We start from the raw sequence: 56,431 nt of genomic DNA, 5'->3' as shown, positions 1-56,431 counted from the left end.
GCTTGCACGAAGGCGCTGGCGGCCAGGATCGGGTCGTCGCCGAGCTGCGGCATCGCGGCATGCGCGCCAAGACCCTCGAAGGTCAGCTCGAAATTATCGACGGCCGCCATTTGCGGCCCGACGCGGGCGGCGATCGTCCCCAGCCTGATGCCCGGCCAGTTGTGGACCGCATAGACCGCTTCGACCCGAAAGCGCTTGAACAGGCCGTCCTCGATCATGCGCATGCTGCCGCCCTCGTTTTCCTCGGCCGGCTGGAAGATGAAAGTGACGGCGCCGTCGAAGGCGCGCGATTGACTGAGCAGTTTGGCGGCGCCGAGCAGCATGGCGGTGTGGCCGTCATGGCCACAGGCGTGCATCACGCCCTCTCTCCTCGAAGCATAGGGCAAGCCGGTTTTCTCCAGCACCGGAAGCGCGTCGAGCTCGGCGCGAAGGCCGATGGCGCGTGCGCCGCCACCGCTGCGCAGGACACCGACGACGCCGGTGCCGCCGATCCCCTCATGCACCTCGTCGACGCCGAAAGAGCGCAGTTTCTCTGCAACGAAACGGGCCGTTTCGTATTCATTGAATGCGAGCTCCGGATTGGCATGGAGATGGTGCCGCCAGCCTATAACCTCTGGTGTCAGCGCAGCGACGGGGTCATTATGCAACATGATGCCTCCTTTCCGCCGACAAAAAGCGGCTTGGTTTGCCAGCCATAGAAGGCCCGGCGAGAGGCGTCTTGAACCGGATTGACCATGGCAAGGACAAACGAAGCGGCAGAGACCGGGAAATACTGGCGCCATCCGTGTTTTCCCGACCTGGGCCTGCTCGAGGCGCGCTTCACCCGGCACCGCTACGACCTGCACACGCACCCGACCTATGTGATCGCCCTGATCACCTCTGGCTGCGAGCGCATTCGCATCGGCCGCAAAAGCGTTCTCGCTCCGGCAGGCACCATTGCCGTCGTCAATCCCGAGGAGTGGCATGACGGCGAACGCGGGGCGGATGAAGGCTGGGCCTACCGGACGTTTTATCCTTCGGTGCCGCTGATGAGCGCGCTTGCCCGCGAACTCGGCCGCGACGGCGCTCCGGTGTTTTCGCGCGCGACGATCGAAGACAGCAGTCTCGCCGCAGCATTGACGGCAGCGCACCAGGACTCGACATCCCCGGACACGATAACGGCCGAGACATCCCTGCTCGTGGCGCTGCGACGGCTGATCGTTCGCCATGGCGATTCGAGCGGACAGGCCGAAGAGATCGAAAGCTCCGGATCACAGCGAAGATTTTCGATCTACCGCGATCTTGTCGAAAGCGAGCTTGGCTCACGGCTCGATCTCAAGCGGCTTGCCGGCGCGGCTGGCGTGACCCGGTTCCAGGTCATCCGCGACTTCAACAAGGCAATTGGCCTGACGCCGGCGGCCTATATCCGCGACCGGCGATTGCGCCGGGCGAGCACGCTGATCGAACAGGGATTTGGCCTTGCCGACGCCGCCATCGCGGCCGGTTTCGCCGACCAGAGCCATCTGTCCCGTACATTCCGGGCCATGCATGGCATGACGCCAGGCATGTTCAGAAAAGCGGGATAAACGCTGCTGGACAGGACAAGCTTGCGCGCCAATGCCCGCTGCGCAATGCTGGCGCAGCTCGGGGGGAATCATGCGAAAAATCTTGGTATCGACGCTGCTCGCTGCTGCACTGTTTGCAAACAACGCTCAGGCGCTCGATGCCAGCGGCACGCCGGTTGTCGTGACCCCGCTTGCCTCTCGCACCGAGACCGCGTCCGGCCAGCCGATCACGCTGCCGCAGAAGAACGTCCAGGTCCTGGTCTCGGCCTATCAGATCGCGCCGGGCGCGACCTTGCCGGTCCACAAGCATCCGTTTCCGCGCTATGCCTATGTCGAGGCCGGCACGCTTCAGGTCACCAATGTCGAGACCGGCAAGAGCAACACCTATCAAACAGGTGATTTCATCATCGAGATGATCGGGCAATGGCATCAGGCGACCAATGTCGGCGCCGACCCGGTCAAGCTGCTGGTCATCGACCAGGTCGAAGAAGGCACCAAGAACACGGTGTTGCGCCAGTAGCTGCCAGGTCTGAGAACGGCGTCCGGGGCGGATCCAGCACAGCGCGTAACAGACGTCAGAACGCGAACCCCTCCGGCAAATTGTGATTCCAATAGCCTTCCTCGACAAGTTCACTTATGCGCCAGCCCTCGGACGTGCGTACGACGCGGTCTCGATACCAAAGCCCCTGGAAGAAGACCTGCCTTTTGCCTTCGCCGAGGTCTACCACCATCGGGCATGAACAATGCACGCGCGCGCTGGCCTCGTCCCCTCGGAGATCCAGAAGGATTGTCGAAATGGCGTGCTGCGAGATCAATATCTTGGAAAGGGCGCCTTTCATGTAAGCAACATGCTCATCCACACCGCTCCTGATTCCACCTGTTACAGTGTCGTCAAGCAAGGCATCGGGTGTGAATATTTTGCGATAGGCTTCCCAGTCGCGATCGTCCACCGCATAGCAATAGCGAACAAGCAGCTGTTCGATCTCAAGCCTATCGGAAACCTCCTGCAATGAAAGGGTCATGTCCTGTCTCCGCGGTTGGCGGCACTAATGCCGCATGCGCCAAGCCTGCCCCGACATTTCGATCAATATTCACGTTGCCGATGCTCCGAGCAACCTCGCCGCGCGACTGGGCATGCGCAAACCCGAACACTCATTTGGCCTCCGCCTTTACCCGGCCGGCAGCGGCGGCCAGCACGGCGCGATCCCCCTCTTCGTACAAGCGGCGGATGGAGATTGCCTTGACGCGCCAACCTTCCGGCGTCCGCACCAGCCGGTGGAGGTAGCTGCCACCGACCGTCCAGAACCGCCCGCCGATCCAGTGGGTTGCGCGGACATGGCTGCGTGCGACCGCGTCATTGCCCGCGCCCTCGACGGTGATGTTGGTGATGAGGTGCTGGGTGGCGTCGAAGCCCGGCAGCAGCCCTTGCCACTGCGCGATCAACGCGTCGCGGCCGCTAGTCGTGACCTTGCCGCCGAAGAGGCTGGTGTAGTCGGTCGTGACACGGGCTGCGAGATAGGATCTGACCCGGTTCCATTCACGCAGATCGGCATAGAGGCCGATCCCGGCAATCGCCTCGGCGATTGCGATCCTGTCTTTGACCGTCAGCGCATCTCCCGGAGCGCTCGAGGCGGGCGCCGAGACGGCGGAAATCATCGCAGCGGAAACCGCCGAGGCCAGGACATGCCGGCGCGTGACGAGGCTCATTGTCCCGCCTCCCCCGCACTGCCCAGCGTCGCGCGGAAGTGCGCGGCGACGGCATCGCTTGCGGCCTCCACCGGCGCGGCACGATCGTAGAAATCGAATTGGGTGACGTTGTCGAGCCACAGCTCCCGCCTGGAACTGTTCAGCCGCGTGTAGAATTTGTGCGCCCCCTTCGGAATGGCAGCCGCCTCGCTGTGCACCATCAAAAAAGGCTGGCGCAGGCGCGGAGCAGCCTGGATGGCGTCGAACGTCAGCCAGCCGCGCCAGAACGCCGGATCGGCCTCGTTGCGCCAGGCCGGGATCATGCCGCGATCGGGTTCGGTGTAGTAAGGCACCTTGAACATGATCGCGCGCTCGTCGGTCAGGCTCGCGGCCGGAAGGAATGCCTGTCTGCCGGTGCGGCGATATTCCGCCTCTGCCGCATCGCTCGTGGCTTCAAGCCTGGCGACGCCATGCCTGCCGCCATAGGCCTGCTCGACCACTTCGGCATCCTGTAACCAGGGCGCAACGAGGGCGACCGATTTGATCGCCGCGTTTTCGGCGGCGGCGGTGACCATATAGCCGGAGCTGGCGCAAATGCCGAGCCCGCCGATGCGGTCCTGATCGGCTTCGGGCCGGCTCGAGAGATAGGCGACCGCCGCTTCGATGTCGGCGATCTTGGCCCTAGGATCCTCGTACTGGCGGCGTAGGCCGCCGCTTTCGCCCCAACCGCGAAAATCGAAGGTCAAGGCGACGAAGCCACGATCGGCCATCTCGCGGGCGTAGCGGGCCGGCATCTGTTCCTTCACCGTCATCCAGGCGCCGGTCACGACCAGCGCCGGCCGAGGTTTTGCCGCGTCCATATCCTCCGGCAGATAGAGCTCGCCGACAAGCTGCTCACCATGCGAGGAGAATGTGACGTGCTCGACGCGCGGTGCGGCGACGGCATTGGTGACGGCAAGCGCGGCGGTGGTTGCTACGGCAAGTGTCAGGGTTTTAAACATCGCAAGTCTCCTTTGGCTTGGAGTGAGAAGCGCTGCGCGTTGCGAGAAAGACCGCCGTCTCAGCGCTCGCCAGCCAGTCGGCCGGGCAGCGGCTTCAGCGGGTAATGCGCCCAGTAGAAAGCGTCCGACTGGTACATGTCGGTCAAAAAATTCTGTGCCTCGGCGATCTTGCCGTCCTTGATGCGGAACATCAGCGCGTAGAACTGGTCGATCTCGGGACCTGAGCCGACATTCGACCAGCCGCGATGGACGTCGACAACGAGGTCGCCTTGCGCCTGGAAGAAGATCGGCTCGGCCTTGAACTTGCCATCGGCCAGGCCGCGGAAGAAGGCGACCACCTCGTCCGGCCCGCGCTTGTCGCCGGCGAGCGGATGATGGCCGGGAATGCGCCACACGATATCAGGCGCGAGGAAGGGCCGCACGGCCTCGGGATTACCGGTCGCGTAAGCTGCGTAATAGCCTTTGATGAGCTGGATATTGCGGTCTTCCAGTGGCCCGCTGTGCGCCGGGGCGGCAGACACCGCCAGAAGAGTGCCGGCGGCGAGTAAAGCAAGCCTGGTCATCGGTCCTGTCTCCTTGCCTGTTCGAGCCGTTCCCAACACCGAGGCCCGTTCGTCAGACCCAACATGACGCCTTTCGTTCGCCGGAAAAACCGGTAGAATTCGATAGGGCTATTTGGAAAATCCTTACAATGCGCCTCGACCAGTTCAGCGGCATCGTCGCCTTCATCAAAGTCGCCGAGGCCAAAAGCTTCACCCGCGCCGCCGCCGAGCTCGGCGTCGCTCCGGCCTCGTTAAGCGAGGCGATCAAGGGGCTCGAGGAGCGCCTGGGGGTGCGGCTGCTCAACCGGACGACCCGCAGCGTTGGCTTGACCGAAGCTGGCGCTGAATACCTCGACCACGTGCGCCCGGCAGCCGAAGATATCTGGGCGGCTGGCGCGGCACTGCGCGAAGCTCGCGACCGTCCCGCCGGCACGCTGCGCCTCAGCCTGCCGTGGATCGCCGCGCCGCTGCTGATAGAGCCACTGATGCGGCCGTTCATGGATGCTTATCCCGAAGTGCGGCTTAGTCTAATTTTCGACGACAGCTTCGTCGACATCGCCGCCGAGGGCTTCGATGCCGGCCTGCGCATCGGCGAGCTTCTCGAGAAAGACATGATCGGCGCGCGTCTGGGCGGGCCACTGCAGATGGTCGTGGTGGGCAGCCCCGATTATCTGGCGCGCAAAGGCACACCGAAGCGGCCGGCCGACCTCGCCGCCCATCGCTGCATCGCATTCGCCCTCACCCGCACGCGCGCGATTTCGCCCTGGGAGTTCACCGTGGATGGACGCGAAGTCGCATTCACGCCGGACGCATGTCTGGTCGTGAACACACTTCCGCTGTGCATTACCGCCGCCGCGCAAGGGCTGGGCCTCGCCTTCGCGGTCGAGGGCCTCGCCGCGCCGCTTCTCGCCTCAGGCGCGCTGGTCAAGGTGCTGGAGCCTTTCTGTCCCGCTTACGAGCCGCTCCACCTCTATTATCCGAGCCGCCGCCTCGTACCGCCGAAGCTGCGGGCCTTCATCGACTTCGTCCGCGCGAACGCTCACGAGTTGCGGATCTGACGTGCCGTTGCGAAAAGCGAGCCCCGTTCAGCCCCAGGCGCCGACAATCTGCCTGGTGGTTGCGTTGAGCCGGTTGAATGCGTTGATCAGGGCAATCTGGACGACCAGGGCGGCAAGCGCATTTTCGTCATAGTGCCGGGCGGCCTCGTCCCAGACTGCATCCGGCACCGGATCCGGCCGATCGGCCAACCGGGTTGCCGCCTCGGTCAGTGCCAGCGCGGCGCGTTCGGCGTCGGTGAAGTAGGGTGTCTCCCGCCATGCGGACACGGCAAAGATGCGCTCGTCCTTTTCGCCGGCCTTCTTCAATTCGCGCGCATGCATATCGACGCAGAGGCTGCATCCGTTGATCTGGCTGACGCGTAAATGGACGAGCTTGCGCGTCACATAGGACAGGTCGGCCGTCTCCGTCGACTTGTCCAGCGCGAGCAGTGCCTGCAAGGCGCCGGGAATGAGCATCACCGGGTTTTTCAACCGTGCTTGCATGGTGGTCTCCTTAGGCGTGTTTCTGCCGGCCGCACATTTAGCTTTCGGTCGGCTGTGCTGTTAATCAATCAATAACTCGCTGGCTATGAATCGACATATAGCTGAACGGTTATGGATGTGTCAAGCGGCAAAATTGGAGCACCGCCGGCCGCCCTGTCGCGTGTTGAGCCAACAGTTCCGGCTTTCATCGCACCATGCCCGATGCTACCGCTGGGCAGCTGAAATCATCGACGGATCGCCTATGATCGAGACCGAACGCCCTCGCCTGCCGCTGATCGAGATCTGCGTCGAAGGCATAGACGGCCTGCTGGCCGCGCAAGCCGCCGGCGCCGACCGTGTCGAGCTCTGTGCCAGCCTGATCGAGGGCGGCATCACACCGAGCTTCGGCACGGTGCGCACGGCGCTCGAGCTGGCGACGATCCCCTTCCACGTCATCGTGCGGCCGCGCGGCGGCGATTTTCTCTATGGCGAAGCCGAATATCGTTCGATGCTCGCCGATGTCGGCGCGCTTGCCGAGCTCGGCGTCGCCGGTGTCGTCGTCGGTTGCCTCACTGCCGACGGCACCATCGACGAACAGCGCATGAGCGAATTGGTTAAGGCGGCGGGAAGCTTGAACGTCACCTGCCACCGCGCTTTCGACATGACCCGCGATCCGACAGAGGCGCTGGAAGCGCTGATCCGCTGCAAGGTCGGCCGCGTGCTGACCAGCGGCCAGCGCGACACGGCGCTCGAGGGCGCTGACCTGCTCGCCGATCTTGTCAGGCAGGCCGGCGACCGCATCATCATCCTCGGCTGCGGCGGGCTTGATCCCGAGAACATCGGCAAGGTGCGGAGGAAAACCGGGTTGAGCGAAATGCACTTCGCCGCGCTCAAGGACGTGCAGAGTGCCATGCGTTACCGCAACCCGAAAGTCGGCATGGGCGGCACCGACCTCGACCGCGAATACCGCAACACCGTGACCGACGAGGCGCTGGTGGCGGCGACCATCGCAGCCGCCCGGCTGTGATCCTGGAAGATCGAACAACATGATCGAAGTGCGTTTGCCGATCGAACGGGTTTCGCCGCGTGATGAGTCCGCAATCCTCGCGCTCAACAACGAGCATGCCGCCGAATTGTCGTGGCTCGAACCCGAGCGCCTGTCCTTCCTGCTCGCCGAAGCGTTTTACACGCGCCGCATCGGTACGCTCGAAGCCTTCATCATGACCTTCGACCAGGACGCCAGCTACGACAGCCCGAACTTCCTGTGGTTTCGCCAGCGTTACCCGCGGTTCGTCTATGTCGATCGCGTCGTGGTCGCCGCCGCAGCGCGCGGGCGCGGCCATGCCCGCCGGCTGTACGAGGATCTGTTCGAGCAGGCGTCACGCGCGGGCCAGGCGATCGTCACCTGCGAAGTCAATGCCGAGCCACCCAATCCGGCTTCGGACGCCTTCCATGCCGCACTCGGCTTTGCGGAAGTGGGCGACGCGGTAATCCACGGCGGCAGGAAAGTCGTGCGGTATTATGCAAGACGGATCGCCGGCTGAACGGCGGGCGCCGTTCGCCCTACCAATTGCGGTTCAGCCAGGAGCGGGCCGGCTTTTCGATGATGTAGTAGCTGCACAGCGCGCAAGCGAACGCCGCCGTAAGCATCAACCACGGCGAACTGCCTTTTATGTCGACGAATTGATAAAAGGGCTGCTGCCAAAGATAGAGCGAATACGACCACAGCCCCAGCATCGTCATCGGCAGGGACGATAGAAACCCGGTCAGATACCGGCTGCCGAAGTCGAGCGAATTGACGGCGAGTGCCAGCAGCGGCACCGCGACCAGATAATGGATCGGGGTTGGCACGGCAGCCATGAAAAGGAGCACAGCCAGTACTGAGGCCGCCAGGGCGACATGTGGCCCCTTGAACAGCGCCGGCAGCCTGTCGTCGGCCTTGAGCAGGCATATCACCGCCGACAGCAGGATCGAGGCGATGTGCACGTCGGTGCGCCAATAGGTGCCCTCGTAGCCTATTGCGAGCACCCAGTAGGAGATGGCGCCGTTTGCCATGGCCAGCACCGACAATGCACCGAGCAACGTGATGACCCGGGACCGCCCCGAGACGACGACGCTGATCAGCGCCAGGATGATATAGGCGTGCTCTTCGACGCAGAGCGACCAGATATGGTCGAGCGCGCCGGCGCGGGTGACGAGAATTCCGGCATAGTTGTAGGTGAACGTCAGCGCCGTCAGCGCCGCCTTCCACTTGAAGGCGATGAATGTGCCGGACAGGGCAACCATCGCGGCGACGACAAAAATCAGCAGTGCCGGGTAGATGCGGGAGAACCGGCGCTTGAAGAATTTCTTCAGCGGATAGTATTCGACAAACAGGATCTCGGCCATCAGCCGGCCGCTGAGCACGAAGAAGAATTCGACGCCCAGGACGCCGAGATTGATGCCGGGAACGGGGAAGAAATGGCCGATCAGCACCAGCGCGATCGACAGGCCGCGCCAGCCGTCGAGATAGGCAAGCCTGGTTCTTGCCGAGCTATCGGCGACAGGCCTGGACACGACAAGACGCGTCGCGGAGATGTCCGTCATGCCGGTCCCTTCATTGAACCTGCGAAAGGTGGGCTGGAGGCCGCATTCCTCCAGCTATATTGCAGCGCACCAGAGCTTTGTGCAAGTGCGAGATAACGACACGCCCGAAGTACGGGGGCGGACCGAAAGGGGCTGTCACGTCCGTTCCCCGAAACCAACGGTCGACAGTCTCAGGCGTTGGCGGCAGGCGCTGCGCGCCATGGCCAGCCTAACGGCAAATGGTACATCTCCATCTTGGCCGGCAGAGCAAAATGTACCGGTGATTTCCGCGGCACCGTGCGGCAGGCCTGCTCTTCCGCCATCCAATGCCTTGCCCGTTTGCCCAAATCGGCCGAATGTGCCGGGGACAGATCCACTGAACAGAGATAGTGCATGACCGGCCTCGTCCTTCCCCTGCCCGCGACCCCGTCGGTGGCCGTGGCCGGCTCGCCGGAGCGTTTTGCCGTGCGCCGGATCTTCTGCGTCGGCCGCAACTACGCCGCTCATGCCCGCGAGCTCGGCAATGACGAGCGCGACCCGCCCTTCTTCTTCACCAAGCCAGGCGACGCAGTGGTCGATGCGGCGGTCGGTTCGGGCACGATTATCCCCTACCCGCCGCTGACCCAAAACCTGCATCACGAAATCGAGCTGGTCGTCGCGATCGGCGGAGCCGGCTTCCGCATCCGGCGCGAGCGCGCGCTGGACCATGTCTGGGGCTACGGCGTCGGCGTCGACCTGACTCGCCGCGACCTTCAGGACGAGGCAAAAAAGGCGGCAAGGCCGTGGGACTGGTCGAAAGCCTTCGACCGTTCAGCGCCCTGCGGCCCGCTGGTTCCGGCGCAAAAATCCGGTCATCCCGACAAGGGCCGCATCTGGCTCGCGGTCGACGGCGAGATCAGGCAGGACGGCGACCTCGCCGAACTGATCTGGCCGGTTCCCGACATCGTCTCGATTTGCAGCGAGGCGCTAGAGCTTAAGCCCGGCGACCTGATCTTCACCGGAACACCGGCTGGCGTCGGCGCCGTCGGGCCGGGCGAAAAGATCACCGGTGGCGTCGACGGCATCGGCGAAATCGAACTGACCATCGGCCAACCGATCCGATGAGCGACATCGTCCTCCATAACTACTACCGCTCCTCGACCTCTTACCGGGTGCGGATCGCGCTGGAGATGAAGGGCCTGTCCTACGACTACGTGCCGCATCATTTGCGCCACGGCGAGCATCTCGAACCCGCCTACCTCGCGGTCAATCCGCAAGGGCTGGTGCCGGCACTGGTCCTAGACGACGGCAGGCTACTGACGCAATCGCTGGCGATCATCGAATATCTCGACGAGACCACGCCTGAGCCACCGCTGCTGCCCACGGATGCGCCTGGCCGCGCCCGCGTCAGGATGCTGGCGCAGATGATCGCCTGCGACATCCATCCGGTGAACAATCTGCGCGTGCTGACCTCGCTGCGCACACTGTTCGGCGCCGGCGACCAGGATGTCGTCAACTGGTTCCGGCACTGGGTCAACGAAGGCTTCCAGCCGCTTGAAAAGATTCTGGCTTCCTCGCCCGAGACCAAGACATTCTGCCATGGCGACACGCCGGGGCTGGCCGACATCTGCCTGGTCGCACAGGTCACCAGCAATGCCCGCTTCGGCGTCGACATGACGCCCTACCCGACGATCTCGCGCATCAATGCCGCCTGCACGGCGCTGCCGGCGTTCCAGAAGGCCGCGCCTGAGAACCAGATCGATGCCGAATAGACCGCAAATCGCAGAAGTCATGAGGAACAGCCGATGAAAGCCGTCGTCTTCGAAAAATTCGGCGAGGCGCCGACGATCCAGACCGTGCCGGATCCGACGCCGGCGCCGGAAGGCGTCGTCATCAAGGTTGAGGCCACCGGCCTCTGCCGCAGCGACTGGCATGGCTGGATGGGGCACGACGACGGTATCCGCCTGCCGCATGTGCCTGGCCACGAGCTTGCCGGCGTCGTGGCCGCGGTGGGCAACCAGGTGACCCGCTGGAAGGGCGGCGAGCGCGTCACTGTGCCGTTTGCCGTCGGCTGCGGCCGCTGCTTCGAATGCACGTCGGGCAACCACCAGGTCTGCGAACATCAGTTCCAGCCCGGCTTCAGCGCCTGGGGTTCGTTCGCCGAATATGTCGCCATCGACCATGCCGACACCAATCTCGTACGCTTGCCCGACGAGATGGAATTCGCCACCGCCGCTAGCCTCGGCTGCCGCTTCGTCACCTCGTTCCGCGCCATCGTCGATCAGGGCCGGGTGACGCCCGGCGAATGGGTTGCCGTGCATGGCTGCGGCGGCGTCGGCCTGTCGGCGATCATGATCGCCAGCGCCATGGGCGCCAATGTCGTCGCCATCGACCTCACGGACGAGAAGCTGGACTTTGCCAAAAAGATCGGCGCGGTGGCGACGATCAACGCGGCAAAGACGCCGAACGTGGTCAAGGCGGTCAAGCAGATCACCAATGGCGGCGCGCATATGTCGATGGACGCGCTCGGCCACCCCACAACCTCTTTCAACTCGATCGCGAACCTGCGCCGTCGCGGCCGCCACGTGCAGGTCGGCCTGATGCTCGGCGACCATGCCAGGCCGCAGATACCGATGGACAAGGTGATCGCATTCGAGCTCGAAATCCGCGGCAGCCACGGCATGCAGGCGTTTCGCTACCAGGCGATGATGGAGATGATCCGTACCGGCAAGCTGAAACCCGAACTGCTGGTCGGCAAGAAGATCAGCCTCGAAGAGGCGCCGGCCGCATTGATGGCGATGGGCGGCTTCGAAGGCATAGGCATCGGCGTGGTGACCAGATTCTAGATCACGCCCTGAGCCTGGATCAGCGAAACGACGCGCAGACCTCCCGCACGCAGGCTCGCAGCCAGCGTTGTGCTGGATCGGCATCGAGTCGCGGATGCCACAGCATCGAAATGGTGACCTCCTCGATATCGACCGGCAACGGGAAGCTGTACATGCCCGTGCGCGCGCCCAGCGTGTGCCGTTCGGGGACGCTGGCGATCAGATCGGAGGCGCGCGCCATGGCGAGCGTGGCCGAGAAGCTGGAAACCATGCACACGATCGTCCGCTGGAGACCGAGCAGTTTCAAGGCCTCGTCGATCGGGCCCTTTTCGCGGCCACGCCGCGAAACGCTGATGTGGCGGCCGGCCGCATAGCGTTCCGGCGTCATTGGGCCCTCGCCCAGGCTGTGACCCGTTCGCACCGCACCGATGAAGCGGTCGCGAAACAGCGCCTGAATGCGCATTTCAGGGTTCGTTTCACTGGCAACCCCGATTTCGAGGTCAACCGCCGCGCCACGCAACGACATGTCGTTCTTGTCGGATTTCGGCGCAAAACGCAGCCGCACGCCAGGCGCATCCGCTTCGACACGGGTCAGAAGACGCGGTGCGAACTCCTCGACGAAACTTTCGTTGGCGCGCAGCGTGAAGACCTTGTCGAGAGCAGAGAGGTCGAGGAGCTTGGCCGGGCGCAGCAGCGCTTCCGCATCCTGAACGACGCGGCCTACCTGTTGCTGCAACTCGAGCGCGCGCGGCGTCGCAACCAGGCCACGGCCGGCCCGGACCAACAATGGGTCGCCTGTCGCCTGGCGCAACCGCGCCAACGTCCGGCTCATCGCCGAGGGACTGAGGCGCAGCCGCCCGGCCGCGCGCGCCACACTGCCCTCGGTCAGCAGCACATCGAGGGCGACAAGCAGATTGAGATCTGGCGACGACATCGACGGACCGTAGCACAGCTCGGCCGCGATGTGGCGTTTCATGCACGAATAAGATGCAAATACTGCGCCTTCCGCCACATCAGGCGAGGGAATAGCGTCCGACAGCTCCGATTGGGGGCTGCCGGCAAAGGAGTTCACCTTGGCATTGACCGCTGAAAAGACCTGGGACGAAGTTGCCCCGGTGAGCGGCGCACGCTCGACCCGATGGGCATTGGCAAGCCTGTCGCTTTCAACGCTGCTGTCGTCGCTCGCCACCAGCATCGCCAGCGTCGGGCTGCCATCGCTGATGCAGGCGTTCGACGCATCGTTCCAGCTCGTGCAATGGGTCGTCCTGGCCTATCTGCTCGCCATCACCACCTTGATCGTCAGCGTCGGGCGGCTCGCCGACATATTCGGCCGCCGACCGCTATTGCTCGGCGGCATTGCCCTGTTCACCTTCGCATCGGTGCTTTGCGGGCTCGCGCCGACGCTCTGGCTGCTGATCGCCGCACGGGCGGCACAGGGGCTCGGCGCGGCCGTCATGATGGCTCTGACGCTGGCCTTTGTTGCCGACGCGGTTCCCCGGGATAAAACCGGCAGCGCCATGGGCCTGCTCGGCGCCATGTCGGCGATCGGCACCACGCTTGGCCCCTCCCTTGGCGGACTGTTGATTGCCAGCCTCGGCTGGCGCGCGATCTTCCTCATCAATCTGCCGTTGGGGGTGCTGGCCTTTGCGCTTGCCTGGCGCTTCCTGCCGGCCGGAAAAAAGACGCCAGATCGGCGCGGTTTCGACGGCATCGGCACGGCCTTGCTCGCGCTGACGCTAGCCGCTTATGCGCTCGCCATGACCCTTGGGCGTGGCAGTTTCGGTTCTCTCAATGTCGGCTTGCTGATTGCCGCCACCGTGGCTGGCCTGCTGTTTGTCATTGCGCAGACAAGGGTCCAGAACCCTTTGATTCAACCTGCGAGGTTCCGCGACCAGGCGTTGAACGCAAGCCTCGCCATGAACCTGATCGTCGCCACTGTGATGATGGCGACGCTGGTGGTCGCACCATTCTATCTGTCGCGCGCGCTCGGGCTAGACGCAGCCATGGTCGGGCTGGTTCTGTCGACCGGCCCTCTGATTACCGCATTGGCGGCGCTGCCGGCCGGACGCCTGGTCGATCGTTTCGGGGCGCACCGGATGACGATCGTCGGCCTGTTCGATCTCGCTATTGGCACCTTTGCTCTGTCGCGGGCGGAATTCGGTATTGCCGGCTATGTCGCACCAATCATCATCGTCTGCACCGGCTACAGCCTGTTTCAGACCTCCAACAATTCGGCCGTGATGACGGGCGTCGCATCCGACCAGCGTGGCGTCGTCTCCGGCCTGCTCAATCTGTCGCGCAATCTCGGCCTGATCACCGGTGCGTCGGTGATGGGCGCGGTGTTCGCCTTCGCATCGGCTGGGGAAGGGACTGGCTTGGCAGTGTTGGCACCTGCGGCAGCGGCACGAGGGATGCAGGTCACTTTCCAGGTGGCAACGGGCCTGGTGCTGATGGCGCTGATCCTTGCGGTATTTTCAGCCCGCGCCACGGCCGGGCGAACTGATATCGTTGCCAAGCATCCTTGAGGGTTTCCACCCGGTTCGCATGCAACTCCGGCAACTGGCGCACCTATCTCGCATATCTCTTGGCACCGACGACGCAAAGTACGACGGCGGCGGTGACGGCGATCATGGCGGGACTGACCTGCTCATGCAGCAGCGCTGCCGCCAGCCCGAGGCCGAAGAAGGGCTGCAGCAGTTGCAACTGCCCGACGGCGGCGATGCCGCCTTGCGCCAGGCCGCGATACCAGAACACGAAACCGATCAGCATGCTGAACAGCGAAACATAGGCCAAACCGATCCAGGCGCCCCTGCCGGCACTTTCGAGCGACGGCGGCAAAGTGATGAACGTCAGCGCCAGCATGAGGGGCAGCGACAGCACCAGCGCCCACGAAATCACCTGCCAACCGCCGAGTTTGCGCGACAGCGCCGCTCCTTCGGCGTAGCCCAATCCACACACGATGATGGCGGCCAGCATCAAGATGTCGCCGAGCGGCGAGACCGACAGGCCTTGGGTGACTGCGAAACCGGCGACAAGGGCGCTGCCGAGGCACGAGAACAGCCAGAACGCCGGCTTCGGGCGATCACCGCCTCGAACCACACCGAAGATCGCGGTCGCCAACGGCAACAGGCCGACGAAGATGATGGAGTGAGCCGACGTGATGTGCTTGAGCGCCAGCGCCGTCAGCAGGGGAAAGCCGACCACGACGCCAAGCGCCACGATCGCCAGCGGGAACAGATCTCGCCGCTCCGGACGCTTCTGACGAAAAATGAGCAGCAGCGCCAGGCCGAGGATGCCCGCCGAAGCCGCACGGGCGACCGTTACGAACACCGGATCGAAATCCATCACCGCCACGCGCGTCGCCGGAAGCGAACCGCTGAAGATCAGCACGCCTATGAACCCGTTAACCCAGCCACTCGCCGCCCAACTACTCGCCGCCTTGTTCATCGATGCCCCGCTCGTTTTCGCCCTCTATCGGGCCGGGCGGTCTGGCTCCGCCAGAGACAATCAGGTACAGTTTGACAAAACCGTCATGGTAGGGCGAGCAGTACGGATGGATGAGCAGACGACAACAGATGAGCGCAGCCGAACGCTTGTCGAAAGCGTCATGGCGACGATCAGGCACAGGATCGCCGCGCGCAGCCTCACACCGGGAACGCGGCTGCCTTCGATCCGGGCGTTCGCCAAGGCCATGCAGGTTTCCAAATCCACCGTGGTCGAAGCCTATGAGCGTCTGGCGGCGGAAGGCATGATCCGCTCGCGGCCAGGCTCGGGCTTCTATGCCGCCGGACCGCTGGCTCCGCTGTCGCTGGCCGAGATCGGCCCCAGGCTTGACCGTGCTGTCGACCCGCTCTGGGTCTCGCGCCAATCGCTGGAAGCCGGCGACGGCGTCCTGAAACCGGGTTGCGGCTGGTTGCCGGCGTCATGGATGCCCGAGGCCGGATTGCGTCGCGCGCTGCGGACGATGGCCCGCGCCGACGACGCAGCGCTGACCGATTACGGCACGCCGCTCGGCTTGCCGGCGCTACGCCATCTGCTGGCGCGGCGCATGGCCGAGCACGGTATCGAAGCCTCCCCGGACCAGATCATGCTGGCGGAATCGGGCACTCAGGCGATCGACCTGCTGTGCCGGTTCCTGCTCGAACCGGGTGACACGGTGTTGGTCGACGATCCCTGCTACTTCAACTTCCATGCCCTGTTGCGCGCCCATCGGGCCAAGGTGATCAGCGTCCCCTACACGCGCTCGGGTCCGGACATCGAGCTGTTCGCGCAGGCACTGAACGAGCATCGGCCGCGCCTCTACATCACCAATTCGGCGCTCCACAATCCGACCGGCGCCATATTGTCCCCGGTCGTTGCCCATCGGGTGCTGAAGCTCGCCGACCAGTCAGGGCTGACCATCATCGAGGACGATATCTTCGCCGATTTCGAACACACGCCCGCGCCCCGGCTGGCTGCCTTCGACGGCCTCAGCCGGGTCATCCACATCGGAAGCTTTTCCAAGACCCTGTCGGCATCGGTGCGCTGCGGCTTCATCGCCGCTCCTCGCGACTGGATGGAAGGATTGACCGATCTCAAGATCGCCACGTCGTTTGGCAGCGGTCGGCTTGCATCCGAACTGGTACTGACGCTGCTGAAGGACGGCCTCTATCGCAAGCACGTCGATCTGCTGCGCGCGCGGCTCTCGCGCGCCATGGAAGAAACCGGCACCCGCCTCAGGGCGATCGGCATCGTGCCATGGATAGATCAGCCCGCCGGCATGTTTCTATGGTGCAGGCTGCCGGAGGGGATAGATGCCGCGGACGTCGCCCGCCATGCTCTGTCGGCCAATGTCGTGCTTGCGCCCGGCAATGCGTTCAGCCTGTCCCGTTCGGCCAGCCGTTACATGCGCTTCAACGTCGCCCAATCGGGAGACGACCGGGTTTTCAGGGCGCTTGAACAGGCGATGTCGCGTTGATTGCGCTGCCGCAAAACTGAGGCTGAACTCTCAGGCCCCTGCCCGCTTGCGGCGTGCATAAAGCATGACGAGCGTCTCGGCGGTCAGCGCCGGCCTCTGCTCGCCTTCGATCTCGACCGTATTGGCGGCCTTCATCAGATATTGCCCCGGACCTTTGTCTTCCATCGACAACAGCGTGGTGCGCAGCCTGATTCGCGAGCCGACCCTGACCGGCGCCACGAAGCGCACTTTGTCGAAACCGTAGTTGAACGCGGCCTGCGTGTTTTCAGGTACGATCCCCATCTCGAGCGCCAGCGCGCCGATGATCGACAGAGTCAGATAGCCATGCGCGATCGTGGTGCGGAACGGGCTTTGCCGCTTCGCCCGCTCGGGATCGACATGGATCCATTGATGATCGCCCGTGCATTCGGCAAACTGGTCGATGCGGTGCTGATCGACCAGCGTCCAGTCCGAAACGCCCAACTCCTGCCCGGCCATCGCCCTGAGTTGCTCGAAGGTCGGCGGCGTCCTCGGCCGTATCTGCGTCATTCCTGCTTTCCCGATCGCTTGCCTGTTCCGGACCACGACGGGCCGCCCCTGTCAATTCGCCAGTGCGATTCCAGCCCATAATCTTCGGCCGCGAACCGCCGGTCTTCGCTGCCGGCAAGCGTGCTGCCGGGGAACAGCTTACCTCTTGTCGTCGCCGGCGCGGATCTCCTCCATCGCCTCCTTGATGCGGCTGCGCAGGATTTCAATTGATTCGGTGCCGGACGCCCTTGCCAGTTCGGCCATCTCGCCGGCATTCTTCAGCGCGGTCTCGAAGGATTTCCTGGCGAACGCCGCCTGCTTCTGCATCATTTCCTGCGGATTGCCGGGTGCTCTGTAGCTTTGTGCCATGTGGGTGATTTCGCGCAGCGTGTCCTGCAGCATCTCGCGTTGCCTTGACAACAGCGCCGACGCTCCGGCGGCGCTCGCCCGTGCCGACTTCTCCAGCGCTTCCAGGTTCCTGGCGTGGTGGGCGAGGATCGCCTCGACATCGACATTCGGCAGCTTCAGGTCGCGGCCGAATTTGCCGAACATGTCGATGAAGGACTCGGACTCCGGTCGTTTTGCCATGCTGGTTCTCTCCCCTGTTGCCGCGAACGCCGCCACTGCACGGAAGATAGTGCAGCGAAGCTCAGCGGTCCATTCGGACTAGTCAGCCGACAAGAAACACCCGTTCGGCAGTGTAGAGCACGACGCCGGCAAGGCCACCGATGATCATGCCGTTGAAGCGGATATATTGCAGGTCCTTGCCGATGTTCATTTCGATAAGCCTTGTCAGTTGCGCGAGGTCCCAGCGCTTGACCTGGTCGGCGATGAACTTCGACACGCCGCTCTTCTGGCTTTCGACGAAGGAGGCCAGCGCCACGATGAACCCCTGGTTCATGTCGGCCCTGATCTGCGCGTCGTCGGCAAGATGGCGGCCGACCTCGACGAACATGGTGGCGAGATGGTCGCGGATCATCGAATTCGGCGCCTTGGCGTCCTGTTCGATGAACAGCCGCAGGCTGTCCCACATATCGCCGGCCAGCGCGCTGAGCTCCGGCCGGGCAAGGAAATCGCGCTTCAGCTTTTCGGCGCGCCTGGCATATTGTTTGGATGTCCTCAGCCGCTCGACGAAGGTTTCGACGAAAAGGTCGAATTCGACTCGCATCGGATGGTGCGGATCGGCCCGCACCTCATCGAGCAGCGAGCCGGCCGACGCAATGATCTTCTTCAACAGATAGGCGTCGGCGCGAAACAGGTTGAACAGCGACGGCAGTTCCTCGCGGATCTTCTCGCGCATCGTCGCCAGCGCCTGCTCGTCGCTCAGGAAGCGGCCGACCACCTTGGTGAACTCGTCGAATAATTTCTGGTGGCGACGATCATCAGTCAGTGCCGACAACAGTTCGGCGGCGAGCGGCGCCAGCGGCACCTTTTCGATCTGCTCCAGCATACGGCTGGTGACGAAGCCGCGCAGCCCGGATTGCTCGACCGCCGCCAGCATCTGCGGCACCAGCCGGCCGACGAAGCGCGACAAATCGGCGGCGCGGTTCGGGTCGGCCAGCCAGTCCGCGACCAGCGCGGAAAAGTCCACCTCGGCGAGCTTTTCGCGCACCGGTTCCGGCGCCAGGAAATTCACCTCGATGAAGCGGCCGAGATTGTCGGCGATGCGGTTCTGGTTTTCCGGGATGATGGCCGTATGCGGGATCGGCAGGCCAAGCGGCCGCCGAAACAGCGCCACCACCGCATACCAGTCGGCCAGCCCGCCGATCGTCGCCGCCTCGGCGAAAGCGGCGACGAAGCCCAGCCACGCATGCCGGCTCTCGAGCGATTTCGCCACCGCGAAGATCAGCAGGCAAAACGCGAGTGCTGCGGCGGCGACGAACTTGGTGCGCCTGAGCGCCGAAAGCTTGGCGTCGGCATCGGCGTCGAACCGGACGGACGCGACGGATGCAAATGCCGGGGCTGGTCGTGACATGATGGGCCGCTCCTGATCGTGTATGCGAACTTATCTAGTGTCGCCTGCCTCAGAAAGCGCGCCGCTGGTTCCGGTGCGCGCAATCGTGCACGCAAACTTGACGCCGGAATTCATCTATTATGCAGCGCCAGTCTGGAATTGTTCCAAACTATAGGCCATATTGACGCCAACCACTGTTATGTGAGGACACAATGCGGCTTACCCGTCAGACCAACTACGCCATGCGCATTCTGATGTATTGCGCCGCCAACACCGAGCGGTTGAGCCGCATCCCCGAGATCGCCGCCGCCTATTCGGTATCGGAACTTTTCCTGTTCAAGATCCTGCAGCCGCTGGTCGAAAACGGCCTGATCGAAACGGTGCGCGGCAGGAATGGCGGCGTCAGGCTCGGCCGCACGGCCGAATCAATCAGCCTGTTCGATGTCGTGCGGGTGACGGAGGAAAGCTTTGCCATGGCCGAGTGCTTCGAGAACGACGCCGCCGAATGTCCGCTGGTTGACAGCTGCGCACTGAATTCGGCATTGCGCGAAGCGCTCAACGCCTTCTTCGCCGTGCTGTCGCGCTACACGATCGCTGACCTAGTGGCGGCGCGCCCGAATGTGCGCCACCTGCTCGGCATCGACATGCTGGTGCAAAGGGCGCCGGCCGCCTGATTTCTGGTCGCATCTCAATTGGTGAGGTCTGTTGAGATTCAGGTCAGGCCGAGCCGGAGTCGAAGACGGGCGCGAAGCGACCAAAATGGTGGGTTCCGAGAACCCGAACGGAGTACGTTTGGGTACGTGAGTACCGGAAGCGCAGGAAACCGCCATTTGCAGGCCGGCATCACCTGGATATCAACAGACCGACTGCGGCAATACGAACGGCATGTTTGCCGCCGGCAACACGCCGACCTTCAGCCGGCAATCGAAGACCTTTTCGATCAGCTCGTCGCTGAGCACCTGTTGCGGCGAACCTGTCGCGGCGAGCCTGCCGCGATGCATGACGAAAATCCGGTCGGCATACATCGCCGTCAAATTGAGGTCGTGCAGGATGGCGACCACGCCGCCTCCCCGTCTGGCGAAATCGCGCGCGATGTCCATGATGATCAGCTGGTGCTTGATATCGAGGCTGGACACCGGCTCATCGAGGAACAAATAGCGCGGCTTGCCATCGAGCACCGGCGCCCAGACCTGGCAGAGTACGCGGGCAAGCTGCACGCGCTGCTGCTCGCCGCCGGACAGCTCCTGGTAGAAGCGGCCGGCGAAACCGTCGAGGTCGACGCGAGCCAGCGCCCGTTCGGGCAGGCGCTGGTCCTCGCCGGACAGCGCGCCGGAGCGCCCGCCGACCAGGCCCAGCCTGACGATCTCACGCACTGTGAACGGGAAGGACAGCGTCGTCGCCTGCGGCAGCACGGCGCGCAGCGTCGCCGCTTCGAGAGGCTTCATCGCGGATAGATTGCGGCCGTTGACGGTGACCTCTCCCGAATAGCCAAGATCGCCGGACAGTGCTCTGAGGAAGGTCGTCTTGCCCGAACCGTTGGGGCCGACGATGGCCGCGATTTCGCCGGGCCGCGCCTCGAAATCGACATTGGCGACAATGCGCTTGCCGCCAATCGCCACCGAGACATCGCGCGCTTCGATCATAGGCAAACCCTCACAAGTCGATGACGCCGCGCTTGCGCAGCAGGATCCACAGGAAGAACGGCGCACCGGCGACCGCGGTGACGATGCCGATCGGCAATTCGGCCGGGGCAACGATGGTGCGGGCGACGGCGTCGGCCAACAGCAGCAGCGCGGCACCAAGCAGTGCCGATGCCGGCAGCAAATAGCGGTTGTCGGGGCCGATCAGCAGGCGCAGCAAATGCGGCACGACGATGCCGACGAAGCCGATGCCGCCGCTGACGGCGACCGACGCGCCGACCGCTGCCGAGACGCCGACAATCGCGGAGTATTTCAGCCGCTGCACCGGAATGCCGAGATGGCCGGCCGTGGCCTCGCCGAGCGCCAGCGCGTTGAGGCCGCGCGCCAGGAACGGCATTGCCGCCAGCGCCAGCACGATGACCGGCCCGACCGAGCCGATCTTCTGCCAGGTTGCGCCGCCCAGCGAGCCGAGCTGCCAGAAGGTCAGGTCGCGCAATTGCCGGTCGTCGGCCATGAAGATCAGGATGCCAGTCAGCGCCATGGCAAGCGCGGCCAGCGCGATGCCGGCGAGCAGCATGGTGGCGACGGAGGTCTGGCCTTGCCGTGTCGCTACCCGATAGAGCAGCAATGTCGTAGCCAGCCCGCCGCAGAACGCAGCCAGCGGCAAAGCCATCGTGCCGAGCGCCGAAGTCAGCGGCGCCAGCATGGTCGAGCCAAGCACGATGACGGCGACCGCACCGAGGCTCGATCCGGCCGAAACGCCGATCAGGCCGGGGTCGGCCAGCGGATTGCGGAACAACCCCTGCATGACGGCACCGGAGACTGCAAGCGATGCGCCGATCAGCACGCCCAGAACAACGCGCGGCAGACGGATGTCATGGATGATCAGGCGGTCGCGGGCGCTCAATGCCGCGTCGCCGGGCAACGCGCCGAACAGCCAATCATGCATGACGCCGATGGCCGAGGCATCGGATGCGCCGGAGGTCAGCGACAACAGCACGGCGATAGCCAGCCCGACGCAGAGCAGCACGATGACGAGGCGGGCGCGCCGCGAACGATCACCCTCGGCTGCCGTCGCCATGATGCCCGCCGCACCGGCGATCGAATGATCGGCCATCGCGCTCAATCCGTGACCTGGCCGCCATAGAGCGAGACGGCGAGGTCGTGGATGGCGTCGGCCGTGCGCGGGCCGAAGCCGAGCAGGTAGCCGCCGTCCATGCGGATCAGCCTGCGGGCGGCACCCGCCGGCGTCGAAGCCACGGCAGGGTTCGAAAACAATTCGTCATCCGCGGTGGCCGGTCCGGCATTTTTCATCATCAGGATCACGTCGGGCCTGGCGGTGATGACTGCCTCGTCCGACAATTGCTTGTAGCCGGCAAAGCCGTCGATGGCGTTGATGCCGCCCGAAAGCTTGATGATGCCGTCGGCGGCGGTGTCGCTGCCGGCGGCAAGCAGCTTGCCGCCCTGCATCGACAGCACGAACAGGATGCGCTCGCGATCCTTGATCGAGGCGGCCTGCTTTTCGGCTACCTTCAGCTTGGCGTCTATCTGGGCCGCCAGCGCATCGGCCTTGGCCTCGGTGCCGAGCGCCTTGCCGACGATGTGGATCTTTTCGAGAATGCCTTGATTATCATAGCGCTCGGGCACCTCGATGAACGGGATGCTTGATTTCTTCAGCACGTCGACGGCTTCCTTCGGTCCGCTGCCGTGCAACGCCAGTATGCCCGACGGATTGACCGACAGCACACCCTCCGGCGACAGCTGGCGCATGTAGCCGACATCCGGCAGTTCCACCGCCGCTTGCGGATATCGGCTGGTCGAATCGCGTGCGACAAGGCGATCCTGTTCACCGAGCGCGTAGACGATCTCGGTGATCGAGCCGCCGATGGCCACGATCCTCGAGCGATCGGCGAAAGTCGCGATGCCCTCGGCGGCTTGAGCCGTCATCAGCGTGGCGAACCCCAGGAAAACGGCGGCCGCAGGACCAAGCGCCGACCTGGAGACCGATGCCAGCCTGGAGACAAGAACCATCGTCGTTTTCCTCAGGCTGCGGTCGGGCTTGGGATACGCGGCAGGTTTTCGGCCAGAAAGCGCCAGTCTTCGCGCTCGCTTTCGCCTTCATGCCGCTTACCGAAGAACTGGATGATCATCTTGCCGTCGGCGCCATAGACTTCGAGCGACGTGACATGGCCGTCCCTGGTCGGCTTGCGCACGGCCCAGATCTCATCGATGTGGTCGGTCCGCAGGTGCAGATGGAAGGTCTCGTCGAGCACGTTGAGCCATGGTCCCATCGGCTTGATCGAGGCGACGGGGCCGGAATGGATCTGGATGCAGCCGCGATTGCCGACAAAGCACATGATCGGCATGGCGCCGGCAGCGGCGTGGTTGAACATGGCGTTCACCGCATCCTTGTCGACCAGCCAGGCGTAATCCTGGCCGACCATGCGCACCGCCTGTCGGCGGCTGATCTTCAGTGTCTTCAGCATGCCGAAGAACTGGTGCACGTCGGTCAGCTGGCTCCAGCGGTCGCGCAGATCGTCGATGCTCGCCGAATTGTCCGCAGTCTCGGTCTCGTCGGTGGTGCCCGCTGAAATCGCCACCGTCGGCTCCTGGTTCGGCGATTCCAGCCCGGCCACCAGTTTCTGATAGGCATAAAGGTTGGAGGCTGGCCTGAGGTGCACCTTGTGTACCGCCTCGCCTGCGGTGTCGAAGAACTGCAGGCTGCGGCGGATGTCGGCGCCGTCGCGCTTTTCCACGGCAAAGCCGTGTGCCCAGACTTTTGGGAAAATGCGCAGGTCGATATTGTCACCGAGCACCATGGCATTGTGATTGCCGGTGACGACCTTGTCGTAGACGCCGATCTTCTCGTGCACCGCGCTTTCGTTGCGGGTCAGCGCCATCACCTCACCGACAGCTTCGAGGCCAGTCAAAAGGTCGTTGACACGCGGCTCGACGCGCACGACGCCGTCGCCGCAATGCGCGGCGACCAGTTCGGCCTCCGAAATACCGAGCTGGGCGGCGAGGTCGCGCTCGCGCATTTTCGGATTGTCTGCCCGTGCCCGCCGGATCTCGTGCGGGGCGGGTTTTACGCGCTGGTCCATTTCTGCCACCTACTTGTTGAGGATGAGCTTGCCCTGCCGGGTGATCTTCAGCCGGTACAGCGCACCATGATGCTCGATGCCGATCTCGTGCTCGCCCTGGAACAGCGTGTTGCTGGACAGCGTTCTCACGGCCGATTGGACCCGGTCGAAACGGACGGAATTTTCGTCGGAACGGCGGACGCGATAGCGAAAGTCGCTGGGATTGTGCGTGTTCATGGGTTCGATCCCTTTCCTGTGCCTGGCATCTGGCTCGGGGCCTGCGTGAAATGCCGATTCAATTCTTGACTCGAATGATCATGTTATCTAGCAGTGCAATACCGGAGTAAATGAGTCAACATTTAAGACGCCGGACGCGATGAAAAATGCCAGCGAGCCCCAAGCCAGCCAGCATCGAACATGGATTCTTGGAGTTGCAGCATGGGGTTGGCGAATTGGGGACGGCTGGCGGGCAGCGGCCTGACACATTGTTCTATGACAAGCAAAATGGCCGCGTTGCTGGCCGGCGCGGCGGCGATCCCGCTGCTCGCCACACCGGCCGGCGCCCAGCAGGCCGCCCAAGCGGCAGCCGACCAGCAGCAGACTGACCCGTCTCAACAGCCCGAAAAGGTAAAGCCGGCCCCGGCGGGTACCACACTGCTCGACAAGATCCTGATCCTCAGCCGTACCGGCGAGACGGCGATCGAGTCGCTTGCTTCAGCCAGCCATGTCGACGAGGAACAGCTCGAGCGCCGCATGGCGACGACGCCCAACGAAATGCTGTTCGGTGTGCCGGGTGTCGCCGTCCAGGCCGACGCAAGGCGTGTCAGTTCCAGCATCAACATCCGCGGCCTGCAGGACTTCGGCCGCGTCTCCGTCATCGTCGACGGCGCCCGCCAGAATTTCCAGCGCTCGGATCATGGCACGCAATCGACCTTCTACATCGATCCCGAATTGATCAAATCCGTCGATGTGATCCGCGGTCCGGTCGCCAACACCTATGGCTCCGGGGCGATCGGCGGCGTCGTATTTTTCGACACCAAGGATGCGCAGGATTTCCTCAAGCCCGACGAGACCTGGGCGGCATCCGCGACCGGGCGCTACGAAACCAACGGCGAAGGCTGGACCACCAGCGCCACCGGCGCCTATCGGATCAACGAGAACTGGGACGTGCTTGGCAATATCCTCTACCGCGACTATGACGACTACGAGCATGGCGGCGGCGACACTGTAGCGGGCACCGGCTTCGACGTCTTGAGCGGCCTCCTCAAGACGACCATCCGCCCCAGCGAAAACAGCGAGCTGAAGCTGGGCTGGATCGGCTCGAACGACGGATGGACCGAGACCAGCGGCAGCGCGCCGGTGAACGACGCCGACCTGAAGGCGAATACCTTCACGGCCCGCTACAACATCACCGACCAAGACAAGAGCTGGCTCGACCTCCACATCAACGCATCCTACAACAAGACCAAGCTCGATCTGACGACCCTTGTCGCGCAAAACCGGTTTGATCCGGTCACCGGTCTGCCCGTGGTTTTGCCGGCGGGTTCGAAATCGACGTTCGACATCGGCACCTCCGGCATCGACATTTGGAACACGTCGAGATTCGAGACCGTCGGCATTGCGCATGAGCTGACCTATGGCGGCGACTGGGTTGGCGACGATGTCGAGACAGGCGGCACGGCGGGCGGCGACAGCTTCTATACGCCCTCGGGCAACAGGAACGTCTCCGGCGCTTACGTTCAGGACAAGCTCACCTGGGACTGGCTCGAGATCATCGCCGGGCTGCGCTACGACAGCTACAAGCTTGACAGCGATGTCGGCGAAACCTCTGGCGACCGGCTGTCGCCACGCATCACAGTGGGCATTTCGCCCTTCGAGAGCGCCAGCCTTTCCGGGCTGCAATTCTACGGCACCTACGCTGAAGGCTATCGTTCTCCGTCGCTGTCGGAGACCCTGATCAGCGGCAACCATCCAGCCGGCGTCAGCTTCCCGTTCCTCCCCAATCCCAATCTCAAGCCCGAAACCGGCAAGACCGTGGAGTTTGGCGTCAATTACAGCACCAACGGCGTCATCGAGGCTGATGACGCGCTGCGGCTGAAGGCGGCCTATTTCAACAACAACGTCGACGACTACATTGATGGCGTAACGCTATCACCGTTCGACCCGACCAGCGGCTGCCCGTTCGGCCCGGGCATCCCGATCTGCTTCCAGTATCAGAACTTCGCCAAGGCCAAGATCCACGGTTTCGAGATGGAGGGCGTCTATGATGCCGCCTGGGGCTTTGCCGGGCTTTCGGCGTCGTTCACCGACGGCCATACGATTTCCTATGAAGGCGAACGGGCGGACCTTGTCACCGTCCCTTCCTCCCAGGTCACCGGGCAACTCGGCTTTCGCTTCCTCGAGGACAGGCTGACCGTCGGCGGCGAGGTGCAATACAACGGCAAGCCGCAGGGCAACGCCGTCGCCAAGGACTACACGCTGGTCAATGCCTTCGCCAGCTACCAGGCAACCGACAATTTCAAGGTCGATTTCCGCGCCGACAATCTGTTCGACGTCAAATACGCCAACCCGCTGAACGCATCGACCACCAGTGTTGTCTACGAGCCAGGCGTCACCCTGAAGCTGGCGGCGACGATGAGGTTTGGAGGCTGACAACAATGACAGGCATCACAGCATCCCTTCGTCTGTTCGCCGCGGTGCTGGCAATGTCGCTTGTTGCGGCTCCGGCGTGGACACAACAGCAAGCACCGGCGCTGATCCTCGAGCTCAACGGCGCGCAGCCTTCCGACAAGGGCTGCCGCCTGACCTTCGTGGTCACCAACAATCTCGGCGCCGACCTTTCCAAGGCGGCATTCGAGATCGCATTGTTCAACGAGGCCGGCGTCGTCGACCGGCTGACCGTGCTCGACTTCAAGGAGCTGCCGGCAGGCAAGACCAAGGTGACGCGTTTCGATCTTGCCGGCACGGATTGCGGCAAGGTCAGCCGCGTGTTGATCAACAGCGCCACGGAATGCGCCGGCGCCGAGCCGAATGCCTGCATGCGCGGGCTGAAGACGCAGACCAGGACCGGCATCGCCTTCGGGGTCTGAATTTTGGGACCGGAACCCGCATTCGCGCGAAACGCCGTGGCGTGGCCACTAGCCGGTTTCCTGCCGCCGGAGCCGGACGATCCGGACTTCGCCATCCCGCGCGAGGCGCTGCGTGTTTCGCTGCGCGACAGGCCGGAAGACAGTTACATCGCCGATGCCGACGGCGACTTGCCGACGGTGCCTGCGGAGCCATTGCGGCAGGCACGACAGACGCGGCGGCGCCGCAACTGGACGGTGGCGATCGCCTGCTCTTGCGCATTCCACGTAGCCGTGGCGCTGGCCTTTCTCACGCTGCCGGACGACCGGCCAAGCATCGAAGGTGCCGACCAGCAAGGCGAAATGCTGCTCGGCGCCGACCCACAGCAGGCGGCCGGCGATGTCGGAGACGATCCGGAAGTGGCCAACGTGACGATGGTGACCATGCTGGACGCCAAGCCGGTCGAAACGGTCGAGGCGCAGGCGGCCGCGGCAGAGGAGACGCCCCAGCCGGTCACCGATGCGGCGGAGACATCGGACAAAGAAGTGGTTGAGCCGGTCAACGAGGCCGCCACGGAAATCGCTGTGCCTGCCGATCGCACCGAGCCAGCACCTGCGCAGCCGGCGCGCCAGGACCCATCGCCCGACGTTCTTGCAACCGACAGGCTGGTGCCTGCCGACGACAATGCCGTGCCGCCGCCAGTCAGCGCGGTCGAAACGGCCGAACCTGCCGAGACGAGTGCGCCGGCACCAGCCGACCCGGCGCCGGCCGAAACGGTTCAGACGACCGAGACAGTCGGCGCGGCGGACGAACCGAAGCCGGACAGGCCGGAGCCCAAGCAGCCGAAGAAGGCAACCGCAAAGAACAAGCCGGTCAAAAAAGCCGAACCGACTGAAACCGAAAAGCCGCCCCTGCGCAAGAAGGCGGGCAAGGCTGCGGCCAAAGCCGACACCAAGAAGAAAAAAGCCGGCTCCGGCGGCCGTGACGAAACGGATGTCGCGCGCGGCATGGCCGACGGCAGGAAGGACGGCAAGATCCTGACCGCCAGCAGAGGCGGCAAATCAGGCATCGGCAATGCAGCCGTCACGAACTATCCCGGCAAGATCAGGTCAAAACTGGTGCGGGCCTTCAATTCGACACGCACGCGCGCCACCGGCACAGCAACCGTTGCCTTTACCGTCGGCTCGAACGGCAGCGTCCGGTCGGCCAGGCTGACGGGCAGTTCGGGTGTTGCCGCGCTGGACAAAGCCGCACTCGACGCAGTCCGCCGGGCTTCTCCGTTTCCTCCCATTCCGGAAGGAGCCGGTCGCTCGGCTTGGCAGTTCGAAGTGCCGCTCGGTATCAGGTAACGATCGTCCTCATGCGGGCACCAAAGTCGGCGCCGCCCCTGCCAGCGATGAGCGAACCCTGGCGAAACCTACGCAGCGGCCAGCAGGCTGGCATTGCCGCCCGCCGCCGTGGTGTCGACGCAGACGGCGCGCTCGTGGGCATAGGCGGCCGGATAATAGACTTCGCTGACCAGCGGCACGATCGGGCCGGCGCGCTCGGCGATGACCTTGCGCACGATGCGCGCGGCCTCGGGCGTACCGGAAAAGGCCACGACATCGACCCGCAGCGAGCGCGCTTCGACCGGGTCCGGCCGGCCGTCGATCGCCGCCAGCGGCAGGCCCTTGCCGGTCAGCGCTGATAGCGCCGCCGGCGCGCCGGGGGCGACGGCGAGCACGGCATTGCCGGCGGCCAGCGCCTGGATCGTCTGGGCAAGCAGCGTACCCGCGTCGGGACCGAGGCAGAGCACACGGCCGCGCGGCGACAGCGACAGCGTGTTGGCCTCGCCGGTCGGCCCGGGCAGGTCGACCTGGCCGAAATCGATGCCGGCGGCAGTGCCGATAGCCGCGGCACCCTTGCCGCGCAGATGTTTCCTCAGGATGGCGACGCGATCCGGCCGCGTCGACCAGCCGCCAAAGGCCGGGTCCGGCAGATTGTCGGCGAGCTCGGTCGCCGTCACCTTGCGGCCTTCGGCAAGATGGGTGCCGGCTTCCGGCCCCTTGCGGAAGCGCCGGAGATAATGTGGCCCGCCGGCCTTCGGCCCGGTGCCGGAAAGCCCCTCGCCGCCGAACGGCTGCGCGCCGACGACGGCGCCGATCTGGTTGCGGTTGACGTAGATGTTGCCGGCATGGATGCCATCGACGAAATGCTGGGCGCGGCCTTCGATGCGGGTGTGCAGGCCAAAGGTCAGGCCATAGCCTTTGCGGTTGATCGCAGCGATCACCGCATCGATCTCGTCGGCATCGAAGGTGGCGACATGCAGCACCGGCCCGAACACCTCGCGCTCCAACTCCTCGATGCCCTTGACCCGAAAGACGTGCGGCGCAACGAAGCGGCCGTCCATCGGCGCTTCGAGCTTGGCGATCAGCCGGCCCTGCAGGCCCATTTTGGTGCAATAGCCACGGATCGACGCTTGCGCCTCGTCATCGATGACCGGGCCGACATCGGTCGATATCCGCCACGGGTCGCCGAGGCTAAGCGCTTCCATCGCGCCTTTCAGCATCTCAAGCATCTTCTTCTCGACGTCCTTCTGCACGTAGAGAATGCGCAATGCCGAGCAGCGCTGGCCGGCGCTCTGGAAGGCGGAGGCCAGGATATCGCGCACCGCCTGTTCGGGAAGTGCGGTGGAATCGACGATCATGGCGTTGAGGCCGCCGGTCTCGGCAATCAGCATGGCGTCAGGCGCGGCGGTGTCGGCGAGCTGCTTTTCGATCAGCTTGGCGACCTCGGTCGAGCCGGTGAAGCAGACGCCGGCAATGCGCGGATCGGCGGTCAGCGGGCCGCCGACCGAGGGGCCGTCGCCGGGCAGAAGCTGGATGATGTCTTCCGGCACGCCGGCCTCGCGCAGCAGCTGGACAGCGCGGAAGGCGATCAGCGGCGTCTGTTCGGCCGGCTTGGCAATCACCGAATTGCCGGTGACGAGCGCCGCCGCAATCTGGCCGGTGAAGATGGCCAGCGGAAAGTTCCACGGCGAGATGCAGGCGATGGCGCCGCGCGCCTCGGTGCCCGCCTCGGCATTGGCGGCCTCAGCCGCATAGTAGCGCAGGAAATCGACCGCCTCGCGCACCTCGGCAACGCCGTCGGCCAGCGATTTGCCAGCCTCGCGGGCGGCCAGCGCAAAGAACTCGACGGCGTTCGCCTCGTAGAGATCGGCCGTGCGGTTGAGGATGGCGGCGCGCTCGGCGACCGGGCGTCTTGCCCATGCCGGTTGTGCCTCGACGGCGATGCGAACGGCGGTCTCGACCTGCTTGGCGCCGGCCTCGCTGACCGTGCCGACCACTTCCGAAGGTTTCGCAGGATTGACCACCGGACGCTGCTTGCCATAGCCGGCAGCGCGGCTGACCGGCTTGGCGTGCCAGCGCTCCGGCCCGGCGAACTCGGCCCTCGCCTTGTCGATCGCAGCCAGCGTCAGCGTGTCGGTGATATCGAAACCCTTGGAGTTGCGCCGGCCGGGACCGAAGATCGCCGACGGCGGCACGATCGCTGGATTGGCGGCGGGACCTTGTTTCTCCACCGTTTCGAGCGGGTCGCGGGCAATGTCCTCGGGCTCGACTTCCTCGTCGGTGAGCTGGTGGACAAAGGAGGAATTGGCGCCGTTTTCGAGCAGCCGGCGGACCAGATAGGCGAGCAGGTCGGAATGAGCACCGACCGGCGCATAGATGCGGCAGCGAGTGCCTTCGGCCCGCCGCACCGTCTCATGCAGCGCCTCGCCCATGCCATGCAGCCGCTGGAACTCGAACGTATCGCGCTCCGTCGTCATCGACAGAATCGCGGCGACGGTGTGGGCGTTGTGGGTGGCAAATTGCGGGTAGATGCGGTCGGTCATCGCCAACAGCTTCTTCGCGCAGGCCAGGTAGGAGACGTCGGTGTTGGCCTTGCGGGTAAAAACCGGATAGCCGTCGAGCCCGAGCGTCTGCGCCCGCTTGATCTCGGTGTCCCAATAGGCACCCTTGACCAGCCGCACCATGATGCTGCGGTCGTATTTCCTCGCCAGCTCGTAGAGCCAGTCGATGACGAAGGCCGCGCGCGGGCCATAGGCCTGCACGACGACGCCAAAACCGTTCCAGCCGGCAAGCTCCGGTTCGGCCAGCACCCGCTCGATGACGTCGAGCGACAAATCGAGGCGGTCGGCTTCCTCGGCGTCGATGTTGAGGCCCATGCGCGAATGGCGCGCCGCCAGCGCCAGCGACAACAGCCGCTCGGCCATGACGGGCAGCATCTTTTCCTTCTGCGTCACTTCATAACGCGGATGCAGCGCAGACAGTTTTACCGAGATGCCGTGGTTCTGGCGGATGTCGGGGCCGTTGGCGCCGGCATCGAGCGAAGAGATGGCATCGGCATATGCCTTGAGGTAGCGCAGCGCGTCGGCCTCGGTGCGGGCCGCCTCGCCCAGCATGTCGAAAGAATAGAGATAGCCCTTCTGCGTCATCGGTCGGCCGCGCCTGACCGCCTCGGCAATGGTGCGGCCGAGCACGAACTGCTCGCCCATTTCGCGCATGGCGGCGGCGACGGCCTTGCGGATGACCGGCTCGCCAAGCCGGCGCACCATGGCGCGCAGCGTGCCTTCGATGCCGCCCTCGCCCTCGTCGAGCACGCGGCCGGTCAGCATCAGCGCCCAGGTCGACGCATTGATGAAGATCGAGCTCGAGCCGCCCGCATGCGCCGACCAGTCGTGCGGCGCGATCTTGTCGGCGATAAGGTCGTCCATCGTCTCGGTGTCTGGCACCCGCAGCAGCGCCTCGGCCAGGCACATCAGCGCCACGCCCTCCTTGGTCGACAGGCCATAGGCGGACAGGAACACCTCCATCAGCCGCGGATCGGACGAGCCGCGCACCGCCCGCACCAGATCGGCGGCACGCGCCGAAATCGCCTTGCGGTCTTGCGCGGACAGCCCGGCCGCCTCGGCCAGCCGCTTCACCGCCTGGTCTTCGTCGGGCAAATAATTGGCACGGATCTGCTGGCGGATGGTATCGAGCGCTGGCATGGCGGTCCTGTAGAGCGAGCATAAGGGAGCGGGCCGGCGGTCACCGGACCGAACGGCGCAAGCTAACATAAGTAGGGATTGCAGTCGGTCCAAAGAAGTCGACAGAACAGATCGATCGATCTATCATTAGGGCTGATCACCTCCTATTCGACCAGGAATTCAGTGACGGAAGACCAATTGGACCGCATCGACAGGAACATCCTGTCGGCTCTGGGCAGCAATGGCCGGCTTTCCATGTCGGAACTGGCGGCGAAAGTCGGCCTGTCGAAGACGCCGGTGCAGGCACGAGTCAAACGGCTGGAGAAGGACGGCTTCATCAGGGGCTACCAGGCGATCATCGACCGTGAGCGCATGGGCGAAGGCCATGTCGCCTTCGTCCAGGTGAAACTGTCCGACACCCGCTCGGCCGCGCTCGACGCCTTCAACCGCGCCGTGCAGGCGGTGCCGGAGATCGAGCAGTGCCACATGATGGCATCGAACTTCGACTATCTGCTGAAGGTCCGCACCACCGACATCGCCGCCTACCGCCGCGTACTCGGCGAGCGTATCTCCGCCCTGCCGCACGTTGCCCAGACCTCGACGTTTGTCGCGATGGAGACGGTGAAGGATCGGTAGGAGAGCGCTGTTGTTGTCCCGCCCTCACTCCGCCAGTGTCTTCAAAAACGCCACCAGCGCCGCGCGTTCGCGGTCCGAAAGCTGCAGCGGGTGGATCTCGGATGTGCCCTCGACGCTTGCCGGTGCCTTCGAATAATGCGCCACCACCTCGTCGAGGGAGGAAAACTGCCCGGCGTGCATGTAGGGCGGCCGGGTGGCGGCACCCCGCAGCGACGGCGTCTTGTAGGCGCGGACGAGTTCCGGCCCGGTCTTGACCATGAAGCGCAACTCGCGGCAGGCGCTGGCATCGCCGTCGCGAAAGGCGCCGAAACAGTTGAACGGATCGGCCTCGACCTGCGCCACCGCGTCGACGCGGCCGCGATCCGGCGGCAGGCCCGCGACCGGCGGCACGCCGGTGTTGTGGAAGCTGCCGTCGGTAAAACGCGGGCCGTTGTGGCAGGTCACGCAATTGGCCTTGCCGATGAACAGCTTCAGGCCGAGGATTTCCTCCGGCGAAAAGGCGGCGTCGCCTTTCGGCTCGGCGCCCGCAGCCAGGTCGATGGCGAAGCGGTCGAAGCGTGTCTGCGGCGGCGCGATCGAGCGCTCGAAGGCGGCGATCGCCTTGCCGATGTTGGCAAAGACGCGGTTGACCTCCTCGGCTTGACTGGCGGGCATGGCGTTCCAGGCCGCCTTCTCGGCATCGGTGCCGAGCGGGCCGGCATTGGCCGGCACGCCCGAAAGGTCCGGCAGCGGCCCGAAGATGCGCTCGTAGCGCTCGCCGAAGCGGGCCTTGATGTAATGCGCGAAGGCGGCGCGGTTGCCGGCCTGCTCCAGCGGATTTTCGAGCGGTGTCAGCGCTTGCGCCCACAGGCTGTCGCGCCGCCCGTCCCAGAAGAACCAGGGATCATGCGCGACGCCGGCCAACGGCATGGTACGACGGTTGGTGCGGCCGACGGCGACCGCTTGCGGCAAGTCGTCCTGGAATTGGCGGTCGATCTTGTGGCAGGTCGAGCACGATACCGTGCCGTCGCCGCTCATCCCGGTGTCGAAGAACAGCGTCGAGCCGAGTGCCGCGGCGGCCGGCACATCGGCGAAGCGATTGGTGGTGTCGGGCTTCAGCGGCGGCAGCTTGGATAGTGCCAGCGAGGCGATGGTCTGCTTTTCGGCATCGGAAAACTCCGGTCTGCCGCAGCCGGCAAGCAGGGCCACCACCACCAACGCGAGAAGACTGGGAAACCGGCTCATCAGTGGCTCACAGCACCACATTGAAGACGACAGTGTCCGAACCGGCCGCAGCGGAAATGGCAAAATGCAATTGCCACCACCCGCTCATCGTGAATTTGACGCCGTCGATGCGATAGCGCCCCGCGCCGAGGTAATCGGTCGCCTGCGGGCTGGTCGGCAGACCGTGCTTGTGCTGCGGCATGCCGCCGGAAATCGTTATCGCGGCACCTTCCACCGGCGCACCCTCGACGGTTTTGAGCGTGAGCAGCCAGGATTCCAGTTCGCCCTGCCGGATGACGCCTTTCTCGGGCTCGAAAGTCGCCGCGAACAGCTTGTTCGCCGTCGTCTTGGAACGGCCGACGTCCGAGCTTGGTTGCGGTGCATGCGGCGCCGTCAGATAGACGATTGCCAGCACTCCGGCGAGCAAGGCAGCCAGGCCGAGGCCTCCAAGAAGATAACGCCATAACGATGCCAAACCCATTCCTGTTCTGCGGATAACGTTTCGCTGGGCAGATCGCGTCCCACGCCCCTGTGGGAAATCGCGCCCAGTGCAAGAATCCGCCGTCGCCAAGCATGGCGCTGCCGGCAGCAAAAAGCTACAGCACCGCAATTGCAGGATGGAGGAGTGCTTCATGGCAGGAATCGGCATCGCCTCGATCGGCGAGTGCATGCTCGAGCTTTCGGGCCAGGCCGGGCCGAACTGGCGCATGGGCTTTGCCGGCGACACGTTCAACACTTTGTGGGCGCTGCATGCTTTGAGCGGCGAGCGGCCGGCGACCTATGTGTCGGCCTTCGGCGACGACCCGTTCTCACGCGACCAGATCAAGTTCCTGGCCGAGAACGGCATCGGCATCGGCGCCAGCCCGGTGATAGCGGGCGCCCGCCCCGGCCTCTATGCGATCACGCTGACCGGCGCCGAACGTTCTTTCACCTATTGGCGGGCCGATGCGGCCGCAAGGCAGTTGGCTTCGGACCCAGCCGCTTTGCAGAAAAGCCTTGAAAACCAGGCGCTTGTCTATTTTTCCGGTATAACTTTGGCAATTCTCGACGAGGCTCCACGCAAGGTACTGCTGACGGCCGTGGCCACGGCGCGCGCGGCCGGCTCGCTGATTGCCTTCGATCCCAATTACCGGCCGCGGCTGTGGCGCCGGCGCGAGGACGCGCAGGCCGCGATCCTCGAGGCACTCGCCGTCGCCGACATCGCGCTCCCGACCTTTCCCGACGAGCAGATGCTGTTTAGTGATACGACACCGCAGAAAACAGCCGAACGGCTGCGAAAGCTGGCCGGCGAAGTCGTCGTCAAGAACGGTGAGGAACCGGCGCTGATCGCGCAAAACGGAACCTTGCAATCGGTTCCGGCGGTGCACGTCGCCACCCCGGTCGACACCACCGGCGCCGGCGACTCCTTCAACGGCGCCTACCTCGCCGCCCGCCTTGCCGGCCATGCCCCGGCAGAAGCCGTGCTGCGCGCTCATCGCGTCGCCGCCGCCGTCGTGCAGGTGCGCGGCGCCCTGGCGCCGTTCGAGACGCTCAAGGCTGCGTTCGAGGCACCCGCTATCTGACCTTGATGACGACCTTGCCCTTGGCGCGTCCTGTTTCGACATAGGCCAGGGCGTCATTGGTCGCTTCGAATGGAAAGACCCGATCCACAACCGGGCGGATCGCGCCGGCTTCGATGAGAGCGGTGATTTTGCTCAGCTGATCGCCCTGCGCCCACATGAACAGGAACGAAAACTGCACGCCGCGGCGCTTGGCTTTGGCCCGAATTCCGCGACTCAGGAAGCGCAGCACCAGCCTCAGCGTCAAGTTCAGTCCCTTTTCCCTGGCAAATTCGGCATCCGGTGGACCGGAGATGGAGATGAGCTTGCCACCCGGTTTCAGCACCCTCACGGATTTTTCCAGTGTCTTGGCGTCCTGGCTGTTCAAGACGACATCGTAGCCCGACAGAACTTTCTCGAAGTCGTCTTTCCTGTAGTCGACGACGACATCGGCGCCGAGACTTTTGACCAGATCGGCACTTGCCGCGCTCGCGGTTGTCGCAACGGTCGCGCCGAGGTGCTTGGCCAACTGAATAGCAAATGTCCCGACGCCGCCGGAACCAGCCTGAATGAAGACCTTCTGTCCCTTCTTCAGGTTTGCCCGTTCGATGAGCGTCTGCCAGGCGGTGAGACCGACCAGGGGAATCGACGCCGCCTCTTCCATACTGAGATTCTCGGGCTTCAAGGCTACGTCGGCCTCATTCACGGCAATGAATTCGGCGAATGTCCCAATCCGGCCGTCGCGCGGCCGCGCATAGACCTCGTCGTCGGCCTTGAACTTGCTGACTTGCGATCCTACGCGGATAACCTTCCCAGCCACGTCGTGGCCCAGGATGAAGGGCCGGCGGTAGGGCAGGATGAGCTTGAATTCTCCGGTTTTGACCTTGGAATCGAGCAGGTTCACCCCTGCGGCATGGACCTCGACCAAGACATCGCTGTCCTGGAGCTCCGGCTCCGGCATTTCGGCCAGCCGCAGGGCGCCCTTTTTATTATACTTATCGACAACGAATGCCTTCATGGCAGTTACTTTCCAAGAATGTCTGTTGCTGTTCGGGACGAAACAAGCCGAACGTTTTCAGCTGCATGGCCGCCCTGCGGCAAGGCCTCAGCCTCGAGGAAGGACAGCGCCTTCGGGACAAAAGCGGCGTGGTTCTGAAATACCCCGCCATGCCCGGCATCCGGATAGATGACCAGATGCGCCCCCGGGATACGCCCGGCGAGATCGTAGGTATTGCTGCTCGGCACCATCCTGTCCTGGTCGCCATTCGCAACCAAAGTGGGAATGCGGATGGTGCTCAGGTCTTGTGGCGCCTGGAGTCCGTAGGCCTTGATCGCCTTGAGTTGCGCGCCAAACGCGCTCAGCGATATCGCCTTGTCCCGGTTATTCCGGCGCTCCTTCAGCCGTTGCAGAAATGCGTTTGCGGCGCGGCGCCCATTCGGCGTTCTTGTGAAGAAGAGATAGTACTTCGGATCCCGAAAAGTCAGCGCGCCCTTGATCATGTCCACGATCGTCAGCGGCGTCACCTTGTCGATGCCTTGCCCACCGGCCGGCCCCGTGCCAGCCAGGATGAGTTTGCGCACAAGCTTGGGCTCGGTCAGCACAATCTCTTGCGCCACGAAGCCGCCGAGTGAAAAGCCGAAGAGATCGACTTCTTCGAACCCCAGCGCCCGGACAAAGGCGACCGCATCCCGCGCCATGCCGGAAATGGTCGACGGAGTTTTGCCACCCGAAGCACCGATGCCGCGATTGTCGAAGGCAATTACCCGCCGGGTCGCAGCGAGGCCATCGACGATGCGCGGATCAAAATTGTCCAGCTGAGCAGCCAGATGGTTGAGCAGGATCACCGGCACGCCCGCCCTGGGCCCGAGTTCCCTGTAAGCAAAGGCTGTGCCGCCGACGTCGATCGAGAGCGTTGGCACGTCCTGGAACAACGCCGGTGAACGCGGCAACCGATTGGATCTATGTGTCATGCTTGGCGTCTCCGTTTCGTAGGGCCTGGCCAAATGTGTTGTGGTTGCTAGTCGCATGTGCGTGAAATCCTCTGGCTCGCCGTTGTTCAGACCGGCAGTCGGAACTGCTTGCGCAGGCTCTTGTCGAAAATCCCCGCGGGGGCAAAGCGGCGCAGCAGGCTGACCTGGCGCGCTGCCTTGCCAGCGGTATAGCGCCGTCGCGGACGGGCATCGGTCGCTGCCTTGACAACCACATCCGCCACCACTTCCGGCCGATCGGCCTTGGGCATCACATCGCCCAGCAGCGCCTTCAACCCGGCTCGAGCCCGATCGTATTCCTTCAACAGCGAATCCGGCTCGATGCCGTTCTGGTCGAAGACGGTGCGGACGAATGCCGGCTCGATGACGGAAACGCGGACGTTGAAGGCGCGCACCTCGTGGTCGAGCGATTCCGAATAGCCTTCGAGCGCGTGCTTGACCGCCGAGTAATGAGCTGAGTATGGCGCGGGTACCAGTCCCAGAATCGAGCCGATATTGATGATGCGCCCTTCGCCGCGCCGCCGCATCGACGGCAACACCGCATTGGTCATCCGCATGACGCCGAACAGATTGACGTCGAACAGGGCTTGTACCTGTGCGACCGAGGATTCCTCGGCGCCGCCTAGCAGACCGACACCGGCATTGTTGACCAGGAGGTCGATCCGGCCGGTCTGCGCGAGCACGTTGGCAACGAGCGCATTGACGGCCGCATCATCGGTCACGTCGCATGCCAGCATGGTCACTCCGCCCGGACCATTACTGGTCTTGCGGCGACTTGTCCCGAAGACAGTGAAACCCGCCCGCGCCAAGGCCTCGGCGCTGGCGCGGCCGATGCCCGAGGAGGCCCCGGTCACGATTGCGGTCTTTTCAGAATTCCCATTCATTTTGATGTTCCAGGTTCGAGAGGTCTAGCTTATTTCCACGAATTGACTTATGATCGTAATATCAGATTATGAACATAATGCAATGGCAGGACAGGAAAGAAAGACCATGCGCTACGAAAAGGGCCGAAAAGACGCGTCACGCAGCCGGATCATGGAGGTCGCCGCCGAACGTTTTCGATCTGACGGTATCGCGGCGTCCGGGCTGGCAACCATCATGAGCGACGCCGGGCTGACGAACGGCGCCTTCTATCCGCACTTCCAGTCGAAGGCGGAGCTCGTCCGTGAAAGCGTGGCGGCGGCCTTGGACGCGCAGTCGCATGAAGTGCAGGAAGCATTGGCCGCCGGCGGTCCGGAAATGGCCATAGAGACGTATCTATCGGCCGAGCACCGGGACAATCCTGGAAAGGGTTGCGCTTCGGCCGCGTTGTTGCCGGAAATCGCGCGGCAGCCGCCTGAAACGCGAGCCCTCTATGCCAAGCGCGCTCAATCCCTGGTGCGCCAGATAGCTGAAGCTCTGCCGCAGACGAACGATCCCGAGGGCGCTGCGTTGGGCATGTTTGCAACGCTCATCGGCGCGCTTCAACTCGCGCGCGCCGTGGAAGGAACGGAATTATCGGATCGTATCCTGGCGGCGGGAGCAGCTGCCGCAAAGGCGCTGATCCGGCCGGTTCAAGACGAGGCGGCCTCCTGAGGGCAGCCCGGATTATTCGGCCGGCTCGAATCTGCCTTGCACCAAGACTGTCTCCACCGGCCCGAGCGGATTGATGATCCGGCTCTCCAGGACTTCGATAAGTTTGCGTCCAACACCCGCCATATCCACGGAATGAACTCCGATCTTTGCCGGCAGGAAGCGTGCCAGCCGCGTGCTGTCACGGGTGACGATGTGGACGTCGCGGCCTGGTGTGAGACCCCACTTGCCGAGAGCGTGCAACGCTCCCAGAAGGCCCAGTTCGTTGGCGCACGCCAAGCCCGTTGGCGGATCTGATGACCCCAGCAAGCGATCGAACCAGCCTGCGCTCGATTCCATGGTGAACATGCCATGACCGATCAACGATGGGTCGATCGGAATGCCAGCCTCGGCCATTGCCCTTCCATACCCGGAAAGACGCGTGGCACTCGCCTGGTCCTCCGGAACGAGAAGTTGCAGCGCAATACGTCGACAGCCCTTATCCATGAGCCGCCGGGTCGCCTCATAGGCAATCTGTTCATTGTCGACATCGACGTAAGGATACGCGATATCCAGGTCGGTTCTTCCAAACGCGACGAACGGCATGCGTCTATCCAGCAGCAGCTTGACGCGCGGATCAGCCGACACCAGGCGCGTGATGACCAGGCCGTCTGCGCTGTGCGCCTGAAGCTGCCGCTGCACACTCTCAACGGGATCGTCGTCGGGAGTGGTGGAATAGATGGACAGACTATAACCGGCTTGCCGCGCCGCCAGCGTCATGCCTTCGATTAAAGGAAGCTTCAATAGATCGGACAGATGGTCTCGTGTTTCCATCGGGAGTACTGCCGTCAGCGTCTGCGTTCGACCGGTTTTGAGCGCGCGACCATGATGATTTGGTAGATAGCCGACCCGCTTAGCCGCCTCCTTGACGCGGGCTATGGTCGAGGGCTGCACCTCCGGCCCATCCTTCAGAGCGCGGGATACCGTGGTCACCGACAGGGAAAGTTCAGCGGCGATCTGCTTTAGATTGGCCATTGTTCGCCCGACTTCATTTGCGAAAGCGCCGGCTGATTTGCTGACCGCCATAACGTTACCGAATTCGACATCCCGGTCAATCCAAACTCCCGCAGGAAGCAGCTTGACTCCGGCGCATTCAGATGCAATCGTAACGTTACGATTACAAAATAATGGCTCTTTCAAGCGATATTCCATAAAAGTTGGGGAGGAGAACCTATGTCCTGGCTACGCATTTCCTTAACAGCATTCGCAATCTCGGCTGCCCTGCCCGTGCATGCGCAGACGGTCACCATCACGACCGCAGGCGGCGACTATGGTAACGCCATGAAGGAAGCCATGTGGGGCCCGGCTGCAAAAGAGCTTGGCTATGATGTCCGCGAGGAGACCCTAAGCGACGGCTTGGCCGCCCTGAAAATGCAGGTCACCTCGGGTGCGGTCACGACCGACGTCATTCACCTGGGCTCACCGGAAGGCGCGCAGGCTGCCGCACAATCGCTGCTGGAGCCGCTCGACTACAAGATCATCGATCCGAAATCCGTGCCGGAGGGTGCGAAGTCCGACTACTGCTATCCGTTTGACTCCTATGGCACCGTCATGTCGTGGAACACCAAGACCTATGGCGAGAACCCGCCGAAGACGTGGGCGGAATTCTGGGATGTTGCCAAATTTTCTGGCCGTCGCGCGTTGCGCGCCAATGCGCAAGACTCGATCGAGATCGCGCTTCTCTCCGATGGCGTGGCACCGGCGGACGTCTATTCCGTGCTCAGCACCCCGGAAGGGCTAGAGCGCGCCATCAAGCGGCTTGAAGCGATCAAACCAGATGTCGCCGTGTGGTGGACCTCGGGCGCCCAGTCGGCGCAGTTGCTGAAAGACGGCGAGGCGGATTTGGTCATTACCTGGAACGGACGCGCCCAAACCGTGAAAGCAGATGGCGGCGCGGCTGACTACACGTTCAAGGGTTCGGTCATCGGCACGGACTGTCTTGGGGTGCCGAAGGGAGCGCCGAACAAGGAAGCCGCGATGAAGCTCATCGCAGCGATGACGCAGCCCGCGCGGGTTGCCAAGCTGACCGATTTCATTGCCTACGGCCCAGTCAATCCTGCGGCATATGAGGGTGGCCTTATTCCCGAGGACCGTCTGAAGACCCTTGCGACCGCACCTGAAAATGCTGGCACTTCGGTGTTTTCCAATTCAGAATGGTGGGTCAAGAATGGCGAGGCTGCCCAAAGAGCCTTCGATGAAATGATGGCTCGCTGACTCTCAGCTCTGACGCATGTCGCGCAAAAATGTGCAGCGCGCGACAATGACATGCATGAAAACAAGAACCTAAAGCGCGTCGCGTGAAGCCGGTCGAACGCGACGCGCTTCAAGGCTGGAGCACATGATGAAGTCGCTCGCGATCACCATCGAAAGCGTGCACAAGGCTTATGGGTCCTACGTCGCACTGGATGATGTTTCGCTCGACATTCAGGCTGGCGAATTCCTCACGCTGTTAGGACCATCGGGATCGGGCAAGACCACGTTACTCATGGCTCTGGCCGGTTTTGTCCGGCCGGATTCCGGTAAACTTTTCTTGGGCGATCGAGACATCACCCGCCTGCCGCCCAACAAACGAGACATCGGCATAGTATTCCAGAATTACGCCTTGTTTCCCCACATGAATGTCCTGGCGAATGTCGCGTATCCGCTGGTGCTGCGCCAGGTACCGAGAGCGGAGGCGCGTCAGCGGGCGCTTGATACCTTGGCCCGCGTGAAGCTGGATGGTCTGGCGGAGCGCAATATTGCCGCACTATCCGGCGGCCAACGTCAACGGGTGGCATTGGCGCGGGCTATCGTTTTCGAACCGCGCGTGATGTTGATGGACGAGCCGCTGTCGGCGCTCGACAAGAACCTGCGCGAGACCATGCAGTATGAGATCCGGCGTCTGCATGATCATCTACGGATCACCACGATCTATGTAACCCACGACCAGCGCGAAGCGCTGATTATGTCTGACCGGATTGCGGTGATGAATTCTGGCCGCATCCAGCAGATAGATACGCCGCAGCGGATTTATGATCGTCCATCGACCCGCTTCGTCGCGGAGTTCATGGGCGAGGCCAACATTGTGGCCCCGGGCTCAGCGCGCAGAATCGACGGCGCCGAAGCATCACGCGAAACTCTGATGATCCGCGCCGAAAGCTTCCATCTTGATGCGAAGCTCGTCGGGGGAGACGGAGTGGCTCTCGAAGGAATACTGCGCGCCAAAGCGTTCCGCGGCGAGAACTGGCTTTTGACGCTGGCGCTTGACGGCGGGCAAGAGGTTCTTGTCTGCATTCCGGCAGCGCTGGCCGGCGGCTGCGCCGAGCTTGCCGCCGGTCAGCGGATGACCGCATATGCACCGGCAGCGAAGGTTCACGCGATACCGGGAGCGATGGCGTGACCGTCGTCCGGGACCCGGCGCTCGCGGCGGATGCGCGGCGCGAGCGGCGGTTTTTTCTTTCACTTTCGCTCCCGGCGCTGTTCATCGTTGGACTGGCGGCGATACTGCCCATCCTTTGGATCATCCGGCAATCCTTCCTGACCACCGGGGGTGAGTACACTGTCGGCAACTACCAGAAGGTCCTTTCGAGCGGACTGACGTGGTCGGCGCTCGTCACGACCCTCGAACTGTCCTTGGGTACGCTGGCGGGCTGCATTCTCCTCGGCACTCCTCTGGCGCTGGCGCTAGCCAGCGTCAGACCAAGGCTGGCCAACGTGCTCATGGCGTTCGTCATGCTGCCGCTGTGGACCTCTATTCTGGTGCGTACCTATGGTTGGCTCGTGCTCTTGCGGCGCGACGGCCTGATCAACGCGGCTTTGACCGGTTCAGGCCTGACGGCGGAGCCATTGCCGCTGGTCTACAACTTCACGGGAACGCTCATCGGCATGGTGCACTACATGCTGCCACTTTTTCTGCTGCCTGTTTATGCTGCGATGCGCGATATCGACCCAAATCTCATTCGCGCGGCTGCGAGCATGGGAGCCACTCTCAGGCAGGTCATCCGCACAGTCATTATGCCGCTTTCGGCGGGCGGCATCTTCTCGGGTTCGATCATCGTCCTCATCTACGCCATAGGTTTTTTCATCACGCCGGCGGTGCTTGGCGGCGGCAAGGTAAATCCGCTCTCTACCCGGATCGAGCGTACACTATCGACCTTTCAGGACTGGGGGTCGGCAAGCGTCCTGGGCATTCTGCTCCTCGTTCTTATGGCGCTGATCGGTGTGATGTTGCTGGCGGCACGCCGTCTGGTGGCCCAGAACACCGTGGAAGCCTCCCATGCTTGAAGCCTATCCGCAAAACAGGCTCGCCCGCATTTTGCTCTGGAGCTTTGCCGCTCTTGTGATGGCATTTCTGATGCTGCCGACGCTCGTGGTGGTGCCGCTTTCCTTTTCGGCGTCGAATCTCCTCGAGTTTCCGCCGCACGCCTACTCGTTGCGCTGGTACGAGAACTTCTTCGGCTCGGCAACGTGGATGGCCGCGCTGAGAACGAGTTTGATCCTTGGGACGTTGACGGCGTTGATCGCGGTGCCTTTCGCGCTGCTCGCCTGCATTTCAATGAATCGGCTGGGCGGAAAAACCGCTGCGGCCATCCAGAGCGTCCTGCTGACCCCCTCGATCACCCCCGGTATCCTGCTTGCGATCGGTCTCTTCTTTGTGTTGGCCGCACAACATCTGATCGGAACGCTATTCGGTGTGCTGGTCGGACATGTGGTGCTGGCCGTTCCGGTCGCCTGCATTGTGTTGCTACCCGCTCTCGCCCGCTTTGACTGGAACCAGGTTCAGGCGGCGCGCAGCCTCGGTGCAAACTGGGCCAGGTCCATTGGCGGAATCATCGTTCCGCAACTTCGGATCAGCTTGCTGTCAGCGACATTGATGGCGTTCCTGACTTCGCTCGACGAGTCCGTGATTTCGATCTTCATCGCAAGCGGTCGCAACAGCACGATGCCGAAGCTTATGTTCCTGTCGCTGCGCGATCAGATCGATCCGACCATTGCGGCGATCTCGACATTGTGGACCGTCATCGTCGTGGCCGTCGTCCTGATTGTGACCCTTCGCCAAAAATCCTGACCGAGACTGGAAACATGCCCACCAATTGCCACGCAGCCGACGATCTGACGGATCATTCGACGGACATCCCTCAGGTAGGGTTGGCCATCATCACCGGGTCGGCAAACTGGGGGCTTGCCTTCCCGGAAGATGTCGAATTCGATGGTGTGCGCACCTTGCGGCGCGACATGAGTTTTGAAACACCTTTCGGTCGCACCGACAACTGGAAGCTGCTCGAGTTCGATGCGTCGATCACAGCGGAAGGGAGAGCAAAACGCGCGCTGTGCATGTATTCGCACGGCAATCCCCGCGACCGTATCGACCATTCCTGCCATCGCCGCGCGTTCTGGGTATTGATGCGGGCGGGTGTACGGCAAGTTCTCGCCTGCTCGACTGTAGGCGCCGTCAACAAGGCGATCCAGCCGGGCGACATGGTGGTGACCGCCGATATCATTGAACTGACGCAGACCCCGTTTTCACTGCTTCCTGACCGTCAGAGCTTTGACTGTTCGGGCAAGCAAATCGTGTGTCCAAGATGTGCGGCGGTTCTGGTCGAAACGGCCCGCCGTCATTGGCCAGCCGAATGCCGCGTTTATGGCATCGAACAGCAGTTGGTGGCTGCCCATTGTTATGGGCCCCGGCTGACAACGCCTGCCGAAGCCTTGGCATATCGTGGCATGGGGGCGGATGTACTCAACCATTCCATCGCCCCTGAGGCGACCTTGTCGCGCGAGATCGGCGCGTGTTTCGTGCCTTGCGCGTTCGTGACGGCGGGCTTCAACGACTACATGGATCGCAATCGCCAGAAATTGCTGCAGGAGGACGTGCTGCCCAGTCTCTCCATGACAGCCTCGCGGGTCGCGCTGGAGACCGCCGCGCGACTTCCCGCTGATCCGGAATGCTCCTGTCACGGCTTGAAGTCGCCTCAGCCGAAAGAACGCTCCAGCCGGTTCTGAGACGACCTTGGTGCGCCGGATAGCTGAAGCTCTGCCACCCACCAACAATACCGAGGGCGCTGCATTGGGCGTGTTTGCGACGTTCGAAACGTTGAGGGCGGCGTTTGAGGATTAGGGTCAAAACTCAATCAGACTGGCTGCCGCCAATGGCCCAGATGGGCGGAACTTGCCGTTTGAATTAGTCGGCGGGAATGAGCACAGAGCGCCATGAGCGGAAGCTTAGCAGCGGTCACGCCAGCGCCCAGTTAGCGCTACGAAGCAGACCTTCAGCCTGTGCCGGAAGCGGGGCCCGGCTTACCAAGTGGCATATCCAGGAAGCGCGTCCCCCTCTTCAGCTAGGCACCGTTTTCGGCTCTACGCTATGCCTGCGCGACGAGCCCCTTCCTTAATCGCAGCGAGGGCCAGAGGATTGGTGACGGGATAGGTTCGGATGAAGTTCTCGACGGTGAACCTTGGAAACTCGACGGCAATCCGCCTGGCGATCGACTGCGCCTGCGCCGACTCTTCGAGCAGCGCGTGGCACAGGGCACGGAACATCAGAGTGACGGGAATATCCGGCGGACTTTGGCACAGCGACGACAGACTGTCGGCATAGCGACCGGCGACGAACCGCGCCCGGGCGAGCTGCGCGTAGTACCAACTCGGAGCCTGCGGATTGAGGCGAAGCGCCCGTTCGGCGAGAGCACAGCCTTCTTCCGGATTTCCACACACGAGAGCTCGGCTTGAGGCAAGCATCGACAGCACATCGGCGTCATTGGGTGCCAGGGCCAGCGCCCGGTCGTATTCCTCTGCGGCCCCGCTGATATCGCCGTCAATGGCGCGGAGAGCGCCCATGTAAAGGCGCGTCATCGGATCGGTAGGGTCGAGCGCCAGAGCCTTTTCCACGCATTCTCGCCAGCGCTCGACCGAAGCGGCTGAATCTGGCGTGAAGGCATTGAAGGCATCGACCGCATGTGCCAATCCCAACGTCATCCAGGCCCGCGCGAAGCCGGGGTCGAGTTCCACGGCGCGGGACAGCATGCGTATGGCTTCTGCCCTCGCATCGGTCGTGAATCTGTCGTGCAGTTCCACCCCGAGTAGATAGCAGTCGTAAGCAACCAGGCTCGAGGGAGGCTTCCGCCGAGCCACCTCACGCCCGAGATTGGCGAGCTTGCCGAAAGTGCCTGCCAGGGCGTTGATAACGTTCTGTGTGATGCTGTCCTGCATGAGAAAAAAATCATCGGTCGACTCGTCGAACCGCGCCGACCAAAGGTTGGCTCCGGTCCGGGTGTCGACCAGCTGCACCGCGACGCGGACACGCTGTCCGATCGCCTGGAGGGTGCCTTCCAGCAGGTAATCGGCGTTCAGTTCCCGTCCAACCGAGCGTGTGTCGCTCGCCCGTCCCCGATAGGACTGCATGGTCTGGCGCGAAATGACCGCAAGGTCGGGATAGCGCGCTAGGTCGCCGATCATGTCGGCCGACAGGCCGTCTGCCAGCCGCGTCCAGCCGTCGTCGGCGCTCAGGTTTTCGAACGGCAAAACCGCAATTACCGGCGGCTTACTGTCGTCGCCGGAAGAAAGGCGTGGTTTGGCACCGACGATCTTGCCAGCAGTAGCGGGGTCGATCAAGACACGGTACACGCGAACCGGTTCGGCGATACTTTTCATTTTCTGCACGCCGAGTGAGGCAAAGCCGATCGGCACCTTTCCCCTCACATGGTCGCAGGCGGTGGCGGAAATCGCGATTCCTCCAGGTTCCGCCAGCCCTTGCAGCCGATCGGCGATGTTCACCGCGTCACCGTGGATGTCGTCACCCTCAACGATAACATCGCCCAGATTGATGCCGATGCGGAAATCAAGCCGCCGTTCTGGCTGCGTGAAAACGTTCACCTCCGCCTTCTGTTGCTGGATTTCGACCGCGCAGCGTAGGGCGTCGACCACACTGTGGAACTCGACCAACATCCCATCTCCCATGGTTTTCACCAGTCGACCATGGTGCGCAGCGATCCTTGGCTTGAATACTTCGTTCAGGTCGGTTCGGAAAAGCGCACGCGTACCCTCGTCGTCGATCTGGCTCAAGCGGCCATAGCCGACGACATCGGCAATCAGGACGGCTGCGAGATGACGTTCCATCCCCCAATCCTTCGCGGATTGTTACCCGCTTTCCAAGCTTACAGCAGGTCGCAGGTTGATGCCATTGCCGCCGCCCCTGAAAGACAGCTTTTCAGGTCTGTGTACTTTGCTGCATGAGAGCCCGAATGTCGGATAAGGGTCAACTTGCGTCGTCAGGGCTCTCGGCGTCAAAAGTCGGAGAGGCTTCGAAGTCGGTCGTTCAGAGTGATTGCGTTTTGACTCCAGTGCGCCGCGCGTCATTGGACGCGCAAAGGACGCTATAACACTTTGAATTTTGCATGACCCTTTCCGAACCGGAGGTCAGCGCAGCAAAACCATGCCGGTTTCCGGGGGTCATGCCCTAAGGCAGCCTGAACCGGTATTCGGTCACGTGATGATAGATCTGCCCGGGCCACAGCGTGGCTTGCGGGAAATACGGCCGGTTCGGCGCATCCGGCCAGATTTGCGGCTCCAGGCAAAAGCCCGAAAACGCCTTGTACTGGCGTCCGCCCAATCCAGGCGAGGACGGCGCCAGATACTGGCCGGTATAGAGCTGGACGCCCGGCTCGGTGGTCCAGAGCTCCATCTCGACGCCGGAATTCGCGCCTTGCGCCCACGACGCCTGCTTCAGCGGCCCGCGCGTCGAGGCGAGGCAGAAATTCTGGTCGTAGGGGAGTTGTTCGCCCTCGGTCTCCATGCGCAGCGGCCGCGCCTGGCGAAAATCGAAGGGCGTACCGTCGACCGGCTTTACCGTGCCTGTCGGAATGAGATCCGCGTCGACCGGCAGATAGGCGCCGGCATTCAGCATCAACCGGTGATCGAGAATGTCGCCGGCGCCGCCGTCATCCAGGTTGAAATAGGAATGCTGGGTGAGGTTGCAGAGCGTCGGCTCCTCGCAGGTGGCGGTCAGTTCGACGCTGAGCGTGCCGGGGATCTTGAGCCGGTAGGTGCAGGTCACGTCGAGCGCGCCGGGAAAGCCCATCATGCCGTCGGGGTCGTGCAATGTCAGCGTGACAAAATCCCTGCCATGCAGCGAAACCGCCCAGGCACGGCGCGAAAAACCTTGCGAACCGCCATGCAGCGTGTGCTTTTCGAGGAAATTGCGCTCGGTCTGGTAGCGTTTGCCGGCAAGCGTGAAGCGGCCGTCGCGGATACGGTTGGCATAGCGCCCGACGACAGTGCCGAAGAAGGCGGTATCCGTCTCATAGTGCTCGAAACGATCATAGCCGAGCACCAATGGCGCCTCGTGCCCAGCCAGGTGCAGATCCTGGATGATCGCACCCAGGCCGATGATGTTGGCGGTAAGGCCGCCGCCACGAATGGTGAAACGGCGGACTTCCTCGCCCGCCTGCGTCGTGCCGAAAACCTCGCCGTCTTTCATCGCCATGCTCGCAAGTTCGTTGCTCGACGCCAGCCTGGCCTTTTCCGAAGCGGCTCAGGGTCTTTTTCGGTATTACCGCATGAGGCTTCTAGAGACCAAGTCCGCCGATGCAGACATATTTGGTGTCGAGATAGTCCTCGATGCCCTGATGGCCGCCTTCCTTGCCGAGGCCCGATTCCTTGACGCCGCCGAACGGCGCCTCAGGGGTGGTGATGAGCCCTTCATTGACGCCGACCATGCCGTATTTGAGCCCTTCCATGACCCGGAAGGCGCGGCCGAGATCGCCGGTGTAGAAGTAGCAGGCCAGGCCGAACTCGGTGTCGTTGGCGAGTGCTACCGCCTCTTCCTCGGTCTCGAACTTGAACACCGGCGCCACCGGGCCGAAGATTTCTTCCTTCATGAAGCGCATCTTCGGCGTCGCATTGGCGATCACCGTCGGCTGGAAGAACGAGCCGCCGAGCGCGTGGCGCTTGCCGCCGGCGACGACCTTGCCGCCCTTGGCGGTAGCGTCGGCGATCAGCTCCTCGACTTTCTCCACCGCCTTTTCGTCGATCAGCGGCCCCTGCTGGACGCCGTCTTCGAGGCCGGAACCGACCTTCAGTCCGTTGCTCGCAGCAGCCAACTTTTCGACGAACTGGTCATAGATGCCGGCCTGCACCAGGAAGCGGTTGGTGCAGACGCAGGTCTGGCCGGAATTGCGGTACTTGGCGGTGATGGCGCCGGCGACGGCCCGCTCGAGATCGGCGTTATCGAAGACGATGAACGGCGCATTGCCGCCGAGCTCCATCGACACTTTCTTGACCGTCACCGACGACTTCTGGATCAGGATCTTGCCGACCTCGGTCGAGCCGGTGAAGGTGATCTTCTTGACCAGCGGGTTGGCACAGATCTCGTCGCCGATCTCGCCGGCAGCGCCGGTCAGGATATTGATCACGCCTTTGGGGAAGCCGACTTCCTCGGCAAGCGCGCCCCAGGCAAGGCCGGAATAAGGCGTCTGCGACGCCGGCTTGACCACGGCGGTACAGCCGGCGGCAAGCGCCGGACCGAGCTTGCGGGCCAGCATCGAGGACGGGAAATTCCATGGCGTGATGGCGGCGATGACGCCGACCGGTTCCTTGGTCACCAGGATACGGCGGTCAGCCCACGGCGACGGCACGACGTCGCCATAGGTGCGGCGGCCTTCTTCGGCGAACCACAATATGTAGGACGCGGCCGAGCCGATCTCGCCCTTCGATTCGAACAGCGACTTGCCCTGTTCGATGGTCAGCAGTTCGGCCAACACGTCCTGATTATCCATCATCGCGTCGTGCAGCTTGCGCAACAGCTTCGAGCGTTCGAGCGCGGTGGTCTTGCGCCATGTCTGGAAGGCAGCGTCGGCGGCTTCGATGGCGCGGCGGGTCTCGGCCTTGCCCGACTTCGGCACCGTGCCGATCTTGAGGCCGGTGGCAGGATTGTTGACGTCGACCGTCTGGCCTGAATCGGCCTGCACCCATTCGCCATTGATGAGATTGGCCTGCCGCATGAAATGGCTGGTCTTCTGAAGCATGATGTCGCCTCCGTTCGGCACCTGGCGGGCCGGTCGCTGATTCGTGAATGGACGTGCGCGATAGCATCGCTAGAGCCACTGCTCTTAGCCCAGGGCAAGCCCCGCAAGCAATCACAAGATGGCATATAGGGTTTGGGCCAGCCAAAGCGAGAGGCGATGCAGCCGGGTTCTTATCCAAAAACCCGGATTCTTATCCAAAAAACCCGAGTTCTTATCCAAAAACCCGAGTTCTTATCCAAAAACATGGACGACCACGGTCAGCCAAAACGCAGTGGTCACGACCGCACAGGCGGTGGCGATGGTCATCTGGTTCGACGCCAGCGCCTGGCCGGTGTTGAACTGCACCGCGATGAGATAGGAATTGATGCCGGACGGCAACGCCGCAACCATGACCGCCACCTTGGCCGTCAATGGCGGCAGGCCGATCAGCCAGACCAGGCCGAGAACCAGCGCCGGCATCAGGAACAGTTTCAGCGCCGACAGCGCCAGCGCCGGCCTTACATTGCCGGAAATGCCGAAACGGCGCAGGCTGAGCCCCATGGCGAACAGCGCCACCGGGGCGGCCGTGCCGGCCAGCGCGTCGCTCAGCCGCGTCGCAAGCACCGGCAGCGGCGCACCGGTGAAGCGCCAGCCAGCCCGGCCAGTATGCCGATGATCAGCGGATTGATGAATACCCGCCTGAGAAAGCTCCTGACGACGCGGAGCGGATGCACAGGCTCGCTGCCGCCGCGGCCGAACATCTCGAACAGGATGATCGAGGCCATCATCATCACCGGCAGATGAATGGAGACGAGCAGTGACAGCACTTCGAACCCCGCCGGCCCGAACACGCCGATGATGAAGGGCGCGCCGAGCAGGACAACGTTGGAGTAGGACGACGACACGCCGCCGACGACGCCGGCGCGGGCGTCCCGCCCGAAGATGCGCGTAATGACCAGATGGCCGGCAGCCCAGGTAAGCGCCACCGCCGCGAAATAGGCGCCCCACAGTGACCACGGCGCCACGCCGTGGAAATCAGCCTTTACCATGGTCTGGAACAGCAAAAGCGGCATTGCCACGTTGATGGCGAATTCGGATACGCCCTCGCCGCTCGCCGGCTTCAAATAGCCGGTCAACCCGGCAAGATAGCCGAGCCCGACAAGACTGAAGACGAAGAGGACGGTTTCGGTAAGCGGAGACATTTTTCCCGTGATAGGCGAGGCTCGGCGGCGGCGCAATCGCCCTTCCCTCGCGAAGGTACCGGCCAACAATCCGATCGCTCGGATCTTGCCCGAATTTGCTCATGGTTGGATGCCAGCGCTATACAGGGTTGTTGGGGGGGACACGCGGCGAATGGGCCCTGTCGGAAATCAGCACTTCTTCAAGCAGGCGTGGCTGACGGCTTTCGTCGGCGCCATGCTTTGCCTCGTGGTGACCTCGGCTCATGCCGCGGAGCCGGCGAGCCTCAAGGGCGTGGCGCTGATTGTCGGCCAGTCGAAATACCAGCACATAGCGGCGCTCCCCAACCCCGCCAACGACGCCCGCGACATCGCCAAGATGCTGACCGATCTCGGCTTCGAGGCGCGCAGCGTCACCGACCGCGACACGGCAAAGCTGAAGCGCGACCTCGAGCGTTTCGCCGAGGATGCCGAGGACGCCGACGTCGCCTTGATCTACTATTCCGGCCACGGCATCGAGGCCGGCGGCGAAAACTATCTGGTGCCGGTCGACGCCGACGTTTCTTCATTGAAGGACGCCGATCAGGCCCTGGTGCCGATCTCCGCCGTCATGGACGAATTGAAGACGACCGTGCCGGTAACGATCATGCTGCTCGATGCCTGCCGCACCAACCCGTTTCCGGCGGATGCGGTGCTGCGCCGGGCGCCGACGGCCTCGGCCTCGCCGATTGGCGCCGGCGGCCTGGAGCCGGTGCGCGGCGCCAGGGCACTGGCGAACGCGACCGCGACGGAAAATCTGGGAACGGTGATCGGCTTTGCCGCCGAGCCGGGGCGGCCGGCACTCGATGGCATCGTCGGCGAAAACAGCCCCTACGCAGCGGCACTTCTGCGCCATCTCGCGGCGATGAAGGGCACCGAGTTCGGCTCGGTCATGCGCATGGTGACAGAGGAGGTCTATCTCGACACCAAGGCAAAGCAGCGGCCATGGGTCAATGAAAGCCTGCGCCGGCTGCTCTATTTCGGCGTTGCACCGCAGGAGCCGACCGGCGACGACGGCCTGATCACCGGCGAGCGGCGGCAATTGCTGCTGACGATCGCCGAGTTGCCTGACCCCAAGCGGGTACAGGTCGAACTGGCCTCGCTGCAGGACGGCGTCCCGCTCGACGCGCTTTATGGCGTGCTGAAGGCGCTCGGCACCGAAAACATGCCGGAGGACCCCACCGACCTGCAAAAGCTGCTCGACGCCCAGGCCGAGCGCCTGAAGAAGATGATCTCCGAGCGCGACGCGCTGCGCACCGACGACCCCGAGATCAGCCGCCTCGTCGCCTCGGCCGACAAGGCGATCGGCCAGGGCGCCATCGTCACCGCGCGCAACTTCCTCGACCAGGCGGTGGGCCGGGTCGAGCAGGCCAGCGGCGTGGTCGATCGGGCAGAGGATCTGGTCAGGCAGAAGCGTCTTGCCGACGCGGCGATCTATGCCAGGCGCGCCGACGCTTCGGCGCTGGTCTTCGACTATCTGTCGGCCGCCAACGATTACGGCAAGGCCTTCTCGCTGGTCGAGAAATGGGACGACAGGCTGCGCTGGAACTACAAGAACCAGGAGGCGGAAGCGCTTAACGCGCATGGCAACGCCACCGGCGACAGGCAAGCGCTGCAGCACGCCATCGACGCCTACCGCGTCATCCTGAACTTCATCCCCAATGGCGAGCAGAACCGCGATTGGGCGATCACCCGCAACAACATGGCGGTGGTGCTGCAGACGATCGGCGAGCGCGAGCGCGAAACCGACCGGCTGGAAAAGGCAGCGAAAATCTTTCGCGATTCGCTTGCCGTGTTCGAGCGCGAGAAGGATGATCTCAACTGGGCGGCCGCCCAGAATAACCTGGCCAATGTGCTGTTGAAGATCGGCGAACGCGAGAGCGACCCGAAACGCCTGAACGAGGCGGTGGTGGCGATGCGCGCCACGCTGGAGAAGCGGCCGCGCGACAAAGTCCCGCTGGATTGGGCCGCCTCGCAAAGCAACCTTGGCCTTGCGCTTTACGCGCTTTCGGAGCGCGAACCGGACGGCGAGCGCCTGACCGAGGCCGAGGCCGCCTACCGGCTGGCGCTTGAAGAATATACGCGCGAAAAGGCGCCCGTTCAGTGGGCGATGGTCCAGAACAACCTCGGCAATACGCTGGTGTCTCTGGGCACGCAACGCAACGACAAGGCAAAAATCGACGAGGCAGCCGACGCCTTCCGCGCCGCGCTCGAAATCCGCACACGCGATACCTTCCCGCTCTCGTGGGCGAGCAGCCGTCTCAATCTGGGTAACGCGCTGAGCAGTGCTGCCCGTTTCGATCTCGGCACCGGCCTGCTCGAAGAGGCGGCTGCCGCCTATGGCGACGCGCTGACCATATTTACACGCCAACGTTTTCCGACGGATTGGGCTTCGGCGGAGAACAATCTCGGCTCGATCTACCAGACGCTCGGCCAGCGCACGCGCGATCCTGCCAGGCTTGAGCAATCGGCTGCTGCATACCGGGCGGCACGGCGCGTCTATACCAAAAAGGAGTTTCCGCTCGACTGGGCGATGACCCACTACAATCTCGGCAACACGCTGCAACTGCTCGGCGGCGTGACCGACAAGCCGGTGCATTACGAGGCGGCGATCGAGGCCTATCGCGATGCACTGCGCGAATACAAGCGCGAGACGACGCCGCGGCAATGGGCACTGGCGCAGGCCGGCCTCGGCTCGGCGCTGCAATGGCTGAGCATGAGCGAGGCCGACCCCGGCAAACTGGCCGCATCGATCGCCGCGCGCCGGGCGGCGCTGGAGGTGCTGACCTTCGAGACCTCGCCCGTCGACTGGGCAAACGCGCAGAACGGCATCGGCATGAGCCTGATCAATCTCGGCAATCTCGAACGCACCGGCAAATATCTGGATGAAGCCGAAGCCGCCTTCGAGGCGACACTCAAGGTCTTCACCCGCGAAAGCCAGCCGATGCAATGGGCCTTCGAGCAGAACAATCTCGGCGACGTCCACTGGAACCGCGGCAGCTATGGCGGTGGCAATGCCGAATACCAAAAGGCGATCGAATTCTTCGAAAACGCCAAGCAGGGCTTTACCGAAGCCGGCTACACACTCCCGATCCCGCTGACCGACCGCAAGATCGATCTGGTGAAGAAGCAGATAGCGAAGAAATAGGCGTTTCGGCCGCAGGTTGCACTCGGCTTGTCTTTCAGCCGGCTTTGCCGTCCCTATATGCCGGTCACCGGGGACCTGCCTGCCGGTCACCCGAAAAGGATGTCTGATGCTTCGATTTGTGCTGGCGCTGCTGTTGCTTGCCGTTTCCGCCACAGCCCATGCGACGGAAGCCGGCTGGGCGCTGCTGCGCGACGGCGGGCATGTGGTCCTGCTTCGCCATGCCATGGTCACAGGCACCACCGATGCGGCCAATTTCGATCTCGGCAAATGCGCCACCCAGGTCAATCTCTCTGAGCGCGGCAAGCAACAGGCACGCAAGATCGGCGCGCTGTTTGGCGCCCGCGCCGCACCGGTCGAGCGCGTGCTGTCCAGCCGCTATTGCCGCTGCCTCGAGACCGCCCGCATTGCTTTCGAAAGCGAACCGGAGCCGTTCGCACCGCTTGACCTGCTGAAGACCGACGAAAAGGAGAAGGCCGCCCAGATCGCTGCGATCCTGGCCGAGATCCGCGGCTATTCCGGCTCCGACAATCTGGTCATGGTCACGCATCTCGAAAACATCAAGGAATTGACCGGCATCTCGCCGCGTGAAGGCGAAGCCGTGGTCGTCGAGCCGCAGGGCGACGGCCTGCGCGTGCTCGGCCGCGTTACCTTCTGACCGGGCCGGAGCCGGTTGAAGTGAAAATCTAGCGCTTGGTACCTTAAGCCGAATACCGGTTCCGACCCGCGATGAGGTCTTGGTCGAGTCCAAGGTCGACATTGACCTTAGTCAGGAGCAACGAGCGCTTTTAACGAAAGCGAATGCGATGCTACCGTCTCATCAGGACTTCCGAGCCGTGACAACGGGCAGGTTTTCGTCCTTACTTTGCCGGCCGGAGCCTCAGCGGCCGAAAAAAGGCCCGGATGTCCTCGACCAGGAGTTCGGGTTGCTCAATCGCCGCGAAATGTCCGCCTTTCGGCATGTCGGTCCAGCGCTCGACACGGAAGACTCGCTCGACCCAGGAGCGAGGTGGCATAGGAAGCTCTCGAGGGAAGACTGCAACGCCGAGGGGCGGTGTTATTCGCTCCCTTGGCCCGAAGATCAGGGGGCAGAGCCGGTTCTCTTTGTAAATCCGGAGTGAGGCCTCGATCGTGTTACCGAACCAGTAGAGCGAGATGTCGGTAAGCAGCGTGTCTAGAGGGATGGCGCGTTCGAGTTCGCCTTCGCAGTCGCTCCAACTGCGGAACTTCTCGGCAATCCATGCGGCTAGCCCGATTGGGGAATCTGTCAGTGCAAAGGCTAGCGTCTGGGGCTTGGTCCCCTGCAGAAAAGCGTAGGCCCCCTCCGTTGCGGCGAAATTCGCCGCACTGTCGAGGAATGCCTTCTCCTCCGGCGTGACAGGTGGGTCGTCGCGACCGGGGGTCGGGCGGAAACTGCCTGGAATGTAATTCAGGTGCAATCCGATAAGGTCGTCCGGGTAAAGCCGAGCGAGCCAGGTCGAGACGCCGGCGCCGATGTCGCCACCTTGTGCGGCGAAGCGATCATATCCCAGTTCGCGCATCAGCCCCCGCCACAGCTTCGCGACACGCTTTGAGCTAACGCCGGCCTGATGCGGCGGGGACGAGAAGCCGAAACCCGGAAGCGACGGTGCGACGATATCGAAGGCGTCCTCGGCATCCCCGCCGTATTTGGCAGGATCCGTGAGCAGCGGAATGACGTGCTCGAACTCGGCGAAGGAGCCGGGCCAGCCATGAGTGAGGATCAACGGCAAGGGTGCTGAACCCTTTCCTTTCTGATGAACGAAATGGATGTCGCACCCGTCTATCGTGACCCTAAACTGAGGCAACAGGTTCAGACGTTTTTCGTGATCGCGCCACCTGAAATCGTATTCCCAGTAACGTGAAAGCTTTCTGAGGAAATCAACGTCAGTACCGTCGTCCCATCCGTGTGCGAAGATCGACGACGGCCATCTTGTCGATTGGATACGACGCTGTAGGTACTCGATCTGTTCATCCGGGATGTGGATGTGGAAGGAATGCATGGCCACGGGTGTTGCTCCGATCAGCGGCGAAGAATTGTCCCATCATCAAGGCACAGAACGCAGGAAACCTCACTGAGCGACCGCTTTGTCCGCTACTTGCTCGTTCCCATCTACGAGACGAAGGTAACATTCCACCGATAGTGTTGAAGAAGTCGGCGATGAAGCCGTGGATCCACTCGCACCGAAGCGTCTTGATTAAGGTCGACGCGACCTCCTCG

At 63.3% G+C, this 56,431-nt stretch carries 52 protein-coding genes and 1 pseudogene (1 of these 53 cut by a window edge); 24 read left to right on the top strand and 29 right to left on the bottom strand.

What is annotated here, in order from left to right; translation table 11 throughout:
• Window positions 1-650: the 5' portion of an amidohydrolase gene (locus NKH04_RS22875; protein WP_352970724.1), read on the bottom strand. It extends 550 nt beyond the left edge of the window; the window shows 650 of its 1,200 coding nt (coding positions 1-650); it begins with the start codon at window positions 648-650; its stop codon lies beyond the left edge, outside the window.
• Window positions 651-734: 84 nt separating this feature from the next.
• Between NKH04_RS22875 and NKH04_RS22870 the strand changes: the two genes are divergently transcribed.
• The gene (locus NKH04_RS22870; protein ID WP_352970722.1) at window positions 735-1,565 is read left to right on the top strand and encodes an AraC family transcriptional regulator; all 831 of its coding nucleotides are present in this window, start codon (window positions 735-737) and stop codon (window positions 1,563-1,565) included.
• Window positions 1,566-1,635: 70 nt separating this feature from the next.
• Window positions 1,636-2,064 (top strand): cupin domain-containing protein, encoded by a 429-nt coding sequence (locus NKH04_RS22865; protein WP_352906968.1) that lies wholly within the window; start codon window positions 1,636-1,638, stop codon window positions 2,062-2,064.
• A 55-nt stretch (window positions 2,065-2,119) separates the two neighbouring features.
• Here the strand turns inward: NKH04_RS22865 and NKH04_RS22860 are convergent, their stop codons facing one another.
• The 4 genes from NKH04_RS22860 to NKH04_RS22845 all read right to left on the bottom strand — a co-directional run bounded on the left by NKH04_RS22860 (window position 2,120) and on the right by NKH04_RS22845 (window position 4,794).
• Window positions 2,120-2,566 (bottom strand): nuclear transport factor 2 family protein, encoded by a 447-nt coding sequence (locus tag NKH04_RS22860; protein ID WP_352539721.1) that lies wholly within the window; start codon window positions 2,564-2,566, stop codon window positions 2,120-2,122.
• Window positions 2,567-2,696: 130 nt separating this feature from the next.
• Entirely contained in the window at window positions 2,697-3,251 is a 555-nt protein-coding gene (locus NKH04_RS22855; RefSeq protein ID WP_352539717.1) for a nuclear transport factor 2 family protein, read from the bottom strand.
• The gene (locus NKH04_RS22850) at window positions 3,248-4,231 is read right to left on the bottom strand and encodes an alpha/beta hydrolase (protein WP_352614022.1); all 984 of its coding nucleotides are present in this window, start codon (window positions 4,229-4,231) and stop codon (window positions 3,248-3,250) included. The genes NKH04_RS22855 and NKH04_RS22850 overlap by 4 nt, the downstream gene beginning before the upstream one ends.
• A 59-nt stretch (window positions 4,232-4,290) precedes the next feature.
• Window positions 4,291-4,794 carry a nuclear transport factor 2 family protein gene (locus NKH04_RS22845; protein WP_352614021.1) on the bottom strand — a complete coding sequence of 168 codons (504 nt, stop codon included), beginning with the start codon at window positions 4,792-4,794 and terminating at the stop codon, window positions 4,291-4,293.
• A 128-nt stretch (window positions 4,795-4,922) separates the two neighbouring features.
• On the opposite strand from NKH04_RS22845, the gene NKH04_RS22840 reads away from it, so the two are divergent.
• Complete coding sequence (locus NKH04_RS22840; protein WP_352970719.1) at window positions 4,923-5,831, top strand: LysR family transcriptional regulator; 909 nt, start codon at window positions 4,923-4,925, stop codon at window positions 5,829-5,831.
• A gap of 27 nt (window positions 5,832-5,858) precedes the next feature.
• Here NKH04_RS22840 and NKH04_RS22835 read toward each other — a convergent pair whose 3' ends face one another.
• Window positions 5,859-6,314: a carboxymuconolactone decarboxylase family protein gene (locus NKH04_RS22835; protein WP_352970717.1), complete on the bottom strand. Its 456-nt coding sequence runs from the start codon at window positions 6,312-6,314 to the stop codon at window positions 5,859-5,861.
• A 241-nt stretch (window positions 6,315-6,555) separates the two neighbouring features.
• On the opposite strand from NKH04_RS22835, the gene NKH04_RS22830 reads away from it, so the two are divergent.
• Together NKH04_RS22830 and NKH04_RS22825 are read left to right on the top strand one after the other, a co-directional pair.
• Complete coding sequence (locus NKH04_RS22830; RefSeq protein WP_353045010.1) at window positions 6,556-7,320, top strand: copper homeostasis protein CutC; 765 nt, start codon at window positions 6,556-6,558, stop codon at window positions 7,318-7,320.
• 19 nt (window positions 7,321-7,339) lie between these two features.
• Window positions 7,340-7,837: a GNAT family N-acetyltransferase gene (locus NKH04_RS22825; protein WP_352970713.1), complete on the top strand. Its 498-nt coding sequence runs from the start codon at window positions 7,340-7,342 to the stop codon at window positions 7,835-7,837.
• 19 nt (window positions 7,838-7,856) lie between these two features.
• Here NKH04_RS22825 and NKH04_RS22820 read toward each other — a convergent pair whose 3' ends face one another.
• A complete protein-coding gene (locus tag NKH04_RS22820) occupies window positions 7,857-8,879 on the bottom strand; it encodes an acyltransferase family protein (protein WP_352970711.1) in 1,023 nt (340 codons plus the stop codon).
• A 372-nt stretch (window positions 8,880-9,251) separates the two neighbouring features.
• On the opposite strand from NKH04_RS22820, the gene NKH04_RS22815 reads away from it, so the two are divergent.
• From NKH04_RS22815 to NKH04_RS22805, 3 genes are read left to right on the top strand one after another with little or no spacing between them, the layout of a single operon-like run.
• A complete protein-coding gene (locus NKH04_RS22815; protein WP_352816891.1) occupies window positions 9,252-9,962 on the top strand; it encodes a fumarylacetoacetate hydrolase family protein in 711 nt (236 codons plus the stop codon).
• Window positions 9,959-10,609, top strand: coding sequence for a maleylacetoacetate isomerase (gene maiA / locus NKH04_RS22810; RefSeq protein WP_352500892.1), 651 nt, complete (start codon window positions 9,959-9,961; stop codon window positions 10,607-10,609). The genes NKH04_RS22815 and maiA overlap by 4 nt, the downstream gene beginning before the upstream one ends.
• A 33-nt stretch (window positions 10,610-10,642) precedes the next feature.
• On the top strand, window positions 10,643-11,683 hold the full coding sequence (locus NKH04_RS22805; RefSeq protein ID WP_352500893.1) for a zinc-dependent alcohol dehydrogenase family protein: 1,041 nt from the start codon (window positions 10,643-10,645) through the stop codon (window positions 11,681-11,683).
• Window positions 11,684-11,702: 19 nt separating this feature from the next.
• Here the strand turns inward: NKH04_RS22805 and NKH04_RS22800 are convergent, their stop codons facing one another.
• A complete protein-coding gene (locus tag NKH04_RS22800) occupies window positions 11,703-12,596 on the bottom strand; it encodes a LysR family transcriptional regulator (RefSeq protein WP_352614065.1) in 894 nt (297 codons plus the stop codon).
• Between the two features lie 145 nt (window positions 12,597-12,741).
• Here NKH04_RS22800 and NKH04_RS22795 point away from each other — a divergent pair, with 145 nt between their 5' ends.
• The gene (locus tag NKH04_RS22795) at window positions 12,742-14,187 is read left to right on the top strand and encodes an MFS transporter (protein ID WP_352970804.1); all 1,446 of its coding nucleotides are present in this window, start codon (window positions 12,742-12,744) and stop codon (window positions 14,185-14,187) included.
• A 43-nt stretch (window positions 14,188-14,230) separates the two neighbouring features.
• Here the strand turns inward: NKH04_RS22795 and NKH04_RS22790 are convergent, their stop codons facing one another.
• Window positions 14,231-15,109, bottom strand: a complete 879-nt coding sequence (locus NKH04_RS22790; RefSeq protein ID WP_352816897.1) for a DMT family transporter — start codon at window positions 15,107-15,109, stop codon at window positions 14,231-14,233.
• A gap of 106 nt (window positions 15,110-15,215) precedes the next feature.
• Between NKH04_RS22790 and NKH04_RS22785 the strand changes: the two genes are divergently transcribed.
• Window positions 15,216-16,619: an aminotransferase-like domain-containing protein gene (locus NKH04_RS22785; RefSeq protein WP_352970709.1), complete on the top strand. Its 1,404-nt coding sequence runs from the start codon at window positions 15,216-15,218 to the stop codon at window positions 16,617-16,619.
• Window positions 16,620-16,649: 30 nt separating this feature from the next.
• Here NKH04_RS22785 and NKH04_RS22780 read toward each other — a convergent pair whose 3' ends face one another.
• The 3 genes from NKH04_RS22780 to NKH04_RS22770 all read right to left on the bottom strand — a co-directional run bounded on the left by NKH04_RS22780 (window position 16,650) and on the right by NKH04_RS22770 (window position 19,101).
• Entirely contained in the window at window positions 16,650-17,147 is a 498-nt protein-coding gene (locus NKH04_RS22780) for a MaoC family dehydratase (protein WP_023676428.1), read from the bottom strand.
• Between the two features lie 138 nt (window positions 17,148-17,285).
• Entirely contained in the window at window positions 17,286-17,714 is a 429-nt protein-coding gene (locus tag NKH04_RS22775; protein ID WP_352830992.1) for a phasin family protein, read from the bottom strand.
• An 82-nt stretch (window positions 17,715-17,796) separates the two neighbouring features.
• On the bottom strand, window positions 17,797-19,101 hold the full coding sequence (locus tag NKH04_RS22770) for a DUF445 domain-containing protein (protein ID WP_352970705.1): 1,305 nt from the start codon (window positions 19,099-19,101) through the stop codon (window positions 17,797-17,799).
• A 191-nt stretch (window positions 19,102-19,292) separates the two neighbouring features.
• On the opposite strand from NKH04_RS22770, the gene rirA reads away from it, so the two are divergent.
• Entirely contained in the window at window positions 19,293-19,754 is a 462-nt protein-coding gene (gene rirA, locus NKH04_RS22765) for an iron-responsive transcriptional regulator RirA (protein WP_352771488.1), read from the top strand.
• Between the two features lie 180 nt (window positions 19,755-19,934).
• Here rirA and NKH04_RS22760 read toward each other — a convergent pair whose 3' ends face one another.
• The 5 genes from NKH04_RS22760 to hemP are packed head-to-tail and all read right to left on the bottom strand — an operon-like array spanning window position 19,935 to window position 24,037.
• Entirely contained in the window at window positions 19,935-20,723 is a 789-nt protein-coding gene (locus NKH04_RS22760) for a heme ABC transporter ATP-binding protein (protein WP_352470349.1), read from the bottom strand.
• Window positions 20,724-20,733: 10 nt separating this feature from the next.
• The gene (locus NKH04_RS22755; protein WP_352539708.1) at window positions 20,734-21,837 is read right to left on the bottom strand and encodes a FecCD family ABC transporter permease; all 1,104 of its coding nucleotides are present in this window, start codon (window positions 21,835-21,837) and stop codon (window positions 20,734-20,736) included.
• Between the two features lie 5 nt (window positions 21,838-21,842).
• Window positions 21,843-22,751, bottom strand: coding sequence for a heme/hemin ABC transporter substrate-binding protein (locus NKH04_RS22750; protein WP_353045009.1), 909 nt, complete (start codon window positions 22,749-22,751; stop codon window positions 21,843-21,845).
• Between the two features lie 11 nt (window positions 22,752-22,762).
• Entirely contained in the window at window positions 22,763-23,821 is a 1,059-nt protein-coding gene (locus NKH04_RS22745) for a hemin-degrading factor (protein WP_353045008.1), read from the bottom strand.
• Between the two features lie 9 nt (window positions 23,822-23,830).
• Entirely contained in the window at window positions 23,831-24,037 is a 207-nt protein-coding gene (hemP, locus tag NKH04_RS22740) for a hemin uptake protein HemP (RefSeq protein ID WP_352451949.1), read from the bottom strand.
• A gap of 201 nt (window positions 24,038-24,238) precedes the next feature.
• Between hemP and NKH04_RS22735 the strand changes: the two genes are divergently transcribed.
• Genes NKH04_RS22735 through NKH04_RS22725 form a run of 3 tightly spaced genes read left to right on the top strand, consistent with a single transcriptional unit; the run spans window position 24,239 to window position 28,215 of the window.
• Complete coding sequence (locus tag NKH04_RS22735) at window positions 24,239-26,452, top strand: TonB-dependent hemoglobin/transferrin/lactoferrin family receptor (RefSeq protein ID WP_502896452.1); 2,214 nt, start codon at window positions 24,239-24,241, stop codon at window positions 26,450-26,452.
• Between the two features lie 5 nt (window positions 26,453-26,457).
• On the top strand, window positions 26,458-26,889 hold the full coding sequence (locus NKH04_RS22730) for a hypothetical protein (protein ID WP_352470344.1): 432 nt from the start codon (window positions 26,458-26,460) through the stop codon (window positions 26,887-26,889).
• Between the two features lie 36 nt (window positions 26,890-26,925).
• Window positions 26,926-28,215: an energy transducer TonB family protein gene (locus tag NKH04_RS22725; RefSeq protein ID WP_352816917.1), complete on the top strand. Its 1,290-nt coding sequence runs from the start codon at window positions 26,926-26,928 to the stop codon at window positions 28,213-28,215.
• 68 nt (window positions 28,216-28,283) lie between these two features.
• Here the strand turns inward: NKH04_RS22725 and putA are convergent, their stop codons facing one another.
• On the bottom strand, window positions 28,284-31,895 hold the full coding sequence (gene putA / locus NKH04_RS22720) for a bifunctional proline dehydrogenase/L-glutamate gamma-semialdehyde dehydrogenase PutA (RefSeq protein ID WP_352970701.1): 3,612 nt from the start codon (window positions 31,893-31,895) through the stop codon (window positions 28,284-28,286).
• A 162-nt stretch (window positions 31,896-32,057) separates the two neighbouring features.
• Here putA and NKH04_RS22715 point away from each other — a divergent pair, with 162 nt between their 5' ends.
• Entirely contained in the window at window positions 32,058-32,510 is a 453-nt protein-coding gene (locus NKH04_RS22715; protein WP_352816922.1) for an Lrp/AsnC family transcriptional regulator, read from the top strand.
• Window positions 32,511-32,534: 24 nt separating this feature from the next.
• On the opposite strand, the gene NKH04_RS22710 is transcribed toward NKH04_RS22715, so the two are convergent.
• Window positions 32,535-33,734: a cytochrome-c peroxidase gene (locus NKH04_RS22710; protein ID WP_352816925.1), complete on the bottom strand. Its 1,200-nt coding sequence runs from the start codon at window positions 33,732-33,734 to the stop codon at window positions 32,535-32,537.
• Between the two features lie 7 nt (window positions 33,735-33,741).
• Window positions 33,742-34,188 carry a FixH family protein gene (locus NKH04_RS22705; RefSeq protein ID WP_352451991.1) on the bottom strand — a complete coding sequence of 149 codons (447 nt, stop codon included), beginning with the start codon at window positions 34,186-34,188 and terminating at the stop codon, window positions 33,742-33,744.
• Window positions 34,189-34,345: 157 nt separating this feature from the next.
• On the opposite strand from NKH04_RS22705, the gene NKH04_RS22700 reads away from it, so the two are divergent.
• Entirely contained in the window at window positions 34,346-35,275 is a 930-nt protein-coding gene (locus NKH04_RS22700) for a sugar kinase (protein ID WP_353045007.1), read from the top strand.
• Here NKH04_RS22700 and NKH04_RS22695 read toward each other — a convergent pair.
• The 3 genes from NKH04_RS22695 to NKH04_RS22685 all read right to left on the bottom strand — a co-directional run bounded on the left by NKH04_RS22695 (window position 35,268) and on the right by NKH04_RS22685 (window position 38,124).
• Entirely contained in the window at window positions 35,268-36,269 is a 1,002-nt protein-coding gene (locus NKH04_RS22695; protein ID WP_353045006.1) for an NADP-dependent oxidoreductase, read from the bottom strand. The two genes, NKH04_RS22700 and NKH04_RS22695, sit on opposite strands and share 8 nt — an antisense overlap.
• 5 nt (window positions 36,270-36,274) lie before the next feature.
• Window positions 36,275-37,222, bottom strand: coding sequence for an alpha/beta fold hydrolase (locus NKH04_RS22690; RefSeq protein WP_352831010.1), 948 nt, complete (start codon window positions 37,220-37,222; stop codon window positions 36,275-36,277).
• An 86-nt stretch (window positions 37,223-37,308) separates the two neighbouring features.
• Entirely contained in the window at window positions 37,309-38,124 is an 816-nt protein-coding gene (locus NKH04_RS22685) for an oxidoreductase (RefSeq protein WP_352500909.1), read from the bottom strand.
• A 106-nt stretch (window positions 38,125-38,230) separates the two neighbouring features.
• On the opposite strand from NKH04_RS22685, the gene NKH04_RS22680 reads away from it, so the two are divergent.
• Window positions 38,231-38,815: a TetR/AcrR family transcriptional regulator gene (locus NKH04_RS22680; protein WP_352685094.1), complete on the top strand. Its 585-nt coding sequence runs from the start codon at window positions 38,231-38,233 to the stop codon at window positions 38,813-38,815.
• Between the two features lie 12 nt (window positions 38,816-38,827).
• On the opposite strand, the gene NKH04_RS22675 is transcribed toward NKH04_RS22680, so the two are convergent.
• Window positions 38,828-39,826 (bottom strand): LacI family DNA-binding transcriptional regulator, encoded by a 999-nt coding sequence (locus tag NKH04_RS22675; protein ID WP_353045005.1) that lies wholly within the window; start codon window positions 39,824-39,826, stop codon window positions 38,828-38,830.
• Between the two features lie 198 nt (window positions 39,827-40,024).
• Between NKH04_RS22675 and NKH04_RS22670 the strand changes: the two genes are divergently transcribed.
• From NKH04_RS22670 to NKH04_RS22650, 5 genes are all read left to right on the top strand, one after another.
• Window positions 40,025-41,065 (top strand): ABC transporter substrate-binding protein, encoded by a 1,041-nt coding sequence (locus NKH04_RS22670; RefSeq protein WP_023676450.1) that lies wholly within the window; start codon window positions 40,025-40,027, stop codon window positions 41,063-41,065.
• A gap of 127 nt (window positions 41,066-41,192) precedes the next feature.
• Window positions 41,193-42,230, top strand: a complete 1,038-nt coding sequence (locus tag NKH04_RS22665) for an ABC transporter ATP-binding protein (RefSeq protein WP_352978345.1) — start codon at window positions 41,193-41,195, stop codon at window positions 42,228-42,230.
• Complete coding sequence (locus tag NKH04_RS22660) at window positions 42,227-43,114, top strand: ABC transporter permease (protein WP_352454571.1); 888 nt, start codon at window positions 42,227-42,229, stop codon at window positions 43,112-43,114. The genes NKH04_RS22665 and NKH04_RS22660 overlap by 4 nt, the downstream gene beginning before the upstream one ends.
• Window positions 43,107-43,898 (top strand): ABC transporter permease, encoded by a 792-nt coding sequence (locus tag NKH04_RS22655; protein ID WP_352624600.1) that lies wholly within the window; start codon window positions 43,107-43,109, stop codon window positions 43,896-43,898. The genes NKH04_RS22660 and NKH04_RS22655 overlap by 8 nt, the downstream gene beginning before the upstream one ends.
• Before the next feature lie 14 nt (window positions 43,899-43,912).
• On the top strand, window positions 43,913-44,833 hold the full coding sequence (locus tag NKH04_RS22650; RefSeq protein WP_353045004.1) for a phosphorylase family protein: 921 nt from the start codon (window positions 43,913-43,915) through the stop codon (window positions 44,831-44,833).
• 354 nt (window positions 44,834-45,187) lie between these two features.
• Here the strand turns inward: NKH04_RS22650 and NKH04_RS22645 are convergent, their stop codons facing one another.
• From NKH04_RS22645 to NKH04_RS22630, 4 genes and pseudogenes are all read right to left on the bottom strand, one after another.
• Entirely contained in the window at window positions 45,188-46,945 is a 1,758-nt protein-coding gene (locus tag NKH04_RS22645) for an adenylate/guanylate cyclase domain-containing protein (RefSeq protein ID WP_353045003.1), read from the bottom strand.
• Between the two features lie 340 nt (window positions 46,946-47,285).
• Window positions 47,286-48,311, bottom strand: coding sequence for an aldose epimerase family protein (locus tag NKH04_RS22640; protein ID WP_352470329.1), 1,026 nt, complete (start codon window positions 48,309-48,311; stop codon window positions 47,286-47,288).
• 82 nt (window positions 48,312-48,393) lie between these two features.
• Window positions 48,394-49,851, bottom strand: a complete 1,458-nt coding sequence (locus NKH04_RS22635; RefSeq protein WP_353045002.1) for an NAD-dependent succinate-semialdehyde dehydrogenase — start codon at window positions 49,849-49,851, stop codon at window positions 48,394-48,396.
• Window positions 49,852-50,082: 231 nt separating this feature from the next.
• Window positions 50,083-51,032 (bottom strand): annotated as a pseudogene (locus NKH04_RS22630) (AEC family transporter).
• A 151-nt stretch (window positions 51,033-51,183) separates the two neighbouring features.
• Between NKH04_RS22630 and NKH04_RS22625 the strand changes: the two are divergent.
• Complete coding sequence (locus tag NKH04_RS22625) at window positions 51,184-54,195, top strand: caspase family protein (protein ID WP_353045001.1); 3,012 nt, start codon at window positions 51,184-51,186, stop codon at window positions 54,193-54,195.
• A 106-nt stretch (window positions 54,196-54,301) separates the two neighbouring features.
• Entirely contained in the window at window positions 54,302-54,850 is a 549-nt protein-coding gene (locus tag NKH04_RS22620) for a histidine phosphatase family protein (protein WP_352470325.1), read from the top strand.
• Between the two features lie 202 nt (window positions 54,851-55,052).
• On the opposite strand, the gene NKH04_RS22615 is transcribed toward NKH04_RS22620, so the two are convergent.
• Entirely contained in the window at window positions 55,053-56,213 is a 1,161-nt protein-coding gene (locus NKH04_RS22615; RefSeq protein ID WP_353045019.1) for an epoxide hydrolase family protein, read from the bottom strand.
• Window positions 56,214-56,431 lie beyond the last annotated feature (218 nt).

The sequence above is a fragment of the Mesorhizobium sp. M1365 genome, from assembly GCF_040317865.1.
Taxonomy (GTDB): Bacteria; Pseudomonadota; Alphaproteobacteria; order Rhizobiales; family Rhizobiaceae; genus Mesorhizobium.
This window is presented reverse-complemented; position numbering and strand designations above follow the sequence as displayed.

Excerpts from the sequence above, each read along its gene's own strand:
- NKH04_RS22830 (WP_353045010.1), top strand. The coding sequence starts at position 6,556 with ATGATCGAGACCGAACGCCCTCGCCTGCCGCTGATCGAGATCTGCGTC.
- NKH04_RS22730 (WP_352470344.1), top strand. The coding sequence starts at position 26,458 with ATGACAGGCATCACAGCATCCCTTCGTCTGTTCGCCGCGGTGCTGGCA.
- NKH04_RS22700 (WP_353045007.1), top strand. The coding sequence starts at position 34,346 with ATGGCAGGAATCGGCATCGCCTCGATCGGCGAGTGCATGCTCGAGCTT.
- NKH04_RS22825 (WP_352970713.1), top strand. The coding sequence starts at position 7,340 with ATGATCGAAGTGCGTTTGCCGATCGAACGGGTTTCGCCGCGTGATGAG.
- NKH04_RS22800 (WP_352614065.1), bottom strand. The coding sequence starts at position 12,596 with ATGTCGTCGCCAGATCTCAATCTGCTTGTCGCCCTCGATGTGCTGCTG.
- NKH04_RS22805 (WP_352500893.1), top strand. The coding sequence starts at position 10,643 with ATGAAAGCCGTCGTCTTCGAAAAATTCGGCGAGGCGCCGACGATCCAG.
- NKH04_RS22790 (WP_352816897.1), bottom strand. The coding sequence starts at position 15,109 with ATGAACAAGGCGGCGAGTAGTTGGGCGGCGAGTGGCTGGGTTAACGGG.
- NKH04_RS22870 (WP_352970722.1), top strand. The coding sequence starts at position 735 with ATGGCAAGGACAAACGAAGCGGCAGAGACCGGGAAATACTGGCGCCAT.
- NKH04_RS22845 (WP_352614021.1), bottom strand. The coding sequence starts at position 4,794 with ATGACCAGGCTTGCTTTACTCGCCGCCGGCACTCTTCTGGCGGTGTCT.
- NKH04_RS22760 (WP_352470349.1), bottom strand. The coding sequence starts at position 20,723 with ATGATCGAAGCGCGCGATGTCTCGGTGGCGATTGGCGGCAAGCGCATT.
- NKH04_RS22840 (WP_352970719.1), top strand. The coding sequence starts at position 4,923 with ATGCGCCTCGACCAGTTCAGCGGCATCGTCGCCTTCATCAAAGTCGCC.
- NKH04_RS22815 (WP_352816891.1), top strand. The coding sequence starts at position 9,252 with ATGACCGGCCTCGTCCTTCCCCTGCCCGCGACCCCGTCGGTGGCCGTG.
- NKH04_RS22640 (WP_352470329.1), bottom strand. The coding sequence starts at position 48,311 with ATGGCGATGAAAGACGGCGAGGTTTTCGGCACGACGCAGGCGGGCGAG.
- NKH04_RS22675 (WP_353045005.1), bottom strand. The coding sequence starts at position 39,826 with ATGGCCAATCTAAAGCAGATCGCCGCTGAACTTTCCCTGTCGGTGACC.
- NKH04_RS22625 (WP_353045001.1), top strand. The coding sequence starts at position 51,184 with ATGGGCCCTGTCGGAAATCAGCACTTCTTCAAGCAGGCGTGGCTGACG.
- NKH04_RS22860 (WP_352539721.1), bottom strand. The coding sequence starts at position 2,566 with ATGACCCTTTCATTGCAGGAGGTTTCCGATAGGCTTGAGATCGAACAG.
- hemP (WP_352451949.1), bottom strand. The coding sequence starts at position 24,037 with ATGAACACGCACAATCCCAGCGACTTTCGCTATCGCGTCCGCCGTTCC.
- NKH04_RS22835 (WP_352970717.1), bottom strand. The coding sequence starts at position 6,314 with ATGCAAGCACGGTTGAAAAACCCGGTGATGCTCATTCCCGGCGCCTTG.
- NKH04_RS22685 (WP_352500909.1), bottom strand. The coding sequence starts at position 38,124 with ATGAATGGGAATTCTGAAAAGACCGCAATCGTGACCGGGGCCTCCTCG.
- rirA (WP_352771488.1), top strand. The coding sequence starts at position 19,293 with ATGCGGCTTACCCGTCAGACCAACTACGCCATGCGCATTCTGATGTAT.
- NKH04_RS22745 (WP_353045008.1), bottom strand. The coding sequence starts at position 23,821 with ATGGACCAGCGCGTAAAACCCGCCCCGCACGAGATCCGGCGGGCACGG.
- NKH04_RS22670 (WP_023676450.1), top strand. The coding sequence starts at position 40,025 with ATGTCCTGGCTACGCATTTCCTTAACAGCATTCGCAATCTCGGCTGCC.
- NKH04_RS22820 (WP_352970711.1), bottom strand. The coding sequence starts at position 8,879 with ATGACGGACATCTCCGCGACGCGTCTTGTCGTGTCCAGGCCTGTCGCC.
- NKH04_RS22635 (WP_353045002.1), bottom strand. The coding sequence starts at position 49,851 with ATGCTTCAGAAGACCAGCCATTTCATGCGGCAGGCCAATCTCATCAAT.
- NKH04_RS22690 (WP_352831010.1), bottom strand. The coding sequence starts at position 37,222 with ATGACACATAGATCCAATCGGTTGCCGCGTTCACCGGCGTTGTTCCAG.
- NKH04_RS22775 (WP_352830992.1), bottom strand. The coding sequence starts at position 17,714 with ATGGCAAAACGACCGGAGTCCGAGTCCTTCATCGACATGTTCGGCAAA.
- NKH04_RS22850 (WP_352614022.1), bottom strand. The coding sequence starts at position 4,231 with ATGTTTAAAACCCTGACACTTGCCGTAGCAACCACCGCCGCGCTTGCC.
- NKH04_RS22750 (WP_353045009.1), bottom strand. The coding sequence starts at position 22,751 with ATGGTTCTTGTCTCCAGGCTGGCATCGGTCTCCAGGTCGGCGCTTGGT.
- NKH04_RS22780 (WP_023676428.1), bottom strand. The coding sequence starts at position 17,147 with ATGACGCAGATACGGCCGAGGACGCCGCCGACCTTCGAGCAACTCAGG.
- NKH04_RS22785 (WP_352970709.1), top strand. The coding sequence starts at position 15,216 with ATGGATGAGCAGACGACAACAGATGAGCGCAGCCGAACGCTTGTCGAA.
- maiA (WP_352500892.1), top strand. The coding sequence starts at position 9,959 with ATGAGCGACATCGTCCTCCATAACTACTACCGCTCCTCGACCTCTTAC.
- NKH04_RS22755 (WP_352539708.1), bottom strand. The coding sequence starts at position 21,837 with ATGGCCGATCATTCGATCGCCGGTGCGGCGGGCATCATGGCGACGGCA.
- putA (WP_352970701.1), bottom strand. The coding sequence starts at position 31,895 with ATGCCAGCGCTCGATACCATCCGCCAGCAGATCCGTGCCAATTATTTG.
- NKH04_RS22620 (WP_352470325.1), top strand. The coding sequence starts at position 54,302 with ATGCTTCGATTTGTGCTGGCGCTGCTGTTGCTTGCCGTTTCCGCCACA.
- NKH04_RS22665 (WP_352978345.1), top strand. The coding sequence starts at position 41,193 with ATGAAGTCGCTCGCGATCACCATCGAAAGCGTGCACAAGGCTTATGGG.
- NKH04_RS22645 (WP_353045003.1), bottom strand. The coding sequence starts at position 46,945 with ATGGAACGTCATCTCGCAGCCGTCCTGATTGCCGATGTCGTCGGCTAT.
- NKH04_RS22710 (WP_352816925.1), bottom strand. The coding sequence starts at position 33,734 with ATGAGCCGGTTTCCCAGTCTTCTCGCGTTGGTGGTGGTGGCCCTGCTT.
- NKH04_RS22855 (WP_352539717.1), bottom strand. The coding sequence starts at position 3,251 with ATGAGCCTCGTCACGCGCCGGCATGTCCTGGCCTCGGCGGTTTCCGCT.
- NKH04_RS22865 (WP_352906968.1), top strand. The coding sequence starts at position 1,636 with ATGCGAAAAATCTTGGTATCGACGCTGCTCGCTGCTGCACTGTTTGCA.
- NKH04_RS22655 (WP_352624600.1), top strand. The coding sequence starts at position 43,107 with ATGCTTGAAGCCTATCCGCAAAACAGGCTCGCCCGCATTTTGCTCTGG.
- NKH04_RS22680 (WP_352685094.1), top strand. The coding sequence starts at position 38,231 with ATGCGCTACGAAAAGGGCCGAAAAGACGCGTCACGCAGCCGGATCATG.
- NKH04_RS22650 (WP_353045004.1), top strand. The coding sequence starts at position 43,913 with ATGCCCACCAATTGCCACGCAGCCGACGATCTGACGGATCATTCGACG.
- NKH04_RS22695 (WP_353045006.1), bottom strand. The coding sequence starts at position 36,269 with ATGAAGGCATTCGTTGTCGATAAGTATAATAAAAAGGGCGCCCTGCGG.
- NKH04_RS22615 (WP_353045019.1), bottom strand. The coding sequence starts at position 56,213 with ATGCATTCCTTCCACATCCACATCCCGGATGAACAGATCGAGTACCTA.
- NKH04_RS22770 (WP_352970705.1), bottom strand. The coding sequence starts at position 19,101 with ATGTCACGACCAGCCCCGGCATTTGCATCCGTCGCGTCCGTCCGGTTC.
- NKH04_RS22735 (WP_502896452.1), top strand. The coding sequence starts at position 24,239 with ATGGGGTTGGCGAATTGGGGACGGCTGGCGGGCAGCGGCCTGACACAT.